This window comes from Pseudomonas sp. EA_15y_Pfl1_P101, from assembly GCF_963970835.1.
Taxonomy (GTDB): Bacteria; Pseudomonadota; Gammaproteobacteria; order Pseudomonadales; family Pseudomonadaceae; genus Aquipseudomonas; species Aquipseudomonas tritici.
In genome coordinates this window covers 285,583-332,768 of the sequence record NZ_CAXAPA010000007.1, presented here as the reverse complement: position 1 = coordinate 332,768, position 47,186 = coordinate 285,583, and the positions used below count along the sequence as shown (strand labels likewise).

At 59.4% G+C, this 47,186-nt stretch carries 44 protein-coding genes and 2 pseudogenes (1 of these 46 running past the window's edge); 29 read left to right on the top strand and 17 right to left on the bottom strand.

Annotation, left to right across the window (positions count from 1 at the left end; genetic code table 11):
• Positions 1–210: 210 nt before the first annotated feature.
• On the bottom strand, positions 211–1,431 hold the full coding sequence (locus AACY36_RS13920; protein WP_339419129.1) for a CaiB/BaiF CoA transferase family protein: 1,221 nt from the start codon (positions 1,429–1,431) through the stop codon (positions 211–213).
• Positions 1,432–1,443: 12 nt separating this feature from the next.
• Entirely contained in the window at positions 1,444–2,625 is a 1,182-nt protein-coding gene (locus AACY36_RS13915) for an acyl-CoA dehydrogenase (RefSeq protein ID WP_339419130.1), read from the bottom strand.
• Between the two features lie 157 nt (positions 2,626–2,782).
• Here AACY36_RS13915 and AACY36_RS13910 point away from each other — a divergent pair, with 157 nt between their 5' ends.
• The 20 genes from AACY36_RS13910 to AACY36_RS13815 all read left to right on the top strand — a co-directional run bounded on the left by AACY36_RS13910 (position 2,783) and on the right by AACY36_RS13815 (position 23,326).
• On the top strand, positions 2,783–3,682 hold the full coding sequence (locus tag AACY36_RS13910; RefSeq protein ID WP_339419131.1) for a LysR family transcriptional regulator: 900 nt from the start codon (positions 2,783–2,785) through the stop codon (positions 3,680–3,682).
• A 452-nt stretch (positions 3,683–4,134) separates the two neighbouring features.
• Complete coding sequence (locus tag AACY36_RS13905; RefSeq protein ID WP_339419133.1) at positions 4,135–5,256, top strand: Re/Si-specific NAD(P)(+) transhydrogenase subunit alpha; 1,122 nt, start codon at positions 4,135–4,137, stop codon at positions 5,254–5,256.
• A 15-nt stretch (positions 5,257–5,271) separates the two neighbouring features.
• A complete protein-coding gene (locus AACY36_RS13900; RefSeq protein WP_003170836.1) occupies positions 5,272–5,595 on the top strand; it encodes an NAD(P) transhydrogenase subunit alpha in 324 nt (107 codons plus the stop codon).
• A complete protein-coding gene (locus tag AACY36_RS13895; RefSeq protein WP_339419135.1) occupies positions 5,592–7,028 on the top strand; it encodes an NAD(P)(+) transhydrogenase (Re/Si-specific) subunit beta in 1,437 nt (478 codons plus the stop codon). The genes AACY36_RS13900 and AACY36_RS13895 overlap by 4 nt, the downstream gene beginning before the upstream one ends.
• 179 nt (positions 7,029–7,207) lie before the next feature.
• Positions 7,208–8,701: an acetyl-CoA hydrolase/transferase family protein gene (locus AACY36_RS13890; RefSeq protein WP_339419137.1), complete on the top strand. Its 1,494-nt coding sequence runs from the start codon at positions 7,208–7,210 to the stop codon at positions 8,699–8,701.
• Positions 8,702–9,019: 318 nt separating this feature from the next.
• Positions 9,020–9,232, top strand: a complete 213-nt coding sequence (locus AACY36_RS13885) for a DUF1127 domain-containing protein (protein WP_049710714.1) — start codon at positions 9,020–9,022, stop codon at positions 9,230–9,232.
• A gap of 260 nt (positions 9,233–9,492) precedes the next feature.
• Positions 9,493–9,678: a DUF1127 domain-containing protein gene (locus tag AACY36_RS13880; RefSeq protein WP_339419140.1), complete on the top strand. Its 186-nt coding sequence runs from the start codon at positions 9,493–9,495 to the stop codon at positions 9,676–9,678.
• 136 nt (positions 9,679–9,814) lie between these two features.
• The gene (locus tag AACY36_RS13875) at positions 9,815–10,135 is read left to right on the top strand and encodes a DUF2388 domain-containing protein (RefSeq protein ID WP_339419142.1); all 321 of its coding nucleotides are present in this window, start codon (positions 9,815–9,817) and stop codon (positions 10,133–10,135) included.
• An 80-nt stretch (positions 10,136–10,215) separates the two neighbouring features.
• Positions 10,216–10,524, top strand: coding sequence for a DUF2388 domain-containing protein (locus tag AACY36_RS13870; RefSeq protein WP_339419144.1), 309 nt, complete (start codon positions 10,216–10,218; stop codon positions 10,522–10,524).
• Between the two features lie 39 nt (positions 10,525–10,563).
• Entirely contained in the window at positions 10,564–10,884 is a 321-nt protein-coding gene (locus AACY36_RS13865) for a DUF2388 domain-containing protein (RefSeq protein WP_339419146.1), read from the top strand.
• Positions 10,881–12,842: a DUF7844 domain-containing protein gene (locus tag AACY36_RS13860; RefSeq protein WP_339419148.1), complete on the top strand. Its 1,962-nt coding sequence runs from the start codon at positions 10,881–10,883 to the stop codon at positions 12,840–12,842. The genes AACY36_RS13865 and AACY36_RS13860 overlap by 4 nt, the downstream gene beginning before the upstream one ends.
• Positions 12,843–13,217: 375 nt before the next feature.
• On the top strand, positions 13,218–14,525 hold the full coding sequence (locus AACY36_RS13855) for a CitMHS family transporter (RefSeq protein ID WP_339419150.1): 1,308 nt from the start codon (positions 13,218–13,220) through the stop codon (positions 14,523–14,525).
• 68 nt (positions 14,526–14,593) lie between these two features.
• Positions 14,594–15,361, top strand: coding sequence for a TerC family protein (locus tag AACY36_RS13850; RefSeq protein ID WP_049710720.1), 768 nt, complete (start codon positions 14,594–14,596; stop codon positions 15,359–15,361).
• Between the two features lie 211 nt (positions 15,362–15,572).
• The gene (locus AACY36_RS13845; protein WP_339419151.1) at positions 15,573–17,231 is read left to right on the top strand and encodes a Na/Pi cotransporter family protein; all 1,659 of its coding nucleotides are present in this window, start codon (positions 15,573–15,575) and stop codon (positions 17,229–17,231) included.
• Positions 17,232–17,288: 57 nt separating this feature from the next.
• A complete protein-coding gene (locus AACY36_RS13840; protein WP_339419152.1) occupies positions 17,289–18,671 on the top strand; it encodes a M16 family metallopeptidase in 1,383 nt (460 codons plus the stop codon).
• A gap of 72 nt (positions 18,672–18,743) precedes the next feature.
• Entirely contained in the window at positions 18,744–19,775 is a 1,032-nt protein-coding gene (locus AACY36_RS13835) for a DUF5924 family protein (protein ID WP_339419153.1), read from the top strand.
• A gap of 54 nt (positions 19,776–19,829) precedes the next feature.
• Complete coding sequence (locus AACY36_RS13830; protein ID WP_339419155.1) at positions 19,830–20,978, top strand: ABC transporter permease; 1,149 nt, start codon at positions 19,830–19,832, stop codon at positions 20,976–20,978.
• Complete coding sequence (locus tag AACY36_RS13825; protein ID WP_445261120.1) at positions 20,975–21,778, top strand: ABC transporter ATP-binding protein; 804 nt, start codon at positions 20,975–20,977, stop codon at positions 21,776–21,778. Before AACY36_RS13830 ends, AACY36_RS13825 begins: the two co-directional genes overlap by 4 nt.
• A 1-nt stretch (position 21,779) precedes the next feature.
• Positions 21,780–22,718: an MlaD family protein gene (locus tag AACY36_RS13820; protein WP_339419157.1), complete on the top strand. Its 939-nt coding sequence runs from the start codon at positions 21,780–21,782 to the stop codon at positions 22,716–22,718.
• Entirely contained in the window at positions 22,715–23,326 is a 612-nt protein-coding gene (locus AACY36_RS13815) for an ABC-type transport auxiliary lipoprotein family protein (RefSeq protein WP_339419158.1), read from the top strand. Before AACY36_RS13820 ends, AACY36_RS13815 begins: the two co-directional genes overlap by 4 nt.
• Positions 23,327–23,418: 92 nt before the next feature.
• Here AACY36_RS13815 and AACY36_RS13810 read toward each other — a convergent pair whose 3' ends face one another.
• From AACY36_RS13810 to AACY36_RS13790, 5 genes are all read right to left on the bottom strand, one after another.
• The gene (locus AACY36_RS13810; RefSeq protein WP_339419159.1) at positions 23,419–24,648 is read right to left on the bottom strand and encodes a nucleoside recognition domain-containing protein; all 1,230 of its coding nucleotides are present in this window, start codon (positions 24,646–24,648) and stop codon (positions 23,419–23,421) included.
• Positions 24,649–24,746: 98 nt separating this feature from the next.
• Complete coding sequence (gene gltP, locus AACY36_RS13805) at positions 24,747–26,078, bottom strand: glutamate/aspartate:proton symporter GltP (protein ID WP_339419160.1); 1,332 nt, start codon at positions 26,076–26,078, stop codon at positions 24,747–24,749.
• 750 nt (positions 26,079–26,828) lie between these two features.
• On the bottom strand, positions 26,829–27,296 hold the full coding sequence (locus AACY36_RS13800; RefSeq protein WP_339497240.1) for an inhibitor of vertebrate lysozyme family protein: 468 nt from the start codon (positions 27,294–27,296) through the stop codon (positions 26,829–26,831).
• A 2-nt stretch (positions 27,297–27,298) separates the two neighbouring features.
• Complete coding sequence (locus tag AACY36_RS13795) at positions 27,299–27,463, bottom strand: DUF1328 domain-containing protein (RefSeq protein WP_084378456.1); 165 nt, start codon at positions 27,461–27,463, stop codon at positions 27,299–27,301.
• Between the two features lie 80 nt (positions 27,464–27,543).
• On the bottom strand, positions 27,544–27,828 hold the full coding sequence (locus AACY36_RS13790; RefSeq protein ID WP_339419167.1) for a hypothetical protein: 285 nt from the start codon (positions 27,826–27,828) through the stop codon (positions 27,544–27,546).
• A 378-nt stretch (positions 27,829–28,206) separates the two neighbouring features.
• Here AACY36_RS13790 and algB point away from each other — a divergent pair, with 378 nt between their 5' ends.
• Together algB and AACY36_RS13780 are read left to right on the top strand one after the other, a co-directional pair.
• Positions 28,207–29,553: a sigma-54-dependent response regulator transcription factor AlgB gene (algB, locus tag AACY36_RS13785; protein WP_339419169.1), complete on the top strand. Its 1,347-nt coding sequence runs from the start codon at positions 28,207–28,209 to the stop codon at positions 29,551–29,553.
• 10 nt (positions 29,554–29,563) lie between these two features.
• Complete coding sequence (locus tag AACY36_RS13780) at positions 29,564–31,351, top strand: ATP-binding protein (RefSeq protein WP_339419171.1); 1,788 nt, start codon at positions 29,564–29,566, stop codon at positions 31,349–31,351.
• Here AACY36_RS13780 and AACY36_RS13775 read toward each other — a convergent pair.
• From AACY36_RS13775 to AACY36_RS28290, 7 genes and pseudogenes are all read right to left on the bottom strand, one after another.
• Entirely contained in the window at positions 31,348–32,124 is a 777-nt protein-coding gene (locus AACY36_RS13775; RefSeq protein ID WP_339419173.1) for an N-acetylmuramoyl-L-alanine amidase, read from the bottom strand. The two genes, AACY36_RS13780 and AACY36_RS13775, sit on opposite strands and share 4 nt — an antisense overlap.
• Positions 32,125–32,212: 88 nt before the next feature.
• Complete coding sequence (locus AACY36_RS13770) at positions 32,213–34,273, bottom strand: GGDEF domain-containing protein (protein WP_339497238.1); 2,061 nt, start codon at positions 34,271–34,273, stop codon at positions 32,213–32,215.
• Complete coding sequence (locus AACY36_RS13765) at positions 34,270–35,148, bottom strand: endonuclease/exonuclease/phosphatase family protein (protein WP_339419176.1); 879 nt, start codon at positions 35,146–35,148, stop codon at positions 34,270–34,272. Before AACY36_RS13765 ends, AACY36_RS13770 begins: the two co-directional genes overlap by 4 nt.
• A 10-nt stretch (positions 35,149–35,158) precedes the next feature.
• Entirely contained in the window at positions 35,159–35,794 is a 636-nt protein-coding gene (gene dsbA / locus AACY36_RS13760) for a thiol:disulfide interchange protein DsbA (RefSeq protein ID WP_339419178.1), read from the bottom strand.
• Positions 35,795–35,962: 168 nt separating this feature from the next.
• Positions 35,963–36,574, bottom strand: coding sequence for a c-type cytochrome (locus AACY36_RS13755; RefSeq protein WP_065880370.1), 612 nt, complete (start codon positions 36,572–36,574; stop codon positions 35,963–35,965).
• A 36-nt stretch (positions 36,575–36,610) separates the two neighbouring features.
• Positions 36,611–36,730: pseudogene (locus AACY36_RS28295) on the bottom strand (c-type cytochrome); the annotation flags it as partial.
• Positions 36,731–36,739: 9 nt separating this feature from the next.
• Positions 36,740–36,829: pseudogene (locus AACY36_RS28290) on the bottom strand (cytochrome); the annotation flags it as partial.
• 191 nt (positions 36,830–37,020) lie between these two features.
• Here AACY36_RS28290 and yihA point away from each other — a divergent pair.
• Positions 37,021–37,662, top strand: coding sequence for a ribosome biogenesis GTP-binding protein YihA/YsxC (gene yihA / locus AACY36_RS13745; RefSeq protein ID WP_032862650.1), 642 nt, complete (start codon positions 37,021–37,023; stop codon positions 37,660–37,662).
• A 267-nt stretch (positions 37,663–37,929) separates the two neighbouring features.
• Here yihA and polA read toward each other — a convergent pair whose 3' ends face one another.
• Positions 37,930–40,707, bottom strand: a complete 2,778-nt coding sequence (gene polA / locus AACY36_RS13740; protein ID WP_339427758.1) for a DNA polymerase I — start codon at positions 40,705–40,707, stop codon at positions 37,930–37,932.
• Between the two features lie 74 nt (positions 40,708–40,781).
• Between polA and AACY36_RS13735 the strand changes: the two genes are divergently transcribed.
• Positions 40,782–41,072 carry a DUF2782 domain-containing protein gene (locus AACY36_RS13735; protein ID WP_339419185.1) on the top strand — a complete coding sequence of 97 codons (291 nt, stop codon included), beginning with the start codon at positions 40,782–40,784 and terminating at the stop codon, positions 41,070–41,072.
• A gap of 56 nt (positions 41,073–41,128) precedes the next feature.
• Positions 41,129–42,082 carry a homoserine kinase gene (locus AACY36_RS13730; RefSeq protein WP_339419186.1) on the top strand — a complete coding sequence of 318 codons (954 nt, stop codon included), beginning with the start codon at positions 41,129–41,131 and terminating at the stop codon, positions 42,080–42,082.
• A gap of 63 nt (positions 42,083–42,145) precedes the next feature.
• Here the strand turns inward: AACY36_RS13730 and AACY36_RS13725 are convergent, their stop codons facing one another.
• Positions 42,146–43,075 carry a zinc ABC transporter substrate-binding protein gene (locus tag AACY36_RS13725; protein WP_339419187.1) on the bottom strand — a complete coding sequence of 310 codons (930 nt, stop codon included), beginning with the start codon at positions 43,073–43,075 and terminating at the stop codon, positions 42,146–42,148.
• Positions 43,076–43,133: 58 nt separating this feature from the next.
• On the opposite strand from AACY36_RS13725, the gene zur reads away from it, so the two are divergent.
• The 4 genes from zur to AACY36_RS13705 are packed head-to-tail and all read left to right on the top strand — an operon-like array spanning position 43,134 to position 45,933.
• Positions 43,134–43,616: a zinc uptake transcriptional repressor Zur gene (gene zur, locus AACY36_RS13720; RefSeq protein ID WP_065875637.1), complete on the top strand. Its 483-nt coding sequence runs from the start codon at positions 43,134–43,136 to the stop codon at positions 43,614–43,616.
• Positions 43,616–44,395, top strand: coding sequence for a zinc ABC transporter ATP-binding protein ZnuC (znuC, locus tag AACY36_RS13715; RefSeq protein WP_339427757.1), 780 nt, complete (start codon positions 43,616–43,618; stop codon positions 44,393–44,395). The genes zur and znuC overlap by 1 nt, the downstream gene beginning before the upstream one ends.
• Positions 44,388–45,176, top strand: a complete 789-nt coding sequence (gene znuB / locus AACY36_RS13710; RefSeq protein ID WP_339427756.1) for a zinc ABC transporter permease subunit ZnuB — start codon at positions 44,388–44,390, stop codon at positions 45,174–45,176. The genes znuC and znuB overlap by 8 nt, the downstream gene beginning before the upstream one ends.
• A 37-nt stretch (positions 45,177–45,213) precedes the next feature.
• Entirely contained in the window at positions 45,214–45,933 is a 720-nt protein-coding gene (locus AACY36_RS13705; RefSeq protein WP_339419193.1) for a PA5502 family lipoprotein, read from the top strand.
• Positions 45,934–46,032: 99 nt separating this feature from the next.
• On the opposite strand, the gene katE is transcribed toward AACY36_RS13705, so the two are convergent.
• Positions 46,033–47,186, bottom strand: the 3' portion of a protein-coding gene (katE, locus tag AACY36_RS13700; protein ID WP_370467901.1) for a catalase HPII. Its footprint extends 1,009 nt past the window's final position; 1,154 of the gene's 2,163 nt are visible here — the last part of the coding sequence; its start codon lies off the right edge, out of view; it ends in the stop codon at positions 46,033–46,035.

Here is a 47,186-nt window from a genome sequence, read left to right as displayed (position 1 = left end):
CGATCAACTGAAGCAACTCGCTGTCGAATTTCGCATAACTCTTTGTTTACCAAGGAGTTTTCCGTTTCGACTGCGCCGGAAGTGGGGCGAATTATAGACTTCCAGAATCTGCCGTCAACCCTTAATTTTGCTTTTTATATCAATTAGTTAGGATTGATCAAAAAACCACCAGAAAGGCCACGATAACGCCCTCTATATAGAGGGGAAGACTCAGATAACACCCCGCCCCCTCAGGGCAGCCACGCTGGCCACACCCAATCCCAGCACATCCTGCAGCACTTTCGCCGTATGCTCCCCTAATAGAGGAGGCGCACTCCGGTACTCCACAGGGGTCTTGGACAACCGTATCGGACTGGCAACCTGAGGCACCATCCCCGCCAGCGCATGGGGCAACGCCATCGCCAACCCGCGCGCTTTGACCTGTGGATCGGCAAACACTTGAGCCAGGTCATTGATAGGCCCGCAAGGCACACCGACCCGCCCCAACTGTGACACCCACTCAGCCGTCGTCTTAAACACCGTAGCTTGGCGAATCAACGGAATCAGCTCTGCACGATTGGCCACTCGCACCTTATTAGTAGAGAAACGCGGATCATCCGCCCACTGAGGCTGCCCAGCCACCTCAGCAAACTTACGAAACTGTCCGTCATTACCCACCGTCAGGATGAAGTCACCATCGGCCGTGGGAAAATCCTGATAAGGCACAATATTCGGGTGAGCATTGCCCAAGCGCTTAGGCGCCTCCCCTGTTGTCAGGTAATTCATCGCCTGGTTAGCCAGGCAAGCCACCTGCACATCCAGTAACGCCATATCAATATGCTGCCCGCCACCGTCATGGTCCCGATGAGCCAGCGCCGCCAGTATCGCTACGGTCGAGTAAAGCCCCGTAAGAATGTCAGTCAGGGCCACGCCAACCTTCACCGGCCCAGCACCGTCATCACCCTCGGGCCTGCCCGTCAGACTCATAAGCCCGCCCAGCCCCTGGATCATGAAGTCATAGCCAGCACGCGCCGCATAAGGCCCCGTCTGACCAAAGCCGGTAATTGAGCAGTAGATCAACTCCGGATTGATCTCCTTGAGCGACTCATAATCCAGCCCATACGCCGCAAGACCACCCACCTTGAAGTTCTCGATGAGGATGTCCGACTTGGCCGCCAAGTCGCGCACCAGTGCCTGCCCCTCCGGCCGCGTGAAATCGATAGTCACGGACTGCTTATTGCGATTGGCCGACAGGTAATACGCCGCCTCACTGGTGTTCTCGCCATAGGCATCTTTAAGGAAGGGCGGCCCCCACGCACGCGTGTCGTCGCCATTGCCCGGCCGCTCGACCTTAATTACCTCTGCCCCAAGGTCCGCCAGGATTTGCCCGGACCAGGGACCCGCCAGTACTCGCGATAAATCCAGTACCCGCAGATGCGAAAGCGCGCCCATGCCGTACTCCCGTTAATAGAAAGCCTGAAGACCGGTTTGCGCACGCCCTAAGATCAGTGCATGCACGTCATGAGTGCCTTCATAGGTGTTCACCACCTCGAGGTTGACCAAATGGCGCGCCACCCCGAACTCATCGGAAATACCGTTGCCACCCAACATATCCCGCGCCATACGCGCGATATCCAGCGACTTGCCACACGAGTTGCGCTTCATGATCGAAGTAATCTCGACCGCTGCAGTGCCTTCATCCTTCATACGACCCAAGCGCAGGCAGCCTTGCAGGGCCAGAGTGATCTCGGTCTGCATATCGGCCAGTTTCTTCTGGATCAATTGAGTCGCCGCCAATGGACGACCGAATTGCTGACGATCCAGAGTGTATTGGCGAGCGGTGTGCCAGCAGAACTCTGCGGCGCCCAAAGCCCCCCAAGAGATGCCATAGCGGGCAGAGTTAAGGCAGGTGAAAGGCCCTTTCAAACCACGCACATCCGGAAAAATGTTCTCTTCGGGCACGAATACGTTCTCCATGACGATTTCACCCGTAATGGAGGCGCGCAACCCAACCTTGCCGTGAATCGCCGGGGCGCTCAGACCTTTCCAGCCTTTCTCCAGGACAAAACCACGAATATCACCGGCATCGTCCTTGCCCCAGACCACAAATACATCCGCGATCGGGCTATTGGTGATCCACATCTTCGCGCCGGTCAGGCTGTAGCCGCCGTCTACCTTACGAGCACGGGTAATCATCGCGCCCGGGTCGGAACCATGGTCGGGCTCTGTCAGGCCAAAACAGCCGATCCATTCGCCAGAGGCCAACTTCGGCAGGTACTTCTGTTTCTGCGCCTCAGTGCCAAACTCGTTGATAGGCACCATCACCAGTGACGACTGCACACTCATCATCGAACGGTAGCCCGAGTCGACACGCTCCACCTCACGCGCAATCAACCCATAGCAGACATAGTTCAAACCGCTGCCACCGTACTGCTCGGGAATCATCGCACCGAGCAGCCCGGTCTCACCCATCTCGCGAAAAATTGCCGGGTCGGTCTTTTCATGGCGAAAGGCTTCGAGCACACGCGGTGCCAGCTTGTCCTGGGCGAATTGCTCAGCACTGTCGCGCACCATGCGCTCTTCTTCGGTGAGCTGTTGATCCAGCAGCAGCGGATCGATCCAGTTGAAGCTTGCCTTACTAGCCATGAATAAGTCCTCGCGGAGAAAATCGGAAGTCGTGGAATGAGCCTAGGCCCCCCAGGCGCACAGGGCAAACGAGGTTTCCGCATAGGGTTGTGCTAATTTGTCACTTCGTAACGACCAAGAAAGGCCCATCAGCGCTTTATGAGTGAGGACACGGTATATGCGCAGGAAAATTCCCAGCACCACCGCCCTGGTCAGTTTTGAAGCAGCAGCCCGCCACGAAAGCTTCACCAAGGCCGCACACGAGCTTTCGATCACTCAAGGCGCCATCTGTCGACAGATTGCCAGCCTTGAGGAGTTTTTGAGTGTCGAGCTGTTTCGGCGCTCACGGCGCGGGGTCAAGCTGACGGAAGCAGGGCTTTCCTACAGCCGTCGCGTTGCCACACAGTTGGACGCAGTGGAGCGCGATACGCTTTCGGTAATGGGACAGCAGGGCGCCAACGTCATTGAGCTGGCCGTGGTCCCGACGTTTGGCACTCAATGGTTAATACCTCGCCTAAAGGACTTTCAACGCCAGCACCCTGAAGCCACCGTCAACCTGACCAACCGCACGCGCCCCTTTCTGTTTGCCGATACCGAATTCGACGCCGCCATCTACTTCGGCGATGCCGACTGGTCCGGCACTGAATCCCATCGATTGATGGGTGAGAACCCTGTCCCCGTGTGCAGCCCACGACTTTTGGCTAGCCGCACGCAGCTCAACGCTCAGGAGATTGCAGAGCTGCCGCTCCTGCAGCAGACCACTCGACCCTACGCGTGGCGCCAGTGGTTCAGCGCCCAACAACTGAACATCCCCCGCGACATGACAGGCCCCCGTTACGAGCTATTCTCGATGTTGTCCCAGGCAGCCATGCACGACATGGGAATCGCGCTGATCCCGCCGTTCCTCATCCAGCGCGAGCTGGAGGAGGGCCAACTGGTGATTGCAAACCCCCAGACACTGACCTGCTCAAAGGCTTACTACCTGATGATTCCTGAGAGAAAAGTTGAATCTGCCTCACTGCACGCATTCAGAGACTGGTTGATCGACCAATCGCAGCGCTACAGCCCCAATATCTAAAGGCTAAAACTGAATTGCTGACTCTGTAGTCAATTAATTTTTAAGCCTACAGATGTACATATATGTCGCATTTCAACAGACTGTATCTGTCAATCAAAAATCAGGCTAAAAGCCATGATCTACATGGCTTGTAGCGACTATCACAAGCCAATAACCGACTATTCACACGAACCATTGCAAAACACCGCAAAAACACCTGAAACGCTTTAACCCCATGTATTAGAAGAATTTATTTCGGATTGTTGCGACAATCAGTCACAGGGTGACTTGTAGTTAATTTTTCGTCACGCGTCATAATCCCTTGAAGGCCGTAAAGTTCGCCTGCAAAATGCCGCGCCCCGCTTTCATTTCAGCGGGATCGTGCTGATCGGCCGCCCCAGCTGCGCCACTCGCGGTGCACTGGCCTTTTTACAAAAAGATCAAAAGCAAAAAGATCATGCAGGAGATTTGACGTGCACATTGGTGTTCCTCTCGAAACCCAGACCGGTGAAACGCGGGTGGCTGCCACCCCGGAAACCATCAAGAAGCTGATCGGCCAGGGCCATAAGGTCACTGTACAAAGCGGAGCAGGCATTAACGCCAGCGTCCCCGACAGTGCCTATGAAACGGCAGGCGCAACCATTGGCGGCGCCAGCGATGCGTTTGGCGCGGCGCTTATTCTCAAGGTGGTTGCCCCCAGCGACAGCGAACTTGCGCTGATCAAAAGCGGCACCGTGTTGGTGGGCATGCTAAATCCGTTCAGCAACGAAACTATCGCCAAACTTGCCGAACGCGGCATCACCGCCTTCGCACTCGAAGCCGCGCCGCGCACCTCGCGGGCCCAGAGCCTAGACGTGCTGTCTTCCCAGGCCAACATCGCCGGCTATAAAGCTGTGCTGCTCGCCGCGCATCACTATCCGCGCTTCATGCCGATGCTGATGACCGCCGCAGGCACCGTGAAAGCGGCGCGCGTGCTGATACTCGGTGCTGGCGTGGCAGGCTTGCAGGCCATCGCCACGGCGAAACGCCTGGGTGCGGTGATCGAAGCGTCTGACGTACGCCCGGCCGTGAAGGAGCAGATTGAGTCCCTCGGCGCGAAGTTCGTCGATGTGCCCTACGAAACCGATGAAGAGCGCGAATGCGCCATCGGTGTCGGTGGTTACGCCCGTCCAATGCCGACCAGCTGGATGCAGCGTCAGGCCCTGGCCGTGCACGAGCGCGCCAAGCAGGCCGACATCGTCATCACCACTGCGTTGATTCCTGGCCGCAAGGCACCGACGCTGCTGAGCGCCGAGACCGTCGCGCAAATGAAGCCTGGCTCTGTGGTCATCGACCTCGCCGCCGCCCAGGGCGGCAACTGCCCGCTGACCATCGCCGATCAAGTGGTGGTCGAGAACGGCGTGATCATTTGCGGCCCGACTAATCTGGCCGGTGCCGTAGCCGCCGATGCATCTGCTTTATATGCACGCAACCTGCTGGACTTCCTGAAGCTGGTCTTCAACAAGGAAGGGCAGTTTGAACTCAACCTCGAAGACGACATCGTCGCCGCGTGCCTGATGTGCCGCGACGGCCAAGTCATCCGCAAAAACGCCTAAGCAGGGATTCAGACGATGGAAGAGCTTATCTCCCCCGGTATCTACAACCTGATCATCTTTGTGCTGGCGATTTATGTCGGTTACCACGTGGTCTGGAACGTTACCCCCGCGCTGCACACGCCTTTGATGGCGGTGACCAACGCCATTTCCGCAATCGTGATCGTCGGCGCCATGCTGGCCGCTGCGCTAACCGTGACACCGCTGGGCAAGACCATGGGCACCCTGGCGGTGGCCCTTGCGGCGGTAAACGTGTTTGGCGGCTTCCTGGTGACCCGCAGGATGCTTGAGATGTTCAAGAAGAAAGCCCCGAAAGTAAAAGAAGAGGCGCCATCGTCATGAGCATGAATCTCGTCACGACGCTCTACTTGATCGCGTCGATCTGCTTTATCCAAGCTTTAAAAGGCCTATCCCATCCAACCACATCCCGACGCGGCAACCTGTTCGGCATGCTCGGCATGGCGCTGGCGGTACTCACCACGGTAGGCCTCATCTATAAGCTCGGCGCTGAACTTGCTACTGCCGGCATCGGCTACGTGATTGTCGGCTTGTTGATCGGCGGCACTGCCGGCTCGATCATGGCCAAGCGCGTTGAGATGACCAAGATGCCGGAGCTGGTCGCGTTCATGCACAGCATGATCGGCCTGGCAGCGGTGTTCATCGCGATTGCTGCGGTGGTTGAGCCGCAATCCTTGGGTATCGTCAAACACCTGGGTGACGCGATTCCTGCCGGTAACCGCCTGGAGCTGTTTCTCGGTGCCGCCATCGGTGCCATCACCTTTTCCGGCTCGGTGATCGCATTTGGCAAGCTGTCGGGTAAGTACAAGTTCCGCCTGTTCCAGGGCGCCCCCGTACAGTTCGGCGGTCAGCACAAGCTTAACCTGGTGCTCGGCCTCGCAACGCTGGGCCTGGGCATGGCGTTCATGTTCACCGGCAACCTCACCGCGTTCTCGCTGATGCTGGCCCTGGCCTTCGTGCTTGGCGTGCTGATCATCATCCCAATCGGCGGCGCCGACATGCCGGTGGTGGTGTCGATGCTCAACAGTTACTCCGGCTGGGCGGCGGCGGGTATTGGCTTCTCGCTGAATAACTCGATGCTGATCATCGCCGGATCCCTGGTGGGCTCGAGCGGCGCGATCCTGTCGTACATCATGTGCAAGGCGATGAACCGCTCCTTCTTTAATGTACTGCTCGGCGGTTTCGGCAATGCGCCGGATGCCGGCGCGGCGGCGGGCTCTAAAGAAGCACGCCCGGTGAAGTCCGGCTCGGCCGACGACGCGACCTTCCTGCTGACCAACGCCGACACCGTGATCATCGTGCCAGGCTATGGCCTTGCAGTGGCTCGGGCGCAACACGCGCTCAAGGAACTGACGGAGAAGCTGACTCACCGAGGCGTCACCGTGAAGTACGCGATCCACCCGGTGGCGGGGCGCATGCCAGGCCACATGAACGTACTGCTGGCCGAAGCAGAAGTGCCTTACGACCAAGTGTTTGAGATGGAAGACATCAACTCCGAGTTCGGCCAGGCCGACGTGGTGCTGGTGCTGGGCGCAAACGACGTGGTCAACCCGGCCGCCAAGAATGACCCGAACTCGCCGATTGCCGGCATGCCCATTCTCGAAGCCTTCAAGGCCAAGACCATCATCGTCAATAAGCGCTCAATGGCCAGCGGTTATGCCGGCCTGGATAACGAGCTGTTCTACCTGGACAAGACCATGATGGTCTTCGGCGACGCCAAGAAGGTCATCGAAGACATGGTCAAAGCCGTCGAGTAACACTGCTTCAGCGCAACACTCGAAACCCCGGCCTGCTGTAGGCTGGGGTTTTTTATGACTGCATGAAACCCGACCAAAGGCTCTAAATCGCTGCCCGGCATTCGACCATGGTAGCGGGCCGAATTTTTTTGAAATCACTAAACTGCGCACCTTGCCTCCGTAGCCCGAGATAACAATCCATGTACCGTGATCGTATCCGCTTGCCTTCGTTGTTGAACAAGGTCATGAGCGCGGCAGATGCCGCCGCACTGATCGAGGACGGCATGACCGTCGGCATGAGCGGCTTCACCCGTGCCGGTGAAGCCAAGGCCGTCCCGCACGCCCTGGCCGAACGCGCCAAGACTTCCCCACTGAAGATCACCCTGATGACCGGCGCGAGCCTGGGCAATGACCTGGATAAACAACTGACCGAAGCCGGCGTACTGTCACGACGCATGCCATTCCAAGTCGACAGCACCTTGCGCAAGGCGATCAACGCCGGCGAAGTGATGTTTATCGATCAGCACTTGTCGGAAACCGTCGAGCAACTGCGCAACAACCAGCTCAAGCTGCCGGACATCGCCGTGATCGAAGCCGTCGCCATCACCGAGCAAGGGCACATCGTGCCCACCACCTCCGTGGGGAACTCGGCCAGCTTCGCCATTTTTGCCAAGCAGGTGATCATCGAGATCAACATGGCGCACAACCCGAATCTGGAAGGGTTGCACGACATCTATATCCCCACTTATCGGCCAACACGTACGCCAATCCCACTGGTCAAAGTTGACGATCGCATTGGCAGCACCGCGATCCCGATTCCACCGGAAAAGATCGTCGCCATCGTTATCACCAACCAGGCCGACTCGGCCTCTACCGTGACGCCGCCTGACAGCGACACCCAGGGCATCGCCAATCACCTGATCAACTTCCTCAAGCAGGAAGTCGACGCTGGCCGCATGACCAACAAGCTCGGCCCGCTGCAGGCCGGGATCGGCAACATTGCCAACGCAGTGATGTGTGGGCTGATCGATTCGCCATTCGAAGACCTGACCATGTATTCGGAAGTGTTGCAGGACTCGACCTTCGACCTCATCGACGCAGGCAAGCTGAGCTTCGCTTCGGGCAGCTCGATCACCTTGTCAGAACGGCGCAATGCCGATGTGTTCGGCAACCTCGAACACTATAAGGACAAGCTGGTATTGCGCCCGCAGGAGATCTCCAACCACCCTGAAGTGGTGCGTCGCCTGGGCATCATCGGCATCAATACCGCGCTGGAGTTCGACATCTACGGCAACGTCAACTCCACTCATATCTGCGGCACCCGGATGATGAACGGCATTGGCGGTTCCGGCGATTTCGCGCGCAACGCGCACTTGGCGATCTTCGTCACCAAGTCGATTGCCAAAGGCGGTGCGATTTCCAGTGTGGTGCCAATGGTCAGCCATGTGGACCACACCGAGCATGATGTCGACATCCTGGTAACAGAAGTCGGATTGGCCGACCTGCGCGGCCTGGCGCCGAGGGAGCGGGCACGGGTGATCATCGACAACTGTGTGCACCCGGCCTACCGCGATGCGCTGAACACTTACTTCAATGCTGCTTGCGCCCTCGGTGGGCATACCCCGCACATCCTGCGCGAAGCACTGAGCTGGCACATTAACCTGGAAGAAACGGGGCACATGCTCAACGCGTGATTGATACAGATTCGAGCTGATGCAAATACAGTTTCATCAGCTCGGCACCTTCCTTGCGATTTTATGAAAAAACTGTACTGCTGTACTGGTCATTTCCTACCCTGATATTCCACACACCTCACTGAAAATGCCTATTTCGCACCCATTTAGTGCGGACAGGTACAGTTGCCCCTTTTTCGTACAGTACAGCACCCTTAAACAGTTAACTGCCCTCTCACAATACAAGTGAACTGTATCTAGAGAGTCTTGCGTCGGAAGAGGATCATTGGCATCAGTTAAACCACTACCTAATCCCGCCACAAGCGGAAGGATGTCATCATGGAACGTACACTCAGTTCCGATCTGTTCTCTGAAAAAGCTGTAAACAACCAAGCTGCCATGCCTCTGCGCGTTCTGGCCAACCTGATGTTGTGGCAGCGCCGCATCTCCAGCCGTCACCAACTGGCTCGCCTGGATTCGCGTCTGCTGGCTGACGCAGGTATCAGCGAAGCTCAACGTTACGAAGAGCTGAGCAAGCCGTTCTGGCGCTAACTTAGCGCTCGCTGGCCCTGACCCACCGGGTCCACTGCCAGCACTGATTCTTCAAAATAAAGCCCGCCCCGGGAAACCGGAGGCGGGCTTTGTTGTTTCAGCGAGGGTGGTTTTGAACGGGAAAACAGAAGCCTTTCATACCGATAGGTACAGTTTAAAAAATATACCAGTTAAGCAGTACAATTTAGCATTGGTTTATCTGTACCGGTCGCAACGGCTTGCCCAACATGGTGTTTCAGACCTCATGAAAAGTAACCGCCATGGATAAGCCGTCCCCTCTTTATAAGCGGCTCTTGCACCAGACAACCTCCATCCTCGCTAAATGGATGCGCCGCACCTACGAACGACGCCAGCTGTCGCGGCTTGATGGTCGGGAGCTGTCGGATCTCGGTATCAGCCATGGCGACCAAATGGCTGAGCTGTCCAAGCCATTCTGGCGTGACTAGGCAGTCAAGGCGCTTCCCGAACGGATAAGTGTCGGCTTAATATCCACTCAATACGTGGCGAACCGCCTAGCACGAGCGTCTGATCCAGAATGGTTGCCCTGCGCCACCTTATCCGTTCATCTACAGGAGTCACCCCATGTCCCGTCTTCGCCTGCTGAGTGCTGCTGCCCTGTTGGCCCTGGCTGCCAATGCCAATGCGACCAGCTTCATCGTGACCACCGACTCCATCGTCGGCGCGCTGAAGGCCACTTCCGACGCCAGCTCCGATGCCACTTCGTCCCTGCGTGACAATAAGGTCGTGCGCGCCGCTCGTGACGACGCCGCCAGCTTTGTCGCCAGCGAAGGCGCCATTCGTGGGGTAAAACTGGAAAGCGCCCTGGCGCAGATTCGCCAACAGGCTCCGCAACTGAACACCGCGACTGACGCCCAACTGGCCCAGGCCATCCTGTCTATCTGACGACAGGACGGATGCCTGGGCGCTGGCTCTCGCCTGGGCATTGCGCTAGCCTTGGCGCTCACTTTCAGTAGTCGAGTCCCATGGCTTTTTCATACCGCCTTTTAATAGTCCCTTTGATATTTTCCGCCGGCTGGTCGCCACTGTCTTCGGCCTTTGACCTAACCACTCAGAGCACAGTCGCCAGCGCGTACGCCACCAGCAAAGTGACCTCTGCACCCTTCGACAAAAAAGTGATAATGGCCGCCCAGGACGACGCTGCCGCGTTTATTGCCACAGACGGGCAATGGCGGGGTGCACGGCTGGAGTCGGCGCTGGATTACCTGCGCCGTAACGAACCAAAACTTAACGCCAGCGACCTTGAACTGGCGCAAGCAATTCTCGTCCAATAATCATCTTTGTATTTCCATCTTTGTATTTGGAGTTATTCCATGCGTAGCCCGCTGATCGCCGCCGCCCTTGGCCTGCTGTTGTTGGCCGACGTTGCCCAGGCGCATACCCTGGTTGCCACCAGTAACATCATTGTTCGCGCCTCTGGCCGCACCATTGATTTCACCTCGGACACCACCACCTCCATCCGCGATTCCAAAGTGGTGCGCGAAGCCCACGATGACGCCGCCAGTTTCGTGGCTACCAACGGCGAGATCCGTGGCGCGCGATTGGAAGCCGCCTTCGACACCCTGCGCACACGCTTGCCCGAAGCCCGTGACGCCAGTGACCAGACGCTTGCTGAAGCTATCCTCGCACTGTGAGGCGAATCGCCGCCTGGCTCCTGGCCGGGGCTGTGCTGCTGTGTGCCAGCGCGGCCCAGGCCAGCCTGCAACTGCGGCTCAAGACCGAGGGCTTGAGCCCCGCTGAACAAGAGGCCAGCCAGGCATTGCTCGACGAAGCGATGCGCTCTTTGCCGCCGCGCTTTATCAAGCAGTTGGACCGTCGCATCGATGTTGGCTGGACCGACAAGATGCCCGAAAACGCCTATGGCCAAGCCTCCCTGGTGTCCGAGCTGGACCTCAACGGCAACCTGCTCGCCAGCCTCACCGACGGCAGCGCCGCCACCCAAAAAACCAATCGCCCCCACGGCACTGTGCGCCGGGAAATGCTCGCCACCGTGCTGCATGAACTGACCCACATCTATGACCGTGCGCGCCTGTGGTCCAAAGAAGACCGTGCGCTGATCAATCGTTGCAGCCGCCAGAACAACCTCACCGGCCTCATCGGTCTGCCTGATCAATGCCGTGGCCAGAATGGCCGACGCTTTACCCTCAGCGATGACCCACGCCTGCTGGACCTTGCCGGCTGGCCGCAATACGTTGGCCGTCGCGGCGAGCGTGAGCAGAACAATCACCAGGTCGCCCGCAGCCCGGACATCTACGAAACCACCAGCCCGCTGGAATTTGTGGCCGTCAATATGGAGTACTTCCTCCTTGACCCGAGCTACGCCTGCCGCCGCCCCTCACTGTTCCGCTATTACAAGGAACACTTCGGCTGGGCCCCGCCCGAACAAGACACCTGCGCCAAGAGCTACGCATTCCTGAACGCCGGCAACGACTTCGCCAAGACACCGCTGGGCCATGTCGACCCGGAGCGCGTGTACGAAATTGACTACCTGCTGGCCGAGGCCAACCAGAACCTGGTCAGTCGCTGGGGTCACAGCATGCTGCGCCTGGTGATTTGCGCGCCGGGGCGCCCGCGAGGGCCGGATTGTCGGCTGGACCTGGACCAGCATCTGGTGTTGTCCTACCGCGCTTTTGTCGGTGATGTACAGTTGTCGAGCTGGGATGGCCTGGTCGGCAAGTACCCATCGCGACTGTTTGTACTGCCGCTGGCACAAGTGATCGACGAGTACACCAAGACCGAGTTGCGCGGCTTGGCCTCTGTACCGTTGAAACTGACCCGCCAGGAAATCAACGACACTGTCGAACATGCCGCCGAAATGCACTGGAGCTACGACGGCAACTACTTCTTCATTTCCAACAACTGCGCAGTGGAAAGCCTCAAGCTGTTACGCAGCGGCAGCGCCAACCCACAACTGACCGGCCTGGATAACATCACCCCCAATGGTTTGCTGGAGGTCCTGAGCGCTCGCGGCCTGGCCGACACAACTGTACTGGACGACAAGCGCAAGGCCCTGCGCCTGGGCTATCACTTCGACTCGTTCCGCGAGCGTTACCAAGCGATGTTCGATGTGCTGCGCAAACACCTGCCGATCAAACAAACCCAGGTCGAAGATTGGCTGTCTCTCAGCGCAGAGGAACGTCGCCAGTGGTTCGGCCAGGCCGACCTGCGCACCAGCGCCGCGTTGTTGCTGCTGGAGCAGGCGAGCTTTCGTAAACAGTTGATGCTGGCCCAGGACGAGGTCAAACAACGCTACCTCGGCGCTCGCGAGCTGAAAAACGGTGGCATGGAGAAAGCCAACGCCACGTTGCAACAGATCCTCGCCAACAGCGGCTTCCTCAGCCGCCCGGCGGAGCTGCTGGGCAGCGGTGGCTACGGCCTGCCGCAACCGTCGGAATCCAAGCGCCTGGAATCGGAAAGTGCCGAGCGCCAGAAGCAACTGCAATCGCTGACCGGCGAATTGGATAAAGAGGTGAGGGCGCTGCTGGAGCCTTCCCGCTCCACCGAAATTGCTGCGTGCGAAGCCAACCTCAAGCAGGTGGGCGAGCATTTGCGGGCATTGCATAAAGCGGCGGGCGGCTTGGAGCTGCCCTGAAAAACTCGCGGCAGACACCTTTCAAATATGGGAGCTGGCTTGCCTGCGATGCAGACACCTCGGTCGTTCAGTTGAACCGAGGTGATGCAATCGCAGGCAAGCCAGCTCCACATTTGATCTGTGTAAACCTGAAAACCGTATGTCTGGCCTCCATCACCTGTTTTATCAGCGAAAGCTGGCTGAAAGCTTTCGCGACTAGGATCACCTCCAACTGCCGGCAACAGACCGGCTGTACACAACAACAATGGTGATTCCCGATGTCCGCCCGTACCCGCCTGTTCGCCCCAACTCCACCCGTACGCCTCGTGCCTTTCGTTCTGCGCTGACCCCCACCGGTTCGCCATTCCCTAGCCGCGCTACGCCTGGAGTATTCCTATGCTGACTTTCCTTGGCTTTGCCATGGTCATCACGTTCATGTTCCTGATCATGACCAAGCGCCTGTCCGCGCTGATCGCGTTGATCATCGTGCCAATCCTGTTCGCGCTGTTCGGCGGCTTCGCACCGAAGATCGGCCCGATGATGCTCGAAGGCATTACCAAGCTCGCGCCGACCGGCGTGATGCTGATGTTTGCCATCCTCTACTTTGCCCTGATGATCGACTCCGGCCTGTTCGACCCGGCCGTGCGCAAGATCCTCAAGATGGTCAAGGGTGATCCGCTCAAAGTCTCCGTCGGCACCGCTGTGTTAGCCCTGGTGGTGTCCCTCGACGGTGACGGCGCCACCACCTACATGATCTGCGTGGCCGCCATGTTACCGCTGTACCAGCGCATCGGCATGAGCCCGCGGATCATGGCCGGCTTGATCATTCTCGCCGGCGGCGTGATGAACATGACCCCCTGGGGTGGCCCAACCGCCCGTGCCGCCAGTGCGCTGCACGTGGACCCCTCGGATATTTTCGTGCCGATGATCCCGGCCATGGCCGCCGGCGTGGTCGCGATCCTGGTGATCGCCTACATGTACGGCAAGCGCGAACGTGCGCGCTTGGGTGAACTGCACCTGCAAGGTGACGAGATCGACCACAGTGAAATCAGCGTGTCGCAATTCCCGGATGCCCGCCGGCCGAAACTGATCTGGTTCAACGGCGCGCTCACCCTGGCGCTGATGTGCACCCTGATCGCCGGTCTGTTGCCACTGCCGGTGCTGTTCATGGTGGCGTTCAGTATCGCAATGATCGTCAACTACCCGTGCCTGCAACAGCAGAAAGACCGCGTCGCCGCCCACGCCGGCAGCGTCTTGGCGGTGGTGGGACTGATCTTCGCCGCCGGTATCTTCACCGGCATTCTTTCCGGTACCGGCATGGTCGACGCCATGTCCAAGAGCCTGCTGGCGGTCATCCCGGAAGCGATGGGCCCGTACATGGCGGTAATCACCGCGCTGGTCAGCATGCCGTTCACCTTCTTCATGTCCAACGACGCGTTCTACTATGGCGTACTGCCAGTGCTCGCCGAAGCCGCCAGCCACTATGGCATCACCGCCGTCGAAATGGCCCGCGCGTCTATTGTTGGCCAGCCTGTGCACTTGCTCAGCCCGCTGGTACCTTCGACCTACTTGCTGGTAGCCCTGGCCGGTATCGAATTTGGCGATCACCAGCGCTTCACGCTGAAGTGGGCAGTGCTGGTATGCCTGTGCATAATGTTCGCCGCATTGCTGATGGGGATTTTTCCGCTGTTCAGCACTCTATAATCGTACCGACTCACCCACCGCGCGGCGCTGCAGCTTGCGCGGTTTAACACTTGCTCAAAGGAATACACATGGAATGGCTGACCAATCCGGAAATCTGGATTGCCTTCTTCACCCTGACGGCCCTCGAGATCGTCCTGGGTATCGATAACATCATCATGATTTCGATCCTGGTCAGCCGCATGCCTAAGCATATGCAGGCGCGCACCCGGATCTTCGGCCTGGCGCTGGCCATGGTCACGCGCATTCTGTTGCTGCTGTCGATCACCTGGGTGATGCAACTGACCAACGACCTGTTCGTGGTCTTCGGCCAAGGCATCTCCGGTCGCGACCTGATCCTGTTCTTCGGTGGCCTGTTCCTACTGTGGAAAAGCTCCCAGGAGATGTACCACGCGCTGGAAGGTGAAGACGAAACCCACGAAGAGCCAGGCGGCAAGGGTGGCAAGTTCATCTACACCATCATCCAGATCGCGATCATCGACATCGTGTTCTCCCTGGACTCGGTGATCACCGCAGTCGGCATGGTTTCCCATGTGCCGGTCATGGTTGCGGCGATTGTCGTGGCAGTGCTGGTGATGATGCTGGCGGCCGGCACCATCAGCGAATTCATCGACAAGCACCCGTCACTGAAGATGCTCGCGCTGTCGTTCCTGCTGGTCGTGGGTACCGTGCTGATCGCCGAATCGTTCGATGTGCACGTGCCAAAAGGCTACGTCTACTTCGCCATGGCGTTCTCGCTGGCGGTGGAAGCGGTGAACATCAAGATGCGTACCGCCATCGCGAAAAAGCGCAAACAGCAGGATCCGGTGAAACTGCGCAAAGATATTCCGGGTCAATAAAACTGACTCGCTGCTGAAAAAGGGGCTTTCGAGCCCTTTTTTCTCGTCTGCAAAAAGCTGATTTCATGACAGTTTTGTTTCAATCCCCACATTAGCTATGCGATGCTGGCGCAGAGCCCATTCGCCAACTACAGCTTAATTACAAGACGTAAAACGGCAGCGGCAATTCTCATTTGCGTCGATTGGCGCACACCCACACGGGGGGCCGAGCATGCTGACCTTGCTCAATCTGCTTTCCGCCGTGACCCTGCTTATCTGGGGCACGCACATCGTCCGGACCGGCATCCTGCGGGTCTACGGCTCCAACTTGCGCCAAGTCATCGGGCAGAACATGTCCAAGCGCTGGCTGGCATTTGTCGCCGGTATCCTGGTGACTGCCATGGTGCAGAGCAGCAACGCCACAGCGATGCTGGTGACTTCCTTTGTTGGCCAGGGCCTCATGGGCCTGATGCCCGCCCTGGCGACCATGCTGGGTGCCGACGTCGGTACAGCATTGATGGCGCGCGTGCTGACCTTTGACTTGTCTTGGCTGTCACCGCTGCTGATCTTCCTCGGGGTGATTTTCTTCCTGTCGCGCAAACAGACGCGGGCAGGGCAGTTGGGCCGGGTCGGGATCGGTTTGGGGCTGATCATCCTCGCACTGCAACTGATCGTCGAAGCCGCCGGGCCGATCACCCACGCCCAGGGCGTGAAAGTGCTGTTCGCTTCGTTAACCGGCGACATCCTGCTCGACGCCCTGATCGGCGCCTTGTTCGCGATGATTTCCTACTCCAGCCTGGCCGCCGTCCTACTGACCGCCACCCTGGCCGGCGCCGGCGTGATCGGCCTGCACGTGGCCATCGGCCTGGTGATCGGCGCCAACATCGGCAGCGGCGTGCTGGCCTTCCTCAGCACCAGCATGCAAAACGCCGCCGGCCGCCAGGTGGCCCTGGGCAGCTTGCTATACAAATTGATCGGCCTGCTGCTGATCATCCCGGTACTCGACCCACTGGTGCTTTGGATGGATGGCCTGGACTACAGCGCCCAAGGCATGGTCATCACCTTCCATCTGCTCTACAACGTCAGTCGTTGCCTGATCCTGTTGCCCACCATCGGACCGATGGCGCGGCTGTGCGCCTGGTTGCTTCCGGAACAACAGGAGGCCAACGGCAAGGCCAAGCCACGCCACCTCGACCCAACCGCCCTCGCGACGCCCAGTCTGGCCCTGGCCAACGCCGCCCGGGAAACCCTGCGCCTGGGCGACTTGATCGACAACATGCTGACCTCGATGCAAGAAGTACTGCGCGGCAAACAGACCGCTATCACCCAGGAAATGCGCAGCCTCAGCGACGATGTCGAAGCGCTCTACAGCGCGATCAAACTCTACCTGGCGCAAATGCCCCGCGAAGACCTCAGCGAACAGGACAGCCGTCGTTGGGCCGAGATCATTGAGTTGTCGATCAACCTGAAACTGGCCGGCGACTTGATCGAACGCATGCTACGCAAAGTCCAGCAGCAGAAAACCTCCCAGCGCCGCCAATTCTCTGAAGTGGGCCTGGAAGAACTGACCGGCCTGCACGGCCAACTGATCGCCAACCTGCGCCTCGGCTTGTCGGTATTCCTCAGCGGGGACCCGGAAAGCGCTCGCCAATTGCTGCGCGAGAAGCGCCGTTTCCGCGCCCAGGAACGCCGTCTGGCCCACGCCCACGTCAGCCGCCTTCAGCACAAAATCGTACAGAGCCTGGAGACCAGTTCCCTGCATCTGGAACTGATTGCCGACATGAAACGCTTGAACTCGTTGTTTTGCAGCAGTGCTTATGTAGTGTTGGAAACGTCCGACACCGGCGCGCTCTCCGCCGAAGATATTGCCGACATCACACACTCGCCCTGAACGGATGATGGCCCGTGAAGTCAGTTAAAGCTGACCTCACTCGCCAGGAAGCTTGTTATGCGTCGCCTGTTATTCGCTTGCCTGTTCATGAGCTGTGCCCACGCCTTTGCCTTTGACCGCCTGCAAGTCGAGGGCTACACCTTGCCCAACGGCCTGCAATTGCTGCTCAAACCGGGCACCGAGCGCGGGCACGTGGCGATTCGCCTGGTGGTGGGCGTAGGGCTGGATGACTTCAGTTGCGAGGACAAAGAGCTGCCGCACTTGCTGGAGCACTTGCTGTTCAGCGGCATCGACGGCGGCGGCGAAGGTGACCTGGAAGACCGCATGCAGGCACTGGGCGGCGAGTGGAACGCCTACACCAGCAATGCCGACACCACCTTTGTGATCGAAGCGCCCGCGCAAAACCAGCGCAAGGTGCTCGACCTGCTGCTGGCGATCATCACCCGTACGGAACTGACCGACGCCAACATCAACGCCGCCAAACACGTGGTCGAGCGCGAAGACGGCGGCCACTATTCACACCTGCAACGCCTGCTGGACCGCCAGGACCTGGGCCACACTGCCAGTAATCAATTGGCCGTTGAACTTGGCCTCAAGTGTGCTGAACGTGCGGAGGTCAATCACCTGACCCGCGACCAATTAGAGAAGCTGCGCAAAAACTGGTACGCGCCCAACAACATGACGCTGATCATCGTCGGCGACCTCGACAAACTGCTACCGGCTTATCTGGAACGCACCTATGGCCAACTCGACCCGGTCGAGCCGACTGAACACCCCGCGCTGCCCGACATCCAGCACGCCGCCGCCAGCCATCGCGAATTGATTCACGGCTGGGTGGGCGACAGCGCCAAGCTGCACTGGCTGTTTCCCGAGCCGGTGCTGGACGACCAGCATGACGAAACCTACGACTTGCTCAAGGACTACCTCGACTGGGCGCTGTACCGCCAACTGCGCCTCAAGCACGGCTTGTCCTACGGCCCCTGGAGCGAGCGCGAAGTACTCGGCGGCGTAGGCTTCCTCAGCCTGAACGCCGACCTTGAGCGGGAAAACCTCCCCAAAGCCGAACAGGTACTCCAGGACCTCAAGGCGCAACTGCTCAAGGACGGCCTCGACCCTGCGGTATTCGCGCGCTTGCAACAAGCTGCCATCGCGCGCCAGGCGTGGGCCGTGCAAGGCAACAGCGCGTTGGCCGACTACTACTGGAGTGCATCTGGCGATTACAACAAAGGCCGCTTCAGCGACCCGGTCAAGCGCATCAAGGCGGTGAGCCTGGACCAGACCAACCAAGCCATGCTCCAAGTGCTCAAGCAGCCAGGCTACTGGCGCATCGAGAAACCGCTGCTGAGCTATGACGCACTCAGTTGGATCGGCGCCGGTGTACTCGGGCTGATCGCCATTGTGTTGATTGGCGTGCGGGTTTATCGCAAACGGATCGCGTAATGGGGCACCGGACGACGGGCTAAGACGCTATTCTGTCTCGGATTTTTCCCTACAAAGACTGCGAACCGCCGAATGCTAAACCTGACCCGCATAATCACCCGCATCCTTGAGCTGATGAAGCGCTACCCAGGGGTGATTGCACTCGGCGGTTTTATCTCGGGTGTGTGCAGCTTCATCCTGGTGGATCGCCAGCAAGGCATGGCGAGTTGGATCGCCGTGATCATGCTGGTGAGCTGGCTGTGGCTGATGTTGGAAAACAGTTTTACCCAGCTGTTCACCAAAGTCTTCAAGCGCGAAATCCCCGAACCCCTGTTGCGTTACGCGACACAGATGATCCACCAGGAAAGTCTGTTTTTTGTGCTGCCGTTCTTTTTTATCACCACAGCATGGAACAGCGGCCAGTCGATTTTTACCGGCTTGCTCGGTGCGGCGGCACTGGTGTCGATTGTTGACCCGCTGTATTACAAATGGCTGGCGCCCAAACGTTCACTGTTCCTCGCGCTGCACACCTTCACCCTATTCGCCGCTCTGCTCACTGCACTGCCGATCATCCTGCACTTGACCACCGCCGAGAGTTACAAGCTGGCCCTCGGCGTCGCGATGGCGCTGTCGATTCCAAGCCTGGCGGTAAGCCTGCCGCTACGCAGCGTCAAAGGCTGGGCGATGCTGCTCGGGGTCACCGCTGCCATAGGCTGCGCCGGATGGTTCCTACGCAGCTGGGTACCGCCAGCCACGTTGTGGATGACTGAAGTCGCCATCAGTACCCAACTGCAAGACCGCACGCCAGGCGACGACCTCAAGGAAGTCAACGCCGCGCAGCTGCGAAGCAGCGGGCTGTACGCCTACACCGCGATCAACGCCCCACGCGGGCTGGATGAACGGATCTACCACGTGTGGAAGTTCAACGGTAAAGAGGTCGACCGCATCGCCTTGGATATCCATGGCGGACGCAAAGAGGGCTATCGCGCCTGGACCCATAAACAGAACTTCCCAGGCGACTCGGTAGGCCGCTGGCAAGTGCAGGTTTTGACAGAAGACGGGCAGGTGATCGGCGTACTGCGTTTCAACGTCACCGACACAGCACAAGCGGACAATCCAAAGTAGGACGTATCGTGCTATTACGTAGGAATTGTGGATAGCCAAACAAGCTCGGAGCTTATGACCACCCGTACGACCGCCGGCGCAGCCCACCTCGATACGTCCACCACCCCGCCACAGCTGAGGATTACGGGGGACTGGACGCTTGCCCACTATGCCAGCCTGAAGAAGCTGTCGGACAAGCTCGACGGCCAATACGATGCCGGCGCGCGCATCGACCTCAATGGCCTCGGCGCGCTGGATACCGCGGGCGCCTCGCTGCTGGTGGAGTTGCTGGGGCCGACCCGTATCGAGCAATCCGCCGAGCAGACCGATTGCAGCCTGTCAGCCGCCGACCGCGCGCTGTTGAAGACCGTCTACCGCTCCCTGAACGATTTTTGCGTGCCGCAGAAAGCACCGGAAGAAGCCACCGGCATCCAGCTGCTGGCGCGCATCGGCCGGGCGGTGGACACCGTCTGGCAGGACAGCAAAAAACTGCTGGGCTTTATCGGCCTGATTCTCGAAACCTTCGCTCGCGGTATTTTCCGCCCCAAGCGCTGGCGCATCACACCGATGGTCGCGCACATCGAACAAACCGGCCTCGACGCTGCGCCCATTGTGGCCTTGCTGACCTTTCTGGTCGGCGCCGTCGTAGCGTTCCTGGGCGCCACGGTGCTCAAGAGCTTTGGCGCGACGATTTTTACCGTGGACCTGGTGGCGTTCTCTTTCCTACGCGAGTTCGGCGTGTTGCTTACCGCCATCTTGATCGCCGGCCGCACAGCCAGTGCCTTTACCGCGCAAATCGGCTCAATGAAGGCCAATGAAGAAATTGACGCCATCCGCACGCTGGGCCTCGACCCGATGGAACTGTTGGTATTGCCGCGCGTGCTGGCGTTGCTGGTGTCATTGCCAATGCTGACCTTTCTGGCAATGCTCTCCGGGATTGTCGGTGGCGGCGTGGTCTGCGCCGTGGCGTTGGATATATCGCCGGCGATGTTTCTCTCGCTGCTGCAATCGGACATTGGTGTGCAGCATTTCCTGGTGGGCATGGTGAAAGCACCGATCTTCGCCTTCTTGATTGCCGCCATTGGTTGCCTGGAAGGCTTCAAGGTCAGTGGCAGTGCCGAATCGGTCGGCGCTCACACCACCTCCAGCGTGGTGCAATCGATTTTCGTGGTGATCGTGCTGGATGCGGTGGCTGCGCTTTTCTTCATGGAGATGGGCTGGTGAGTCGTCTGCACCGGGCGCCCAGTGAGGCGGTGATCGAAGTGCGCGGGCTGTGCAATCGCTTTGGCAGCCAGAGCGTGCACGAGAACCTCGACTTGGATTTGTATCAAGGCGAGATCCTCGCGGTCGTCGGCGGGTCCGGCAGCGGCAAGTCGGTGCTGTTGCGCAGCATTGTTGGCCTGCGCAGGCCCAGCGAAGGTGAAGTGCGGGTATTCGGTAAAAACCTGCCCAATCTCTCGGAACACGAACGCTCGCTGATGGAACGACGCTTCGGCGTGCTGTTCCAGAAGGGCGCACTGTTTTCCTCGCTGACCGTCACCGAAAACGTCGCGCTGCCACTGATTGAACACGCCGGCCTCAGCCGCCGCGACGCCGAGCACTTGGCTGCGGTCAAGCTGGCCCTGGCCGGGCTGCCGCTGTCGGCGGCCGACAAATACCCGGCCTCGTTGTCGGGCGGCATGATCAAGCGCGCGGCCCTGGCCCGTGCGCTGGCGCTGGACCCGGACATCCTGTTTCTCGACGAACCCACCGCCGGCCTCGACCCGATTGGCGCGGCGCAATTCGACCAACTGATCCTCACCCTGCGCGATGCATTGGGCCTAAGTGTGCTCCTGGTCACTCACGACCTGGATACGCTGTACACCATCACCGACCGCGTGGCGGTGCTGGCACAGAAGAAAGTGCTGGTCGCCGGTGCCATCGACGTCGTCTCGGAAACGGACAACGTGTGGATTCACGAATATTTCCACGGCCCTCGGGGCCGCGCGGCATTGGATGCCGCTCAATCGCTTAACGAGGTATGACATGGAAACCCGAGCCCATCATGTGATGATCGGTCTGTTCAGCGTGATCGTGGTGGTCGGCGCGATGCTGTTTGGCCTGTGGCTGGCTAAGTCCAGCATCGACAGCGCGTTCCAGGATTACGAAGTGGTCTTCAACGAAGCCGTCAGCGGGCTTTCCCAGGGCAGTTCGGTGCAGTACAGCGGCATCAAAGTGGGTGACGTTATCAGCCTGCGCCTGGACCCCAAGGACCCGCGCCGCGTCCTCGCGCGCATCCGCCTGGCCGGCCAGACGCCGATCAAGGAAGACACCCTGGCCAAACTGGCACTGACCGGTATTACGGGCACCTCGATCATCCAGCTCAGCGGCGGCACGCCCCAAAGCCCCGAACTCAAAGGCAAAGACGGCAACCTGCCGGAAATCATCGCTTCGCCTTCGCCCATCGCGCGCCTGCTCAATAACAGTAACGACTTGATGACCAGCATCAACCTGCTGCTGCACAACGCCAACGACATGTTCTCCGCGCAGAATGTCGAGCGCCTGAGCAACACATTGGACCACTTGGAAAAAACCACGGGGTCGATTGCCGACCAGCGTGGCGACATCAAGGTGGTGATGCAGCAACTGATGCAAGTGAGCAAGCAGGCCTCTGCCGCCCTGGAGCAAACCACAGTGCTGATGCGCAACGCCAACGGCTTGCTCAACGATCAAGGCAAACAAGCCTTTGGCAGCGCCGAGCAGGCCATGAAGTCTCTTGAACAGAGCACCGCCACCATCAACACCTTGCTGACAGACAACAAGAGTTCGGTAAACAGCGGCATGCAAGGCCTCAATGAACTGGCACCGGCCGTGCGCGAACTGCGCGAAACCCTCGGCTCACTGCGCGCCATCTCTCGCCGCTTGGAAGCCAACCCCAGCGGCTACCTGCTGGGCAGCGACAAAAACAAGGAGTTCACGCCATGAAGCGTGCTTACCAAATGATCGCCCCTGTGGCCCTGGCGCTCGTGAGCGCGTGCTCGATTTTGCCCAAGGCCGACCCTTCGGATGTGTATCGCCTGACCTCGGCCCAGACCACCACACAGGGCACCCCGGTAGCCTGGTCGCTGCGCGTGACCAAGCCGCAGACCAGCGAATTTCTCGACAGCCCGCGCATTGCCGTGGTGCCCAATGGCGACCTGATCAGCAGTTATGCGAACTCGCGCTGGAGCGATCCGACGCCGGTGCTGTTGCGTAATCGCCTGCTGGACGGGTTTCAGCGCGATGGGCGGGTAACGTTATTGAGCACCGACGAAACCAATCTGCAGGCCGACTATGAGCTGGGCGGGCAATTGCAGGCATTCCAGAGTGAGTACCGGGGCGGGGCGGTAGAGGTGGTGATACGTCTGGATGCGCGGCTGGTGCGGGGGAGCGATCAGCGGATAATTGCCAGTCGACGATTTGAGGTGAGGCAGCCGGTGAATGACACCAAAGTGCCGGCCGTGGTGGCTGGGTTTGGGCAGGCAGGGGATCAGCTGACTAAGCAGGTGGTGGATTGGGTGGTTGCGCAGGGCAATAATGCACCGAAACGCTGAGGGCCTCTTCGCAGGCAAGCCAGCTCTCACATTTGACTGTATTCACGCATCCAAATGTGAGAGCTGGCTTGCCTGCGAAAGGGGTTTAAGCCTCAGCCAAAGAACCAGTAGCACACCGCAATCGCCGCCACGACGCCGGCAAACTCCGCCAGCAACGCACATCCCACCGCATGCCGCGCCCGCTGGATCCCCACCGAACCAAAATAAACCGCCAACACGTAAAAGGTGGTCTCGGTACTGCCCTGAATCGCCGCCGCCACCAATGCCGGGAAGCTGTCTACGCCCTGGGTTTGCATAGTCTCGATCAGCATCGCCCGCGCGGCACTGCCGGAGAACGGCTTGACCATGGCAGTCGGCAAGGCATCCACAAACCGCGTATCCATGCCGGTCCAGGCCACGACGTGGCGAATACCTTCCAGACCAAACTCCAGCGCGCCGGATGCTCGCAGCACGCCGACGGCACACAGCATCGCCACCAGGTACGGCAGCAGATTCTTGGCCACATCGAAGCCTTCTTTGGCGCCTTCGACGAACGCCTCATACACCTTCACCTTACGCAGCGCGCCGATCACTAGGAACAGCATGATCAGGCCGAACAGCGTGAGGTTGCCAAGGATCGACGACAAGCCAGCCAATGCGGTGGCGGACAGCGTCGCCAGCAACGCCATGAAACCGCCCAGCACCAATGCACCCGGAATCAAATAGGCCAGCACCACCGGATCCCACAGACGCAGGCGCTGTATGATCGCCACTGACAACAGACCCACCAATGTAGACGCACTGGTCGCCAGCAGGATCGGCAAAAACACCAGCGTCGGGTCCGCAGCACCTTGCTGCGCGCGGTACATGAAGATGGTCACCGGCAACAGCGTCAGCGAAGACGCGTTTAGCACCAGGAACAGGATCTGCGCGTTACTCGCCGTATCGGGGATGGGGTTGAGTTCCTGCAATGCCTTCATCGCTTTCAAGCCGATGGGCGTTGCCGCGTTATCCAGGCCCAGGCCGTTAGCTGCAAAATTGAGGGTGATCAAGCCAATGGCGGGGTGGCCGGCGGGCACTTCAGGCATCAGGCGGCGAAACAATGGGCCCAGCGCCTTGGCCAGCCACTCGACGATCCCGGCTTTTTCGGCGATGCGCAAAAAGCCCAGCCACAGCGTCAGGGTGCCGAACAGCAGCACCATCACTTCCACCGACAGTTTGGCCATGGCGAAAATGCTTTCGACCATTGCCGCAAAAATCCCGGCATTACCGCCAATCAGCCATTGCGCCAGTGCTGACACCATTGCCACGACAAAGAAGCCAAGCCACAGGCCATTGAGCATCAGTTGAACCCCCCAAAGAATGGGGCGAATGATAACGGGGCTGGCAGAAACGACAAACCCCGGAATTTTCCGGGGTTTGTTTAAGAGCCGTCGTGCTATCAGCTGCGCGTGGCTTGGCCGACCGGCAGCGCTTGCTTGCTGCGCCAGTGCGGCAGGGAGTTCCAGTAACGCTCGCCCTTGGCATCGTCGTACATGCCTTCCCAACGGGAGATGACCAGTACGGCCAGGGCGTTGCCGATCACGTTAAGCGCAGTACGCGCCATGTCCATGATGCGGTCGACGCCGGCGATGAACGCCAGGCCTTCCAGCGGAATGCCCACGCTGCCCAGGGTAGCCAGCAGTACCACGAAGGACACGCCCGGTACGCCGGCGATACCTTTGGAGGTGACCATGAGGGTCAGCACCAGCATCAGCTGCTGGCCGATCGACAGGTCGATGCCGTACAGCTGGGCAATGAAGATCGCCGCGATGCTCTGGTACAGGGTCGAACCGTCGAGGTTGAACGAGTAACCCGTCGGCACCACAAAGCTGCAAATAGCCTTCGGCGCGCCGTAGGCTTCCATCTTCTCGATCACGCGCGGCAGCACGGTTTCGGAGCTGGCGGTGGAGTAGGCCAGTACCAGCTCATCCTTGAAGATGCGCATCAGCTTGACCACCGAGAAGCCGAACAGGCGGGCGATCAGGCCAAGGATCACGAAAGCGAAGAACAAGATGGCGACGTAAACCAGAATCACCAGCTTGGCCAGCGGCAGTAAGGAGGCGAAGCCAAAGTTGGCCACGGTCACGGCGATCAGTGCGAATACGCCGATCGGGGCGTACTTCATGATCATGTGGGTAACTTTGAACATGCTCTCGGACACGCCCTGGAACAGGGTCACCAGCGGCTCACGCAGCTCAGGCTTGAGGCTCGACAAGCCCAGGCCAAACAGCACGGAGAAGAAGATGATCGGCAACATTTCGCCACGGGCCACGGCGGCGAAGATGTTCGATGGGATCAGGTTGAGGATGGTCTCGATGAACGCATGCTCATGCTGCACCTCGGCGGCAGTCGCCTGGTACTTGGAGATATCCACGGTACCCAGGGTACTCATGTCGATGCCAGCACCCGGGTGGAACAGGTTGGCCAGCAGCAGGCCAACCACGATGGCGATGGTGGTGACGATTTCGAAGTAAAGGATGGTTTTGACGCCGATACGCCCGAGTTTTTTCGCGTCACCGACACCGGCAATGCCGACGATCAGCGAGGAGATCACAATCGGGATCACGATCATCTTGATCAGACGGATAAAGATATCGCCCGCTGGCTGCAACACATTGCTGATCCACCAGGCCTTTTCAGCGCTGAAATGGTTGAGCACAGCACCGATTGCGATCCCCAGCACCAAACCGATGAGGATCTGCCAGGCGAGGCTTAGCTTTGCCTTCTTCATGTCATTACCCTTACTTCAAGTGAACTTAAGGCAAACGCGCCAGCTGCAACGCCCGAGGGCGAAAAAGTGTGTGCATCTGCCTCCATGGAAGGTCACCGCAGCGTGGCCGAAATGGCTTACTGGCAGGCGAAAAAAGGCGCAACTATTCCCATGCAAGGGAGCGACGTCTAATGCCGTAAACGCCTACCCTATGCCGAATCGGCATGGTCTTTTTTCATAATAACTGTCCGAACGGTCAGTTCAAATGTGACATTTTGTCCGACAAACATGCCGTGAACCTGCCAAACCCGGCTCGCGCAGAGATTCAGCACGTGTCGCGAGCATTGCCATAAATACTTGGGAATTCCGCTGTTTAGTGTCAGAAATACCTTAAAGGCCCACACTAATTTTCTCGATAGATGGTCGAGCCGACACACTAAGAAATGGTTGGGATCGAGCAGAACGGAAATTTGCGACTATGGAAGGTATAGGCAGGTATATGGAGAGGGGCAAAGAGGCAAAGCATTTACGTCATAAGCGCGCCGCAAATTCAGCAAGCCATAAGCTTGTGAACCTGCGTCGCAGCCTTTCGCCTGACCCGGCCCTTTCGCAGGCACTCCCTGTACCCGTAGGTCACGCCGATCGCGATTGATCAGCACAACCCGGCCCCTTGGTCATGCACAGCACTTGGCGTGCTTTGCAGACAGAAAGAAGCGAGGCGCTTCTTTCAGTGGACGCCAGCTCCGCAGACGACATCGCGTCAGGCGGAACCTAGTACCAATTCGGATCTTTCTTCAATTGCTCCATCAGGAGCTTCTGCATACCTTCGTCCGGCTTGCCGATAAAACGGTAGTCGGCATGCCGCGTGGGCGATTTGTCCGCCGGCAGGCCGGCCGGGACCTCAACCAACATGGCGTAGGCATCTTCCTTGTCGAAGCTGAAGGCAACGATCAAGCGCTTGTTCAGGCACGTGTCAGCGGTTTCGCAGAGCGGCCCAACCAAATACTTATCACCGTCTTCTTCCACGGCATTCATTTGCTCGGCCGTGCCCGACAGGTTCAATACCCATTCTGGCAGACGCTCTTCTTTCTTCACCACGCCTTGCCAGGTTTCACGGTATTGCGGGTCCGAGCTGAGCAATTCGTTGGCTCGGGATTGGCCGTCATTGGCGGCCATCACCAAGCTGCTAACGCCCAGAAGCAGGGCGGCAGTAATGGCTTTGAAGGACAGAGTGGTCATTTTCAGCCTCGGCCGCGACGACCAAAGAAGAAAGAAACGATGAACATCACCAGGAAGACCACAAACAGGATTTTTGCGATACCCGTCGCGGTGCCCGCGATGCCACCGAAGCCCAAGACTGCAGCCACAATGGCGATGATCAGAAATGTGATTGCCCAACTCAACATGGTGATTCTCCTTATCGTTCTTTAAGAGGTAACAGCTGTGGTGCCGTACAGCCACTCAACACGAGTAGCCTTTGTGTTGCCTAGAACACCCAACGCTCTTGGGATGGCAGTTCACTCAGGGAAGACGCCTGGTCAACCATCCGCAATTGCGGGGCTGTTGCGCTGGGAGCAACGCTGCCAACGGAACGGAAATGGGTCTGGGTCATGGCCGGACGCTCAAACTGAGGAACCTGCTGCTGACTCTGCTGCCAATGTTGCAACTGCTGAACACCAATCAACGTGACAATCAGCGCCAAGCTGGCAAACAGCCCTTGCTGCAAGCGCAGTGGCGATACACGCAATTGGCTAAGGCTTTGGCGAGTCATGCTGCTGTTCTCCCACATTTTGATTATTCGTGAGAGGGATATTGCAGAGCGCATGCCAGTTTTTTTACAAAATAAATATCAACAAAATCAATAGGTTATCTATTAATAGATCACCATGAACCCAGCATCCTGCACGATCCCCTACTTGGCGCCGTGCGAAATGCACGATGGCCAGCGGTCGGATCAAGGGATAGACAGCGCAAGGTGTGTTGCCGAAGTGGCAAGACGGCTTGAAAACGCCATCAGACGGCGCTTTTTAGACAGGGTTGCAGATACCTGCACGACGTCGCCATTTATCAATCAGAATAAACCATGCAACTTGCCCGATTATTCCGGGACTAAACACCATCATTCATACTTTTAGGGAGCGCGGGACAGATGGAATCAGCCAAGGAACTTCAAGGCCGCATTCTTTTAGTGGATGACGAATCCGCGATCCTCCGCACCTTCCGCTATTGCCTGGAAGATGAAGGCTACACAGTGGCTACCGCGAACAGCGCTGCCCAGGCCGATACCTTGATGCAGCGCCAGGTGTTCGACCTGTGCTTCCTGGACTTGCGCCTGGGCGAAGACAATGGCCTGGATGTATTGGCCCAGATGCGGATCCAGGCGCCCTGGATGCGCGTGGTGATTGTGACCGCCCATTCGGCGGTCGACACCGCTGTTGATGCCATCCAGGCTGGCGCCGCCGACTACTTGGTGAAGCCTTGCAGCCCCGACCAACTGCGCCTCGCCACCGCCAAGCAACTGGAAGTGCGTCAACTCTCTGCGCGCCTCGAGGCCCTCGAAGGCGAAGTGCGCCAACCGAAAGATGGCCTCGACTCCCACAGCCCGTCGATGATGGTGGTACTGGAAACCGCACGCCAGGTGGCCGGGACAGATGCCAACATCTTGATCCTGGGTGAATCCGGTACCGGTAAAGGTGAGCTGGCGCGAGCCATTCACGGCTGGAGCAAGCGCTCAAAGAAATCCTGTGTGACCATTAACTGCCCATCGCTGACCGCAGAGCTGATGGAAAGTGAGTTGTTCGGTCATAGCCGTGGGGCCTTTACCGGTGCCAGTGAAAGCACCTTGGGCCGCGTCAACCAAGCAGATGGCGGCACGCTGTTTCTCGACGAGATCGGCGACTTTCCACTCACGTTGCAACCTAAATTGCTACGATTCATCCAAGACAAGGAATACGAGCGTGTGGGCGACCCTGTCACCCGTCGTGCCGATGTACGTATCCTCGCGGCCACCAACCTGAATCTGGAAGACATGGTGCGCGACGGCCGCTTCCGAGAGGACTTGCTCTATCGCCTCAACGTGATCACCTTGCACCTGCCGCCGCTGCGCGAGCGAAGTGAAGACATCCTGACCCTGGCCGACCGTTTCCTGGCGCGCTTCGTCAAGGAATACGCCCGACCTGCACGCGGCTTCAGCGATGAAGCGCGCGAAGCGCTGCTCAACTATCGCTGGCCGGGGAATATCCGTGAGCTGCGCAACGTAGTGGAACGCGCCAGCATCATTTGTCCCCAGGATAAGGTCGAAATCAGCCACCTCGGGATGTCTGAGCAGCCGACCAACAATGCGCCGCGTATCGGTGCGGCGCTGAGCCTCGACGAGCTGGAGAAGGCACACATCGGCGCCGTCCTCGCGACCAGCGACACCCTGGACCAGGCGGCTCGCACCCTGGGTATCGACGCGTCGACCCTGTACCGCAAACGTAAACAGTACAACCTGTGAGCTGTAACCTATGAAGTTAGCGATGAAACTGCGCACTCGGTTATTCCTGAGCATCTCCGCGCTGATCACCGTTGCCCTGCTAGGTTTGATCCTGGGCTTGGTCAGCGTCATGCAAATGGCCAAGACCCAGGAGTCTTCAATTCGCAGCAACTTCGTTACCCTCGACTTGGGGCTCAAGCTGCGTCAGAGCCTGGGCGACCAGTTGATGATGATGCTGGAGGCGCGACCTAATCCGGAAGCCCTGGAAGCCTCGAAAGGACGCTACTTTGATTTGCTGGACCAGGGGATTGCCCATGAGCGGCAAGCTCACACCGGAAGCGGCTTCAGCGAGGCCAAGGCGGACTACCTGAGTTTCCTCGAGGCTTTCGATGAGTCTCAGCAGGCTTCGCCGCCGCCGGGCAGCAAGGAAAAACTCCACGAAACCTTCAACGTGCTGCGTAACGGCCTGATCGCCGAACACAAGCACGCCCTGGAAAGCATCAGCGCCAGCGAACAAAAGTCCCGCGCGCGCGCCTTGCTGATCGCCGGCGTTCTGGGATTGGTGGGGCTCGCGGTGCTGATCATCGGATTCATTACGGCTCATGGCATTGCCAGGCGTTTTGGCGGGCCGATCGAAGCCCTGGCCAAGGCGGCGGACAAGATCGGGCAGGGCGATTTCGAGGTGACGCTGCCCCTCTCCTCTGCCGCGGAAATGAACCTGTTGACCCGGCGCTTCGGCATCATGGCCGAAGCGTTGCGCCAGCATCAGGCGACCAATGTCGATGAACTGCTGGCGGGCCAGCAGCGCCTGCAAGCGGTGCTCGACAGCATCGACGATGGCTTGCTGATGATCGACCGCCAAGGCCGCCTGGAGCATCTCAACCCTGTCGCCCAGCGGCAATTAGGTTGGGACGAGGAACGCCTCGGCCAGGGCCTGGGCGAGGCGTTGGTGCGTCCGGAACTGGACGAGCAACTGCAACTGGTACTGCGAGGCGGTAACCTGGAGCGGGCGCCGGACGATCTGGAAGTGGAAGTCGAAGGCGAACTGCGCCTGCTGACCTACAGCTTGACCCCCGTGAGCCATACCGAGGGGCATATCCTCGGCGCGGTGATGGTGCTGCATGACGTCACCGAACAACGGGCATTCGAGCGGGTGCGCAGCGAGTTCGTACTACGCGCCTCCCATGAACTGCGTACGCCGGTGACCGGCATGCACATGGCATTCGGACTGTTCCGCGAACGCGCGAAGTTTCCCGCAGAGTCCCGTGAAGCGGACCTGCTGGACACGGTTAATGAAGAGATGCAGCGCCTGATGCAGTTGATCAACGACCTGCTCAATTTCTCGCGGTACCAGAACGGCCTGCAGAAACTCACGCTGGGGCCGTGCGATGTGACTGACCTGCTGGAACACGCCCGGGCGCGCTTCGTCGAGCCAGCCAAAGCGCAAAACGTCGAACTGCTGGTAGAAACTCAATCCGACCTGCCCAGATTGTATGCAGACCAGGCACAACTGGAGCGGGTGCTCGATAACCTGCTGGGTAACGCCCTGCGCCATACAGCCACTGGCGGGCAGATTCGCCTGCATGCGCGCCGCCATGGTGAGCGGGTGATTGTCAGCGTCGAAGATAACGGCGAAGGCATCGCTTACGGGCAACAGGGGCGGATCTTCGAGCCCTTCGTCCAGGTAGGCCGCAAGAAAGGCGGCGCCGGCCTGGGGCTGGCGCTGTGCAAGGAGATCGTGCAATTGCACGGCGGCCGCATGGGCGTGTATTCGCGGCCGGGGCAAGGCACTCAGTTCTATATGGCGTTACCGCTTTAACGGTGGTTCAACGCTCGCAGGATCGCTGCACTCTCCGCATCCGGCGCGCCGTCAAATAGCGATGGCCGGAAATGCATCTGGAACGCCGCGATCACGTGACGCGTGGCCACATCCAGCTCTCCGGTCTGGGGTGTCTGGTAGCCCAGACGCGCCAACTCTTCCTGAAACCAGGTGATGCTCGGCAGCTCGGTGGCGTATTGCACCTGGTAGCGCGCGAAAGCCTGGGCATCCGGCCATACGCCCAGCCCTTCAGCAGCCAGGCGCTTCCAAGGGAATAGCGGGCCCGGGTCCAACTTGCGCAGCGGTGCGATATCGCTGTGACCAATAATGTTTTTGGGGTCGATGCCGTTGCGCTTACTGATATCTTTGAGCAAGACCACCAGGGATTTCACCTGCGCCTCAGAGTACGGGTACCAGAGTCGGCCAGTCGGTGTGTCCTTGTAGCCAGGGTTCACGATCTCGATACCGATGGAGCTGGAGTTAAGCCAGGTGCGCCCCATCCACTCGCTTTCCCCGGCATGCCAGGCGCGCTGGCTCTCATCTACCAGCTTGTAAATGGTGGCGGAGGCATCGTCGCCGATCAGGTAGTGGCTGCTGACCTGGCCGTGGGTGAGCAATGCCAGGGAGCGTTCAAGGTTGGTGGAGGTGTAATGGACGACCACGAACTGCACGCGGTTATCGTGATTCACCGAGGGGTGGTTGGTGTCCAGGCGAGGGCCGCTGGCGCAGCCCGCAAGCAGAAGGAACACAAAAGCAAAGTACAAGGATTTCATGGCGGAAGACGTTACACTGAAGACGATAATGCAACAGTGTAACGTACCGGTTGTGGCCCGGCGGTCAAATTACAAAATGGAACATTTTTTAGGCTGCCTGCACCTGATTCCGTCCCGCTGCCTTTGCCCGATATAGCGCCGCATCGGCGCGTTTGAGCGCCAGGTCACTGCGCTCTGCCGGCTGGAACTGCGCCACGCCCATGGAGACCGTGATCGTCACCGGCTCGCCCTTGAAGTGAAACGGGCACGCCTCAATCGCTGCGCGCAACACCTCGCCCGCCGCCAGGGCATCCTTCAAGGATGAGTCAGGCATCAGCAAGACGAACTCTTCACCGCCAAAGCGCGCGATAAAGTCAGTCGGTCGCAGGCGTTTGCGCAGCACAGTGGCGATGATTTTCAGCACCCTGTCGCCAGCCAGGTGGCCGTAGCCATCGTTGATGCGCTTGAAGTGATCCAGGTCCAGCATCGCCAGCGACAGGTTGTTGCCGCGTTGGAGCCAAGTGTTGACCTCCTGATCCAGGCGCTCACTCCACGCTGCGCGATTGGGCAAGCCGGTGAGCGGATCGATCAGGGCCTTCTGGCGTTGAACCTCCAAGTGCTCGCGATAGCCTTGGGCTTCCTGCTCCATATTGGCAACCCGTTCGGCCAGGCCCTTCAGACGTGCAGCCGTTTCCTGCTCACGTTGATCGCGCTGCTGCTGGTGCTCATCCATGGTACCTAACAGGCCTTCGAGATGGCTTTCCAATACGTGCTTGAGGCTGTCCAGGTCGGCGGCTTCCTGCACGCTGCTTTGCAGGCCGTCGACCTGTTCGCGGATCTGCGTGTCCAGTTCCCGGGCGGCGGAACGGCTATCGGCGTGGCCGTCGCTGGCGACCTGTAAATGCCCCTGGAACGCTTCGAGGCGCTCGTTGAGCTGCTTAAGGTAAGCCTCGAACTCATGCTGGCCGCTGTCGGTGATCGCCAGCATCAAGACTGCCAGGTCGTCGAGGATAGGCAGCAGTTCGTACCAGTTCAGGCCGTGGGCCAGACGCTCACGCATGGCTTCGGCCTGGGGCCGATGGCGCTCGGGCAATGCCAGCTCTTCCAGCAGGCCGAGCAGGGTGTCTTCGATGTGCTTGGCCACGAAGCTGTAGGACGGCTCCGGCGAGTCGGGTAGGGAATACGCGCCATCCGATTGCAGCTCGTCGGGGTCGGACTCTTCGGCCTCCAGCACAGGCGGGAGCGACAGGCTGCCGATGACAGTTTTATCCGGGGTTTCGACCTGAGGTTCGGGGGTTTCGATGAAGGCGGCAAGGGCGCTTTCCGGCGCCAGTTGTTCTGCCTGAAGTTCGACCTCGGGCTCCACACGCGCCAAGGGCGCTGCGAGCGCTTCAATAGGAGCGGCTTGAGCGGCGGCCTCGTAGACGAACGCTTCACTGGAGGCCTCGGCAACCTTTGCCGGTGCATCCGATTCAACTGCAAGGACAACCGGCTCTTGAGGCTGTGGCGCAAAGGCGCGCAAGGCTTGCGTCAGCTCCTCGGACTGCTCGGGCTGCTGAGGCTCGGCGACGGGCTTGGCCACAGGGGTTTGCGATGCCGGGATGGGGACCGGTTCGTTTGCTAGCGCCTCGTTCGAGACATCCTTGGAACCAAACAGACGCTGCAAGAGCCCAGGCCCTGCGCGCGTGGTTTCGCCGCCGGGCTCCAGGTTATTCAGCGCCTGGCTTTGCAGGCCACTCAACTCGCTCAGCAACAACGGGATCTCACGTGCCTGGCCGACGCGCCCGTCCAACTGCTTGGCAAACGCCTTCAGCGGACGGATGACCTCACGGGGCAACGGCAGCTTTTGCAGTTGCGTGACCAAGGAGGTCAGCGCAGTGCTGATCTGGTCGACCCGGGTTTCGCGGCGCTGCTCTGACTCAAGAACGGCCTTTTCCAGACGCGGCAGCAACGCGGCGAGGGCGGCGTCCATGTCATCCGTGCGGACAACGTCGCGCATTTCCTTCATGCATTGGTCAACCACGCGATCGGTGCCCTCAGCCGCCAACGTACTGCGTACGAGCCCACGACGCAGCAGGTCAAGGCGGGCGGCCCAGCGACGTTCGAGCTTTTCCTGTTGCTCGATGCTTTTAAGGTACTTCTCTTTCCAGCGCTGGGCGTCGTCGCTCATGCAAGGGGTCCGTGAGGGCCGGGACTCAGCGCGGGGAATGCATCGGCCGTGAGCGAACCCGGCAGACGAATCTCTACCGCGACCGGCAGGTGATCGGAGATGGGCTGCGCCAGCACCTGCACACTCTCGAGTGTAAGGGTCGGGCTTAGCAGGATATGGTCAAGACAGCGTTGCGGGCGCCAGCTGGGAAACGTAGCTTCGGCTTGCGGTGCCAGTAGGCCAAGGTCGCGCAACGGAGAATTCAGCAGCAGGTCGCTGGCATGGGTGTTCATGTCCCCCATCAGCACCTGGTGTTTGTAATTGCCAATCAGCTCTCGGATGTAGGCCAATTGCAGGGTCCGGGTGCGTGCACCCAGCGCCAGGTGCATCATCACCACGACCAAAGCCTCTGGCCCCTCGCCAAAACGCACAAGGATAGCGCCGCGGCCCTTGGGGCCTGGCAGCGGGTGGTCTTCGATGGCAGAAGGCTTCAAGCGGCTGAGCACACCATTGCTGTGCTGCGCCAGACGCCCGAGGTTGCGATTAAGCTGCTGGTACCAATAAGGGAAGGCACCCAGCTGGGCCAAGTGCTCCACCTGATTGATATAGCCGGAGCGCATGCTGCCGCCATCGGCTTCCTGCAGGGCAACTAGGTCGAAGTCATTCAACAGGTTGCCGATCTTTTGCAGGTTGCCGGCGCGCCCATTGTGGGGCAACAGGTGTTGCCAGCCACGGGTGAGGTAATGCCGATACTTCTCGGTACTGATGCCCACCTGGATATTGAAGCTCAGCAGCCGCAGACGACTGTCCGGCGGCAAACCTGTGGTTTCCAGGTGATGTTCGTTGACCTGCGGATCATGCAGGCCAACCACACGTTCGGTACCCCAGCGGCGCATGACAGGCCCCTTACTTGGCTGCGCGCTCTTTGGCGATCAGCTGGTCGGCAACATTAAGGACAGCTTCCGGGCCGCCAGCAGTACCCAGGTCAAAACGGTATTTGCCGTTGACGATCAGCGTCGGTACACCTTGCACGCCATACTTCTGTGCCAGTTCCTTGGCCTGTTTGATCTGGCCCTGTATAGCGAAGGAGTTGAAGGTGGCCAGGAACTTGTCCTTGTCGACGCCTTGGGTGGCAACGAAGTCAGCCATTTCGTCTGGTTTGGTCAGGCGTTTGCCTTCTTTCTGAATCGCATTGAACACGGCGTTGTGCACCTTGTGCTCTACGCCCATGGCTTCCAGGGTCAAGAACAGTTGGCCATGAGCATCCCATGGGCCGCCAAACATGGCAGGGATACGTTTGAAGTTTACGTCCTTAGGCAGCTTCTCAACCCATGGGTTGATCGTCGGCTCAAAAGCGTAGCAATGCGGGCAGCCATACCAGAACAGCTCCACCACTTCGATCTTGCCTGGCACCGAAACCGGAACCGGGTTGGCCAATTCAACATAGGTTTTCCCGGCTTCAAGCGGCACGTCGGCAGCTTGTGCGGTCATGCCGAAGAGGCTGGCAGTGACGAGAGCGGCGCTGAGGATCAGATTACGCATGCTTTACTCCTGGACAAATAAAGTCGCCTCACGCGACCTTTGTTGTGACAGGTCTACGCGGGCATGAGTTCGTTAGTGTAACGGTAGCGGCCACAAAAAAGGGCAGCCTAAGCCACCCTTTTTATGCTTGCATCGATGGATTAATCGAGCGTTAACGTCGTGTGCGCCTCAGTGCAGCCCCTGGATGTAGCTGGAGACCGCCGCAATGTCTTCATCACTCAGCTTGCGAGCAATTGTGCGCATGATCATCGCATCGCCGTCGTTGCTTCGCCCGGCCTCTTCCTTACGGAAATCGGTCAACTGTTTGGCGATGTAGGTTGCGTGCTGGCCACTCAAGTGCGGGAAGCCTGCGGCTGCTATACCGGCGCCATTTGGCGAGTGGCAGCCGGTGCAGGCAGGAAGACCTTTCTCCAGGTCGCCGCCGCGGAACAGTTTCTCACCACGGGCCACCAGTTTCGGATCGGCAGCTCCCACACTGCCTTTCTGGCTGGCAAAATACGCGGCGATGTCTGCCAGGTCCTGATCGCTGAGGTTGGTCAGCAAGCCGGTCATTTCCAGGACCGTGCGCTTGCCAGACTTGATATCCTGCATCTGCTTGGTCAGGTAGCGCTCTCCCTGGCCGGCCAGTTTGGGGAAGTTCGGCGCCGGGCTGTTACCATCCGGTCCATGGCAAGCACCACAGACGGCGGCTTTCGCCTGGCCCGCTGTAGCGTCGCCTGCAGCATGGGCAACACCAGTGATGCCCAAGGTCAACAGCAGACTCACGATCAGTTTGTTCATCAGCTAATCCAACTACGGCTAAGGGTTTAAGAGTTATCAACCGGGTTTACTCACCATCAACTCAATGATGGCCTGGTAATCCTCAGTACTGCAGTCCATGCACAAACCACGCGGCGGCATTGCCTTGAAACCCTGGGTCACGTGTTGCACCCGCGTGACCACGTAAACTCGGTTGTACACCGCTTCCGGATCCTGTGTAGCCTGAGCACCCTAAAGCGGGACCAGGACACCGACAGCGCGCAACCACTTGGTCAGACGTCGACCATTCAGGGTTTGAGAGCGTTTTGCGTTCTAATGCGCAATAAAGGTCTTTCGCTCCCGTGAACTTCGTCCTTCGCTGGGACAAAGCACACACAAAATCTGCGGCATTATATACTGGCGCTACTGAAACGGAAACGACACCGCTTGCCGCACCCTTTCTCGGCATCGCCCACATCGGAAATCTCATGCAACTCAAGAATCCCATCCTCGGCCTGTGCCAACAGTCCACGTTCATGCTCAGCGCCGCCAAAGTTGACCAATGCCCCGATGACGAAGGCTTTGAAGTCGCCTTTGCCGGTCGTTCCAACGCCGGTAAATCCAGCGCACTGAACACCCTGACTCACGCCAGCCTGGCACGTACCTCGAAAACCCCGGGCCGCACGCAACTCCTCAACTTCTTCAAGCTAGACGATGATCGGCGTCTGGTCGACCTTCCGGGCTACGGTTACGCAAAAGTACCCATCCCGCTGAAGCTGCACTGGCAGCGTCACCTCGAGGCTTATCTGGGTGGCCGCGAGAGCTTGAAGGGTTTGATTTTGATGATGGACATCCGCCATCCGATGACCGATTTCGACCTGTTGATGCTCGATTGGGCTGTTGCCAGCGGCATGCCGATGCATATCCTGCTGACCAAGGCAGACAAACTGACCTACGGCGCCGCCAAGAACACCCTGCTCAAAGTGCAGGCCGAAATCCGTAAAGGCTGGGGTGACGCGATCACTATCCAACTGTTCTCGGCGCCGAAGCGTATGGGCCTGGAAGACGCCTACACCGTGCTGGCCGGCTGGATGGAATTGGCCGACAAGGGCGCGGAAATCGCGGAGTAACTTTTCTGCAGGCAAAAAAAACCCCGGACTTCGTATGGGGAGGGGAAGTTCGGGGTTCAAGTTCCGGACCGCTAGGGCGAGGCCCAGATATCTGCCAACACTTAACACAACATAGGAGCATTGAAGGGCTTCACCACCCATTCAGTAACTCTGAGTGGCAGTTCACAGGTTAAGTTCCGGCAGGCTCAAAACTATTGGAAATAACTGACAGCGACTTCCGGACTAAAGCACTGTGCCACCACCCAAGGTGGTGGCAAAGCCTCGTAATCAGTGCGCTTCGTCCCAGTTATCGCCCACACCTACTTCCACCAGCAGTGGCACATCCAACTGAGCAGCCGCACTCATGTGCTCACGGATCCTCTCGCTGACTTCGGCCACCAAGTCCTCACGCACTTCCAGCACCAATTCATCGTGCACCTGCAGGATGACCCTGGCATCCAGGCCCGAATCGGTCAGCCAATTGTCCACCAGCACCATGGCTTTCTTGATGATATCCGCCGCCGTGCCCTGCATTGGCGCGTTGATCGCGGTGCGTTCTGCCGCCGCGCGCTCCTGTGGCTTGTTGGAATGGATATCCGGCAAATACAGCCGGCGCCCGAAGAAGGTTTCGACGTAACCCTGGTCGGAAGCCTGGGCGCGGGTGCGCTCCATGTACTCGCGAACCCCGGGATAACGGGCGAAGTACACATCGATGTACGCTTTGGCCGTCTTGGTATCGACGCCGATATCCTTGCCAAGCTTCTGCGCGCCCATGCCATAGATCAAACCGAAGTTGATCGCCTTCGCGCTGCGGCGCTGGTCAGACGTAACCTCACCCAGCTCAACCTTGAACACCTCGGCGGCCGTCGCCGTGTGCACGTCGAGGTTGTGACGGAAGGCGTTCATCAACCCTTCGTCCTTCGACAGGTGCGCCATGATCCGCAGCTCGATTTGCGAATAGTCCGCCGCCAGCAGTTTGTAGCCCTTAGGCGCAACAAACGCCTGGCGAATCCGCCGCCCTTCGGCGGTGCGCACCGGAATATTCTGCAGATTCGGGTCACTCGAGGACAAGCGCCCGGTAGCCGCCACGGCCTGGTGATAGGACGTGTGGATCCGCCCGGTGCGCGGGTTGATCTGTTCCGGCAAGCGATCGGTGTAAGTGCTTTTCAGCTTGCTCATGCTGCGGTACTGCATCAGCACCTTGGGCAGCGGATAGTCATCTTCGGCCAGCTTGGCCAGCACTTCTTCGGCAGTCGACGCCTGGCCCTTACCGGTTTTTTTCAACACCGGCAGGCCGAGTTTTTCGTAAAGGATCGCGCCGAGCTGCTTGGGCGAACCCAAGTTGAATTCCTCGCCGGCGATCTCGAACGCCTCGCGCTCCAGTTCGACCATCTTGTTGCCCAGTTCGATGCTCTGGATACCCAGCAGCTCCTTGTCCACCAGCGCACCCTGGCGCTCGATACGGGCCAGCACCGGTACCAACGGAATCTCGATATCCTTGAGCACACTCACCAGGCTCGGGATTGCTGACAGTTGCGCGAACAGCTCCTGATGCAGGCGCAAGGTCACATCGGCATCTTCAGCCGCATAAGGGCCGGCCTGCTCCAATGCGATCTGGTTGAAGGTGAGCTGCTTGGCGCCCCTGCCGGCGATGTCCTGGAAACTGACAGTGTCGTAATCCAGGTACTTCTTCGCCAGGCTGTCCATGTCATGCCGGGTTGCGGTGGCGTTTAACACATAGGATTCGAGCATGGTGTCAAAGGCGATGCCCCGCACCGTAATGCCGTGTGCGGGGTCGCCGCCGATGGCGCAGTTGGCCAGGATATTCATGTCGAACTTGGCGTGCTGGCCGACCTTGAGCTTGGTCGGGTCTTCCAGCAACGGTTTCAGGGCCAGCAGCACGGTGTCACGGTCCAACTGCTCAGGCACGCCGACATAGGCGTGGGTCAGCGGGATGTAGGCGGCTTCATGGGGCTGCACGGCGAAGGAAACACCGACCAACTGTGCCCGTTGGGCGTCGATGCCGGTGGTTTCGGTGTCGAAGGCGAACAACTTCGCGTCGTTGAGCTTTTTCAACCAGCTATCGAAGGTCGCCTGGTCGAGGATGGTGGTGTAGGTGGTCTGCGCTGGCGCCACGGGTTCAACGACTGCTTCAACAACAGGAGCAGCCTTGAGCTCCACTCGTTTGGCGTCGCGCTGGATCTCGTCAATCCAGCTCTTGAACTCCAGCAGCGTATACAGCTCCAGCAGTTTTTCACGGTCCGGTTCGATCAGGTGCAGATCATCCAGGCCCACATCCAGTGGCACATCAATCTTGATCGTCGCCAGTTGGTAGGAAAGGAACGCCATCTCTCGATGCTCTTCCAGCTTGGCCGGCAGCGTCTTCGCGCCACGGATAGGCAGGGTCGGCACGATATCCAACTGCTCATAAAGCTCTTTAAGGCCGCCGTTCACACCGACAAGCAAGCCGGACGCGGTCTTAGGACCGATACCAGGAACACCCGGAATGTTGTCGGACGAATCGCCCATCAACGCCAGATAGTCGATGATCTGCTCCGGTGCGACGCCGAATTTCTCCTTTACGCCCTCGATATCCATCGCACTACCGGTCATGGTATTGACCAAGGTAATGTGGCCGTCCACCAATTGCGCCATGTCCTTGTCACCGGTCGAAATCACCACCGGGCGGTCAGCGGCGGCGCTGCTGCGGGCCAGGGTGCCGATCACGTCATCGGCCTCGACGCCTTCGACGCATAGCAGCGGGAAGCCCAGCGCGATCACGCTTTGATGCAATGGCTCGATTTGCAGGCGCATGTCATCAGGCATGCTGGGGCGATTGGCCTTGTATTCGGCGTACATGTCATCGCGAAAGGTCCCACCCTTGGCGTCGAACACCACCGCGAACGGGCTGTCCGGGTACTGCCTGCGCAGGCTTTTGAGCATGTTCAACACGCCCTTGACCGCACCAGTCGGCAGGCCTTTGGAGGTGGTCAGCGGTGGCAGCGCATGAAAAGCGCGGTACAGATAAGAAGAACCGTCCACCAGGACGAGGGGTGCTTGGCTCATGAGCAGAATCAACCTTTTCGGCGGGTCAGGCGCTAGAATAGCCAGACCAATGACGACAAAGGGACAAGGTTATCATGCGTACATTTAATCGCCTGCTGTTGACCGGCTTGATTTCACTCACTCCGTTGGCTGCCATGGCGGCAGACGATGCGCCTGGGGGTGATCCGCAAGTGACCATTCGCACGGAAGGCGACAAGACCATCCAGGAGTACCGTCAGAACGGGTTCCTGTACGCAATCAAGGTCACTCCGAAAGGGGCGCCTCCGTATTTCCTGGTGCGCGCGGACGGAACCGATGCGAACTTCATCCGCTCTGACCAGCCGGATATGCTGATCCCGTCATGGAAGATCTTCGAATGGAAGTGATTTCTTAACTTAAATTGGCGCCGCGCACAGCGGCGCCCGTACTGGCAGTTTTAACCATGTCTGTGTTCACCCCCCTGGCTCGGCCCGAGCTGGAAACCTTTCTCGCCCCTTACGGGCTCGGCCGCCTGATTGATTTCCAGGGGATTGCCGCCGGTAGTGAAAACACCAATTTCTTTGTCAGCCTTGAGCGGGGCGAGTATGTCCTGACACTGGTTGAGCGCGGCCCGGTCGCAGAAATGCCGTTCTTCATCGAACTGCTCGACGTGCTCCACGACGCTGACCTACCCGTGCCTTATGCCCTGCGTACAACCGACGGCGTGGCACTGCGCGAGCTGAAAGGCAAACCGGCACTGCTGCAACCGCGCCTGGCCGGCAAGCACATCAAGGACGCCAACGCCCAGCACTGTACCCAGGTCGGCGACCTGCTTGGCCACCTGCACCTAGCGACTCAAGGCGAAAAGGTGCTGGAACGCAAGACCGATCGTGGCCTGGATTGGATGCTGACTGAAGGCACGCAACTGATCTCGCACCTGAATGACGCACAGCAACACCTGCTGAAAGCTGCACTGACGGAAATCGAAGCCCACAAGATCCAGATCCTCGCCCTGCCGCGCGCCAACGTCCACGCCGACCTGTTCCGCGACAACGCGATGTTCGAAGGCACGCACCTCACAGGCCTGATCGACTTCTACAACGCCTGCTCCGGGCCGATGCTGTACGACGTGGCGATCGCCCTGAATGACTGGTGCTCGGATGCCGACGGCGTGATTGACGGGCAACGCGCCCGTGCGCTGCTCGGCGCCTATGCCGGCCTGCGACCGTTCACCGCCAAGGAAGCCGAACTGTGGCCGACGATGTTGCGGGTGGCGTGCGTGCGGTTCTGGCTGTCACGCCTGATCGCCGCCGAGTCGTTTGCAGGGCAGGATGTGTTGATCCATGACCCGGCGGAGTTCGAGTATCGCTTGGCACAACGCCAGCAGGTCACGATCCAACTGCCGTTCGCCCTCTAAAGCCCCAACTCGGTCAATGTGGGAGCTGGCTTGCCTGCTCCCACATTAGACCTGCGCGGTCTGTTACAACGACTCCAGGCACCCAGCCAAGTCATTCCCCAACTTTTCCAACACCTGCTCATAACCCTGAGCCGTAGCCGGGGTATACCCGCCCAACGCATCCAACTCCGCCAGCTTCACCGGCAAGCCCGCCACCAGCGTTTCAGCCAAACGCGGACGCAACGGCGGCTCGCTGAACACGCAGGTCTTACCCACTTCCTGCAAACGCGTACGCATCGCCGCTACGTGCTGGGCGCCGGGCTGCACTTCAGCGGCGACACTGAACACACCGGCATGTTTGAGCCCATAAGCGTCTTCGAAGTAATCGAAGGCTTCGTGGAACACGAAGTAAGGTTTGCCGCCAACCGGCGCCAGGCGGGCTTTCAGGCGAGCATCCAAAACATCCAGGCGCTCATCAAAGGCTTTCACATTACCCTGGTAACGCACGGCATTGGCCGGGTCTGCGGCCGCCAGATCAGCAGCCATGCGCGCCGCAATCACACGAGCATTCACGGTCGACAGCCACAAGTGCGAATCCAGGCTGCCTGGGCGGTGATCATGATCATGTTCGTCGGCATCGTCGCTATGGGAGTGGCTATCTTCGGCGAAGCGCCGCAGCTTCATACCCGGAAGATCCTGCACCGCCACCGTTGTTGCCGTACGACCTTTCAGCACGCGCGGCAGGAAACTCTCCATATCCGGACCGATCCAGTACAGCAGGTCCACCGACTGCACGCGCCGTACGTCGGATGGACGCAGCGCGTAGTTATGCGGCGACGCACCCGGCGGCAGCAACACCTCCGGTACCGCCACGCCGTCCTGCACAGCCGCGGCTATCAACTGCAATGGCTTGATGCTGGTCAGCACCTTGACCTCGGCCTGAGCGGCGCCATTGATGAACAAACTGGTGACAAATACGATAAAAACGGGAAAAAGTCGGGACACGATGACCACTCAATGGCGTAGGAACGGGTAACATAATAACGTCTCTATCAAATGTCTGTCGCCGCTCATGCCTATTACACCGCTTGCCAGCCGTCCCCACGATCACTCCCACTGCGTGCATACCGCGCTGTCGGAGGCCGATACCCTCTGCGCACAAAAGGGGTTGCGCCTGACCGCCTTGCGTCGGCGGGTACTGGAACTGGTGTGGCAGAGCCACAAGCCGCTGGGTGCCTACGACATTCTCGGGGTGCTCAGTGAGCAGGACGGCCGCCGTGCAGCGCCACCCACGGTCTACCGTGCGCTGGATTTCCTGCTGGAAAACGGCTTGGTGCACCGCATTGCCTCGCTCAACGCCTTTGTTGGCTGCAACCACCCGGAACACGCGCATCAAGGTCAATTCCTGATCTGCCGCGCGTGCCATGCCGCCATCGAACTTGAACAAAAAAGCATCAGCGACGCCATTATCAGCAGCGCTGCCGATGTCGGCTTTACGGTCGAAGGGCAAACGGTCGAAGTAGTCGGCCTGTGCTCGGGCTGCCAGGGGGCTTGATGAGCAATGCGTTAATCCGCCTGGAACAGGTCGGGGTCACGTTCGCCGGGCAACACGTGCTGGATAACATCGCACTGAGCGTGGAGCCGGGGCAGATCGTCACCCTGATCGGCCCTAACGGCGCCGGCAAGACCACGCTGGTGCGCGCCGTGCTCGGCCTGCTCAAGCCCGACACCGGCAGCGTCTGGCGCAAGCCGAAGCTACGCGTCGGCTACATGCCGCAGAAGCTGCACGTCGACGCGACGCTGCCACTCTCGGTGTTGCGATTCCTTCGCCTGGTGCCGGGCGTGGACCGAGCCCGCGCGCAGGCTGCGCTCAAGGAGGTCGGCGCCGAACAGGTGATCGACAGCCCGGTACAAAGTATCTCCGGCGGCGAAATGCAGCGCGTGCTGCTGGCCCGCGCCTTGTTGCGAGAGCCGGAACTGCTGGTACTGGATGAACCCGTGCAAGGCGTCGACGTCGCCGGCCAAGCCGAGCTGTACAGCCTGATCACGCGCCTGCGCGACCGCCATGGCTGCGGCGTGCTGATGGTGTCCCACGACTTGCACTTGGTGATGAGCACCACCGACCAGGTGGTCTGCCTCAATCGGCACGTGTGCTGCTCCGGCCACCCGGAGCAGGTCAGCGGCGACCCGGCGTTCGTCGAGCTGTTCGGCAAAAACGCGCAGAGCCTGGCGATCTATCACCACCACCACGACCACGCGCATGACCTGCATGGCGCGGTCGTGGACGATCCTTCTACCCCTCACGTTCATGGAGATAGCTGCAAGCATGGCTGATTTTCTGCTCTACGCCCTGCTGGCAGGCTTGGCTTTGGCACTGGTTGCAGGCCCGTTGGGCTCCTTCGTGGTCTGGCGGCGCATGGCGTATTTCGGCGACACCTTGTCGCATGCCGCGTTGCTGGGCGTGGCCATGGGCTTTTTGCTCGATGTAAGCCCGACCATCGCGGTGACCGTAGGCTGCCTGCTCCTGGCGGTGCTGCTGGTGACCCTGCAACAGCGCCAGCCACTGGCCTCCGACACCCTGTTGGGCATCCTGGCACCAAGCACCCTGTCTTTGGGCCTGGTGGTGCTGAGCTTTATGCACGAAGTGCGCATCGACCTCATGGCCTATCTGTTCGGCGATCTGCTGGCGATCAGCCCCACTGACCTGACCTGGATCCTCGGCGGCAGCGCGACCGTGCTGGTGTTGCTGGTGGCCCTGTGGCGCCCATTGCTGGCGATCACCGTGCATGAAGAGCTGGCCAGGGTGGAGGGTTTGCCCGTACCCGCGCTGCGCATGGCCCTGATGTTGCTGATCGCCGTGGTGATTGCTGTCGCGATGAAGATTGTCGGCGTATTGTTGATCACATCGCTGCTGATCATTCCCGCCGCCGCCGCTCAGCGCCATGCCCGTTCGCCGGAGCAAATGGCGATCGGCGCCAGCCTGTTGGGGGTGTTTGCAGTGTGCGGGGGCTTGGCGCTGTCCTGGTTCAAGGACACGCCTGCCGGGCCATCGATTGTGGTCACGGCCGCCGCCCTGTTTCTGCTGAGTTTTGTCCTGCCCCGTCGAGGGGTGTAGACTTGCTCGCTTTTTGCGCAAATAGAGAGTCGCAGGAATGAAGCCGTTCACCGCCCGATATCTGCTCCTTGCCGCATTTTCCCTGCTGCTGGGCGCCTGTCAAAGCACACCGCCCGCCGCCCCACAGGCACAGGACGCACGTGCTGTGGCCATCACGCAACTGGAGCAAAACCTGGCCAGCAGCGAGCTGGCTACCGCCGAAGATCAGTTGGCCACCCTGCAAGCCCAGTCGCCCAACGACCCGACGCTTGAGGGCTACCAACGCCAATTGGCCGAGGCCTACCTGCAGCGCAGCCAGATAGTGTTGCAAAAAGGTGACGTCAACGCAGCTGCCACTGCGCTAAGCCGAGCGCGTGCGCTGATGCCAAAGGCACCGGCACTCACTGGCGGCGTTAACAGCGCCATCAGCCACGCCCGCAAAGCCGAGCTGGATAAAGCCGAAGCCGCCCTGAAAGCCGCTGAAACTCAGCCCGCCGCCAAGGTCATCGACCCGGCAGCGCCAAGCACCACCGTGGCACTGAACCTCACCGACATCGAAGCACTGCGCCATCAGCTGGATGCAATCGCCACCGACGTCGTGAATTACCAGTGCGACGTGAGCATCCAGGCGCCGCGCACCGAGGATTACCCGTGGCTGGCCACGTTACTGACCAAACGGGTGAAGCGTATTGATTCGGGGTATGACCTGAAGATTCACCGGCAGATTCTGAAGCACATTCCGGCGCAAGTTGTGTTGATTCCGCGCAAAGCGGACTAAACGCATCGCGGGCAAGCCCGCTCCCACATTTGAACGGTGAACACTTCAAGTGGGGGAGCGGGCTTGCCCGCGATAGCGATCTAACAAACAACAGATGACTTAAGCCGGAATCGCCTTCGCCTTCACCTCACGATCCCAAACCCGATGCTGGCCAATCGCAGCAAAGAATGCCTTGAACGCTTTGGCATCCGACCCCACGATCAACCCCGCATCCGCCTCCAGCTTCAGCAGATCCAGCAAAGGCTTCACGTCACTGGCCACCGCAATCGCCTTCAGGTGCTTGTACGCCTCCAACACGTAATGCAGTGCCACGCCGTCGCCGCTCAGCGCCTTCACCGACTCTTTCCCACCCGGGATAAACACCGCATCAAACGCAATGGACGGCATACCCTCCATCGACGCGTCGACTGGCAGGCTCTTGCCATCAGCCGTCTTCACCGGCGCTGACGTCGGCCCCAGCAGCTTGGCATGTGCGCCTTGCGCTGCGAGTGCCTTCTTCAACGCGTCAATCGCCACGCCGTCCACACCATTCGCCGCCAGGATCGCCACCTTGCGGGTTTTGATATCACCCGGCAGCAAGTTCGCCTGGCTCAACGCTGGCGAACGTTCCGGCTTGGTTTGGCGCTCAGGCACAGTACCTTTGGTCGGTGCTGGCAGCCCCAGGTTATGCGCCACGCGCTTGGCCAGTTCCAAGTCGATGTTGGCCAGGATCTCATTGACCTGGCGCGCACGAATAAACTCACGCTCAACCTTACCCAGCTCAAAGCTGTAGGCCGCAATGATGTGCTCCTGCTCGTGCTTGCTCATGCTGCGGAAGAACAGGCGGGCCTGAGAGAAGTGATCGCCGAACGACTCGCTGCGCTCACGGATCTTGTGGGCGTCGATGCGCTCTGGGTACGTCTCGAAGCCGCCATCCTGCGCCGCTGGCGGGGTTTCTTTCGGCCAGCCGCCATCGATCGAGTTTGGCTCGTAAGCCGCACGACCTTTATCAATGGTGGTGCGGTGCATGGCATCGCGCTGGTTGTTATGGAACGGCACGACCGGCTGGTTGATCGGCAACTGGTGAAAGTTCGGGCCACCCAGTCGGCTGATCTGTGTATCGGTGTACGAAAACAGCCGACCTTGCAGCAATGGATCATTAGAGAAGTCGATACCCGGCACGATATGCCCGGGGCAGAACGCGACCTGCTCGACTTCAGCGAAGAAGTTGTCCGGATTACGGTTCAGCACCATTTTGCCCAGCGGGGTGATCG

Excerpts from the sequence above, each read along its gene's own strand:
- AACY36_RS13920 (WP_339419129.1), bottom strand. The coding sequence starts at position 1,431 with ATGGGCGCGCTTTCGCATCTGCGGGTACTGGATTTATCGCGAGTACTG.
- AACY36_RS13915 (WP_339419130.1), bottom strand. The coding sequence starts at position 2,625 with ATGGCTAGTAAGGCAAGCTTCAACTGGATCGATCCGCTGCTGCTGGAT.
- AACY36_RS13910 (WP_339419131.1), top strand. The coding sequence starts at position 2,783 with ATGCGCAGGAAAATTCCCAGCACCACCGCCCTGGTCAGTTTTGAAGCA.
- AACY36_RS13900 (WP_003170836.1), top strand. The coding sequence starts at position 5,272 with ATGGAAGAGCTTATCTCCCCCGGTATCTACAACCTGATCATCTTTGTG.
- AACY36_RS13895 (WP_339419135.1), top strand. The coding sequence starts at position 5,592 with ATGAGCATGAATCTCGTCACGACGCTCTACTTGATCGCGTCGATCTGC.
- AACY36_RS13890 (WP_339419137.1), top strand. The coding sequence starts at position 7,208 with ATGTACCGTGATCGTATCCGCTTGCCTTCGTTGTTGAACAAGGTCATG.
- AACY36_RS13885 (WP_049710714.1), top strand. The coding sequence starts at position 9,020 with ATGGAACGTACACTCAGTTCCGATCTGTTCTCTGAAAAAGCTGTAAAC.
- AACY36_RS13880 (WP_339419140.1), top strand. The coding sequence starts at position 9,493 with ATGGATAAGCCGTCCCCTCTTTATAAGCGGCTCTTGCACCAGACAACC.
- AACY36_RS13875 (WP_339419142.1), top strand. The coding sequence starts at position 9,815 with ATGTCCCGTCTTCGCCTGCTGAGTGCTGCTGCCCTGTTGGCCCTGGCT.
- AACY36_RS13870 (WP_339419144.1), top strand. The coding sequence starts at position 10,216 with ATGGCTTTTTCATACCGCCTTTTAATAGTCCCTTTGATATTTTCCGCC.
- AACY36_RS13865 (WP_339419146.1), top strand. The coding sequence starts at position 10,564 with ATGCGTAGCCCGCTGATCGCCGCCGCCCTTGGCCTGCTGTTGTTGGCC.
- AACY36_RS13855 (WP_339419150.1), top strand. The coding sequence starts at position 13,218 with ATGCTGACTTTCCTTGGCTTTGCCATGGTCATCACGTTCATGTTCCTG.
- AACY36_RS13850 (WP_049710720.1), top strand. The coding sequence starts at position 14,594 with ATGGAATGGCTGACCAATCCGGAAATCTGGATTGCCTTCTTCACCCTG.
- AACY36_RS13845 (WP_339419151.1), top strand. The coding sequence starts at position 15,573 with ATGCTGACCTTGCTCAATCTGCTTTCCGCCGTGACCCTGCTTATCTGG.
- AACY36_RS13840 (WP_339419152.1), top strand. The coding sequence starts at position 17,289 with ATGCGTCGCCTGTTATTCGCTTGCCTGTTCATGAGCTGTGCCCACGCC.
- AACY36_RS13835 (WP_339419153.1), top strand. The coding sequence starts at position 18,744 with ATGCTAAACCTGACCCGCATAATCACCCGCATCCTTGAGCTGATGAAG.
- AACY36_RS13830 (WP_339419155.1), top strand. The coding sequence starts at position 19,830 with ATGACCACCCGTACGACCGCCGGCGCAGCCCACCTCGATACGTCCACC.
- AACY36_RS13820 (WP_339419157.1), top strand. The coding sequence starts at position 21,780 with ATGGAAACCCGAGCCCATCATGTGATGATCGGTCTGTTCAGCGTGATC.
- AACY36_RS13815 (WP_339419158.1), top strand. The coding sequence starts at position 22,715 with ATGAAGCGTGCTTACCAAATGATCGCCCCTGTGGCCCTGGCGCTCGTG.
- AACY36_RS13810 (WP_339419159.1), bottom strand. The coding sequence starts at position 24,648 with ATGCTCAATGGCCTGTGGCTTGGCTTCTTTGTCGTGGCAATGGTGTCA.
- gltP (WP_339419160.1), bottom strand. The coding sequence starts at position 26,078 with ATGAAGAAGGCAAAGCTAAGCCTCGCCTGGCAGATCCTCATCGGTTTG.
- AACY36_RS13800 (WP_339497240.1), bottom strand. The coding sequence starts at position 27,296 with ATGACCACTCTGTCCTTCAAAGCCATTACTGCCGCCCTGCTTCTGGGC.
- AACY36_RS13795 (WP_084378456.1), bottom strand. The coding sequence starts at position 27,463 with ATGTTGAGTTGGGCAATCACATTTCTGATCATCGCCATTGTGGCTGCA.
- AACY36_RS13790 (WP_339419167.1), bottom strand. The coding sequence starts at position 27,828 with ATGACTCGCCAAAGCCTTAGCCAATTGCGTGTATCGCCACTGCGCTTG.
- algB (WP_339419169.1), top strand. The coding sequence starts at position 28,207 with ATGGAATCAGCCAAGGAACTTCAAGGCCGCATTCTTTTAGTGGATGAC.
- AACY36_RS13780 (WP_339419171.1), top strand. The coding sequence starts at position 29,564 with ATGAAGTTAGCGATGAAACTGCGCACTCGGTTATTCCTGAGCATCTCC.
- AACY36_RS13775 (WP_339419173.1), bottom strand. The coding sequence starts at position 32,124 with ATGAAATCCTTGTACTTTGCTTTTGTGTTCCTTCTGCTTGCGGGCTGC.
- AACY36_RS13770 (WP_339497238.1), bottom strand. The coding sequence starts at position 34,273 with ATGAGCGACGACGCCCAGCGCTGGAAAGAGAAGTACCTTAAAAGCATC.
- AACY36_RS13765 (WP_339419176.1), bottom strand. The coding sequence starts at position 35,148 with ATGCGCCGCTGGGGTACCGAACGTGTGGTTGGCCTGCATGATCCGCAG.
- dsbA (WP_339419178.1), bottom strand. The coding sequence starts at position 35,794 with ATGCGTAATCTGATCCTCAGCGCCGCTCTCGTCACTGCCAGCCTCTTC.
- AACY36_RS13755 (WP_065880370.1), bottom strand. The coding sequence starts at position 36,574 with ATGAACAAACTGATCGTGAGTCTGCTGTTGACCTTGGGCATCACTGGT.
- yihA (WP_032862650.1), top strand. The coding sequence starts at position 37,021 with ATGCAACTCAAGAATCCCATCCTCGGCCTGTGCCAACAGTCCACGTTC.
- polA (WP_339427758.1), bottom strand. The coding sequence starts at position 40,707 with ATGAGCCAAGCACCCCTCGTCCTGGTGGACGGTTCTTCTTATCTGTAC.
- AACY36_RS13735 (WP_339419185.1), top strand. The coding sequence starts at position 40,782 with ATGCGTACATTTAATCGCCTGCTGTTGACCGGCTTGATTTCACTCACT.
- AACY36_RS13730 (WP_339419186.1), top strand. The coding sequence starts at position 41,129 with ATGTCTGTGTTCACCCCCCTGGCTCGGCCCGAGCTGGAAACCTTTCTC.
- zur (WP_065875637.1), top strand. The coding sequence starts at position 43,134 with ATGCCTATTACACCGCTTGCCAGCCGTCCCCACGATCACTCCCACTGC.
- znuC (WP_339427757.1), top strand. The coding sequence starts at position 43,616 with ATGAGCAATGCGTTAATCCGCCTGGAACAGGTCGGGGTCACGTTCGCC.
- znuB (WP_339427756.1), top strand. The coding sequence starts at position 44,388 with ATGGCTGATTTTCTGCTCTACGCCCTGCTGGCAGGCTTGGCTTTGGCA.
- AACY36_RS13705 (WP_339419193.1), top strand. The coding sequence starts at position 45,214 with ATGAAGCCGTTCACCGCCCGATATCTGCTCCTTGCCGCATTTTCCCTG.